This window comes from Vineibacter terrae (genome assembly GCF_008039615.1).
GTDB lineage: Bacteria > Pseudomonadota > Alphaproteobacteria > Reyranellales > Reyranellaceae > Vineibacter > Vineibacter terrae.
The window spans coordinates 1-56,484 of record NZ_VDUZ01000055.1 but is presented as its reverse complement, the minus strand read 5'-3'; the positions used below and the strand labels follow the sequence as shown (position 1 = coordinate 56,484).

General features: G+C 67.8%; 52 protein-coding genes and 1 pseudogene (1 of these 53 only partly in view). 19 read left to right on the top strand and 34 right to left on the bottom strand.

All coding sequences use genetic code 11. The features are described from left to right. The 10 genes from FHP25_RS33675 to FHP25_RS33630 all read right to left on the bottom strand — a co-directional run. Positions 1-195, bottom strand: partial view of a shikimate dehydrogenase gene (locus tag FHP25_RS33675; protein WP_218578798.1) — the 5' portion only. The gene continues 690 nt to the left of window position 1, outside the view; the window shows 195 of its 885 coding nt (coding positions 1-195); the start codon lies at positions 193-195; its stop codon lies beyond the left edge, outside the window. Then, positions 195-941: an ABC transporter ATP-binding protein gene (locus FHP25_RS33670; protein WP_147851379.1), complete on the bottom strand. Its 747-nt coding sequence runs from the start codon at positions 939-941 to the stop codon at positions 195-197. Before FHP25_RS33670 ends, FHP25_RS33675 begins: the two co-directional genes overlap by 1 nt. Positions 942-944: 3 nt before the next feature. Beyond that, the gene (locus tag FHP25_RS33665; protein ID WP_147851378.1) at positions 945-1,688 is read right to left on the bottom strand and encodes an ABC transporter ATP-binding protein; all 744 of its coding nucleotides are present in this window, start codon (positions 1,686-1,688) and stop codon (positions 945-947) included. Continuing rightward, complete coding sequence (locus tag FHP25_RS33660) at positions 1,685-2,650, bottom strand: branched-chain amino acid ABC transporter permease (RefSeq protein WP_147851384.1); 966 nt, start codon at positions 2,648-2,650, stop codon at positions 1,685-1,687. The genes FHP25_RS33665 and FHP25_RS33660 overlap by 4 nt, the downstream gene beginning before the upstream one ends. A 44-nt stretch (positions 2,651-2,694) precedes the next feature. Beyond that, positions 2,695-3,573 (bottom strand): branched-chain amino acid ABC transporter permease, encoded by an 879-nt coding sequence (locus FHP25_RS33655; RefSeq protein ID WP_147851377.1) that lies wholly within the window; start codon positions 3,571-3,573, stop codon positions 2,695-2,697. A gap of 127 nt (positions 3,574-3,700) precedes the next feature. After that, entirely contained in the window at positions 3,701-4,837 is a 1,137-nt protein-coding gene (locus tag FHP25_RS33650; protein WP_147851376.1) for an ABC transporter substrate-binding protein, read from the bottom strand. Between the two features lie 164 nt (positions 4,838-5,001). Further along, entirely contained in the window at positions 5,002-5,949 is a 948-nt protein-coding gene (locus tag FHP25_RS33645; RefSeq protein ID WP_147851375.1) for a LysR family transcriptional regulator, read from the bottom strand. Between the two features lie 166 nt (positions 5,950-6,115). Next, positions 6,116-7,165: a threonine aldolase family protein gene (locus FHP25_RS33640; protein ID WP_147851374.1), complete on the bottom strand. Its 1,050-nt coding sequence runs from the start codon at positions 7,163-7,165 to the stop codon at positions 6,116-6,118. Positions 7,166-7,167: 2 nt separating this feature from the next. Continuing rightward, positions 7,168-7,548, bottom strand: coding sequence for a VOC family protein (locus tag FHP25_RS33635; protein WP_147851373.1), 381 nt, complete (start codon positions 7,546-7,548; stop codon positions 7,168-7,170). Between the two features lie 13 nt (positions 7,549-7,561). After that, positions 7,562-7,915 carry a hypothetical protein gene (locus FHP25_RS33630; RefSeq protein ID WP_147851372.1) on the bottom strand — a complete coding sequence of 118 codons (354 nt, stop codon included), beginning with the start codon at positions 7,913-7,915 and terminating at the stop codon, positions 7,562-7,564. 29 nt (positions 7,916-7,944) lie between these two features. Between FHP25_RS33630 and FHP25_RS33625 the strand changes: the two genes are divergently transcribed. Continuing rightward, positions 7,945-9,018 (top strand): RluA family pseudouridine synthase, encoded by a 1,074-nt coding sequence (locus tag FHP25_RS33625; RefSeq protein WP_231712575.1) that lies wholly within the window; start codon positions 7,945-7,947, stop codon positions 9,016-9,018. A 178-nt stretch (positions 9,019-9,196) separates the two neighbouring features. Further along, positions 9,197-10,087, top strand: a complete 891-nt coding sequence (rpoH, locus tag FHP25_RS33620; RefSeq protein ID WP_147851371.1) for an RNA polymerase sigma factor RpoH — start codon at positions 9,197-9,199, stop codon at positions 10,085-10,087. Between the two features lie 51 nt (positions 10,088-10,138). Here the strand turns inward: rpoH and FHP25_RS41095 are convergent, their stop codons facing one another. Both FHP25_RS41095 and FHP25_RS33610 read right to left on the bottom strand, forming a co-directional pair. Beyond that, complete coding sequence (locus FHP25_RS41095) at positions 10,139-10,723, bottom strand: GDYXXLXY domain-containing protein (protein ID WP_178133980.1); 585 nt, start codon at positions 10,721-10,723, stop codon at positions 10,139-10,141. Continuing rightward, complete coding sequence (locus FHP25_RS33610) at positions 10,720-11,892, bottom strand: DUF2157 domain-containing protein (RefSeq protein WP_178133979.1); 1,173 nt, start codon at positions 11,890-11,892, stop codon at positions 10,720-10,722. Before FHP25_RS33610 ends, FHP25_RS41095 begins: the two co-directional genes overlap by 4 nt. 124 nt (positions 11,893-12,016) lie before the next feature. On the opposite strand from FHP25_RS33610, the gene FHP25_RS33605 reads away from it, so the two are divergent. After that, a complete protein-coding gene (locus FHP25_RS33605; RefSeq protein ID WP_147851368.1) occupies positions 12,017-12,556 on the top strand; it encodes a hypothetical protein in 540 nt (179 codons plus the stop codon). A gap of 69 nt (positions 12,557-12,625) precedes the next feature. Beyond that, positions 12,626-13,585: a DUF1932 domain-containing protein gene (locus FHP25_RS33600; RefSeq protein WP_178133978.1), complete on the top strand. Its 960-nt coding sequence runs from the start codon at positions 12,626-12,628 to the stop codon at positions 13,583-13,585. Between the two features lie 92 nt (positions 13,586-13,677). On the opposite strand, the gene FHP25_RS33595 is transcribed toward FHP25_RS33600, so the two are convergent. Further along, entirely contained in the window at positions 13,678-14,970 is a 1,293-nt protein-coding gene (locus FHP25_RS33595; RefSeq protein WP_147851366.1) for an adenylosuccinate synthase, read from the bottom strand. Between the two features lie 210 nt (positions 14,971-15,180). Here FHP25_RS33595 and FHP25_RS33590 point away from each other — a divergent pair, with 210 nt between their 5' ends. Beyond that, positions 15,181-16,404, top strand: a complete 1,224-nt coding sequence (locus FHP25_RS33590; protein ID WP_231712574.1) for an ATP phosphoribosyltransferase regulatory subunit — start codon at positions 15,181-15,183, stop codon at positions 16,402-16,404. 205 nt (positions 16,405-16,609) lie between these two features. Here FHP25_RS33590 and FHP25_RS33585 read toward each other — a convergent pair whose 3' ends face one another. From FHP25_RS33585 to folK, 3 genes are all read right to left on the bottom strand, one after another. Beyond that, on the bottom strand, positions 16,610-18,781 hold the full coding sequence (locus FHP25_RS33585; RefSeq protein ID WP_147851364.1) for a RelA/SpoT family protein: 2,172 nt from the start codon (positions 18,779-18,781) through the stop codon (positions 16,610-16,612). A 140-nt stretch (positions 18,782-18,921) separates the two neighbouring features. Continuing rightward, positions 18,922-19,287, bottom strand: a complete 366-nt coding sequence (rpoZ, locus tag FHP25_RS33580; RefSeq protein ID WP_147851363.1) for a DNA-directed RNA polymerase subunit omega — start codon at positions 19,285-19,287, stop codon at positions 18,922-18,924. 80 nt (positions 19,288-19,367) lie between these two features. Continuing rightward, a complete protein-coding gene (gene folK, locus FHP25_RS33575; protein ID WP_147851362.1) occupies positions 19,368-19,874 on the bottom strand; it encodes a 2-amino-4-hydroxy-6-hydroxymethyldihydropteridine diphosphokinase in 507 nt (168 codons plus the stop codon). A 198-nt stretch (positions 19,875-20,072) separates the two neighbouring features. Here folK and FHP25_RS33570 point away from each other — a divergent pair, with 198 nt between their 5' ends. The 3 genes from FHP25_RS33570 to FHP25_RS33560 all read left to right on the top strand — a co-directional run bounded on the left by FHP25_RS33570 (position 20,073) and on the right by FHP25_RS33560 (position 22,086). Further along, positions 20,073-20,690, top strand: a complete 618-nt coding sequence (locus FHP25_RS33570; RefSeq protein ID WP_147851361.1) for a LabA-like NYN domain-containing protein — start codon at positions 20,073-20,075, stop codon at positions 20,688-20,690. A gap of 131 nt (positions 20,691-20,821) precedes the next feature. Further along, positions 20,822-21,502: a uracil-DNA glycosylase gene (locus tag FHP25_RS33565; protein WP_147851360.1), complete on the top strand. Its 681-nt coding sequence runs from the start codon at positions 20,822-20,824 to the stop codon at positions 21,500-21,502. Then, on the top strand, positions 21,499-22,086 hold the full coding sequence (locus FHP25_RS33560) for an HD domain-containing protein (RefSeq protein ID WP_147851359.1): 588 nt from the start codon (positions 21,499-21,501) through the stop codon (positions 22,084-22,086). Before FHP25_RS33565 ends, FHP25_RS33560 begins: the two co-directional genes overlap by 4 nt. Before the next feature lie 146 nt (positions 22,087-22,232). Here the strand turns inward: FHP25_RS33560 and FHP25_RS33550 are convergent, their stop codons facing one another. Both FHP25_RS33550 and FHP25_RS33545 read right to left on the bottom strand, forming a co-directional pair. Then, entirely contained in the window at positions 22,233-22,715 is a 483-nt protein-coding gene (locus FHP25_RS33550; protein WP_147851358.1) for a glutathione peroxidase, read from the bottom strand. Between the two features lie 12 nt (positions 22,716-22,727). Further along, a complete protein-coding gene (locus FHP25_RS33545; RefSeq protein ID WP_178133977.1) occupies positions 22,728-23,525 on the bottom strand; it encodes a 2-keto-4-pentenoate hydratase in 798 nt (265 codons plus the stop codon). 135 nt (positions 23,526-23,660) lie between these two features. Between FHP25_RS33545 and FHP25_RS33540 the strand changes: the two genes are divergently transcribed. Then, positions 23,661-24,872 carry a YbfB/YjiJ family MFS transporter gene (locus FHP25_RS33540; protein WP_147851356.1) on the top strand — a complete coding sequence of 404 codons (1,212 nt, stop codon included), beginning with the start codon at positions 23,661-23,663 and terminating at the stop codon, positions 24,870-24,872. A gap of 81 nt (positions 24,873-24,953) precedes the next feature. On the opposite strand, the gene FHP25_RS33535 is transcribed toward FHP25_RS33540, so the two are convergent. The 3 genes from FHP25_RS33535 to FHP25_RS33525 all read right to left on the bottom strand — a co-directional run bounded on the left by FHP25_RS33535 (position 24,954) and on the right by FHP25_RS33525 (position 29,784). Next, positions 24,954-27,191, bottom strand: coding sequence for a 3-hydroxyacyl-CoA dehydrogenase NAD-binding domain-containing protein (locus FHP25_RS33535; RefSeq protein ID WP_147851355.1), 2,238 nt, complete (start codon positions 27,189-27,191; stop codon positions 24,954-24,956). Positions 27,192-27,342: 151 nt separating this feature from the next. Then, positions 27,343-28,554 carry an acetyl-CoA C-acetyltransferase gene (locus FHP25_RS33530; protein WP_147851354.1) on the bottom strand — a complete coding sequence of 404 codons (1,212 nt, stop codon included), beginning with the start codon at positions 28,552-28,554 and terminating at the stop codon, positions 27,343-27,345. 90 nt (positions 28,555-28,644) lie between these two features. Continuing rightward, positions 28,645-29,784, bottom strand: a complete 1,140-nt coding sequence (locus FHP25_RS33525) for an acyl-CoA dehydrogenase family protein (RefSeq protein ID WP_269434420.1) — start codon at positions 29,782-29,784, stop codon at positions 28,645-28,647. Between the two features lie 219 nt (positions 29,785-30,003). On the opposite strand from FHP25_RS33525, the gene FHP25_RS41600 reads away from it, so the two are divergent. Then, positions 30,004-31,869: a patatin-like phospholipase family protein gene (locus tag FHP25_RS41600; RefSeq protein ID WP_147851353.1), complete on the top strand. Its 1,866-nt coding sequence runs from the start codon at positions 30,004-30,006 to the stop codon at positions 31,867-31,869. Positions 31,870-31,901: 32 nt separating this feature from the next. On the opposite strand, the gene FHP25_RS33515 is transcribed toward FHP25_RS41600, so the two are convergent. From FHP25_RS33515 to FHP25_RS33460, 12 genes are all read right to left on the bottom strand, one after another. After that, a complete protein-coding gene (locus FHP25_RS33515) occupies positions 31,902-32,699 on the bottom strand; it encodes a hypothetical protein (protein WP_147851352.1) in 798 nt (265 codons plus the stop codon). Between the two features lie 2 nt (positions 32,700-32,701). After that, positions 32,702-33,589: an EamA family transporter gene (locus FHP25_RS33510; protein WP_147851351.1), complete on the bottom strand. Its 888-nt coding sequence runs from the start codon at positions 33,587-33,589 to the stop codon at positions 32,702-32,704. A gap of 133 nt (positions 33,590-33,722) precedes the next feature. Next, the gene (locus tag FHP25_RS33505) at positions 33,723-34,775 is read right to left on the bottom strand and encodes a phosphotransferase (protein ID WP_147851350.1); all 1,053 of its coding nucleotides are present in this window, start codon (positions 34,773-34,775) and stop codon (positions 33,723-33,725) included. A gap of 2 nt (positions 34,776-34,777) precedes the next feature. Further along, on the bottom strand, positions 34,778-35,602 hold the full coding sequence (locus FHP25_RS33500; RefSeq protein WP_269434419.1) for an enoyl-CoA hydratase-related protein: 825 nt from the start codon (positions 35,600-35,602) through the stop codon (positions 34,778-34,780). Between the two features lie 16 nt (positions 35,603-35,618). After that, positions 35,619-36,599, bottom strand: coding sequence for a tripartite tricarboxylate transporter substrate-binding protein (locus tag FHP25_RS33495; protein WP_147851348.1), 981 nt, complete (start codon positions 36,597-36,599; stop codon positions 35,619-35,621). 93 nt (positions 36,600-36,692) lie between these two features. Further along, entirely contained in the window at positions 36,693-37,481 is a 789-nt protein-coding gene (locus FHP25_RS33490; RefSeq protein WP_147851347.1) for a cobalamin-binding protein, read from the bottom strand. Positions 37,482-37,487: 6 nt separating this feature from the next. Next, a complete protein-coding gene (locus tag FHP25_RS33485; RefSeq protein WP_178133976.1) occupies positions 37,488-39,728 on the bottom strand; it encodes a mechanosensitive ion channel family protein in 2,241 nt (746 codons plus the stop codon). Between the two features lie 74 nt (positions 39,729-39,802). Then, on the bottom strand, positions 39,803-41,317 hold the full coding sequence (locus FHP25_RS33480; RefSeq protein WP_147851345.1) for a 3-hydroxyacyl-CoA dehydrogenase: 1,515 nt from the start codon (positions 41,315-41,317) through the stop codon (positions 39,803-39,805). A 122-nt stretch (positions 41,318-41,439) separates the two neighbouring features. Then, positions 41,440-42,141 (bottom strand): ABC-type transport auxiliary lipoprotein family protein, encoded by a 702-nt coding sequence (locus tag FHP25_RS33475; RefSeq protein ID WP_147851344.1) that lies wholly within the window; start codon positions 42,139-42,141, stop codon positions 41,440-41,442. Beyond that, positions 42,138-43,178, bottom strand: coding sequence for an MlaD family protein (locus FHP25_RS33470; protein ID WP_178133975.1), 1,041 nt, complete (start codon positions 43,176-43,178; stop codon positions 42,138-42,140). Before FHP25_RS33470 ends, FHP25_RS33475 begins: the two co-directional genes overlap by 4 nt. A gap of 19 nt (positions 43,179-43,197) precedes the next feature. Further along, complete coding sequence (locus tag FHP25_RS33465) at positions 43,198-44,019, bottom strand: ABC transporter ATP-binding protein (RefSeq protein ID WP_147851342.1); 822 nt, start codon at positions 44,017-44,019, stop codon at positions 43,198-43,200. Between the two features lies 1 nt (position 44,020). Next, positions 44,021-45,154, bottom strand: coding sequence for an MlaE family ABC transporter permease (locus tag FHP25_RS33460; RefSeq protein WP_147851341.1), 1,134 nt, complete (start codon positions 45,152-45,154; stop codon positions 44,021-44,023). A gap of 127 nt (positions 45,155-45,281) precedes the next feature. On the opposite strand from FHP25_RS33460, the gene FHP25_RS33455 reads away from it, so the two are divergent. The 9 genes from FHP25_RS33455 (at position 45,282) to hemA (ending at position 55,059) form a co-directional block, all read left to right on the top strand. Continuing rightward, positions 45,282-46,112 (top strand): polyphosphate kinase 2 family protein, encoded by an 831-nt coding sequence (locus FHP25_RS33455; protein ID WP_147851340.1) that lies wholly within the window; start codon positions 45,282-45,284, stop codon positions 46,110-46,112. A gap of 31 nt (positions 46,113-46,143) precedes the next feature. Beyond that, the gene (locus tag FHP25_RS33450) at positions 46,144-47,382 is read left to right on the top strand and encodes an MFS transporter (RefSeq protein WP_147851339.1); all 1,239 of its coding nucleotides are present in this window, start codon (positions 46,144-46,146) and stop codon (positions 47,380-47,382) included. A gap of 10 nt (positions 47,383-47,392) precedes the next feature. Then, the gene (locus tag FHP25_RS33445; protein ID WP_147851338.1) at positions 47,393-47,722 is read left to right on the top strand and encodes a DHCW motif cupin fold protein; all 330 of its coding nucleotides are present in this window, start codon (positions 47,393-47,395) and stop codon (positions 47,720-47,722) included. A gap of 153 nt (positions 47,723-47,875) precedes the next feature. Then, positions 47,876-49,210, top strand: a complete 1,335-nt coding sequence (locus FHP25_RS33440) for an ABC transporter substrate-binding protein (protein WP_147851337.1) — start codon at positions 47,876-47,878, stop codon at positions 49,208-49,210. A 173-nt stretch (positions 49,211-49,383) separates the two neighbouring features. Next, a complete protein-coding gene (locus FHP25_RS33435) occupies positions 49,384-50,706 on the top strand; it encodes an ABC transporter substrate-binding protein (RefSeq protein ID WP_218578796.1) in 1,323 nt (440 codons plus the stop codon). Positions 50,707-50,818: 112 nt separating this feature from the next. Further along, positions 50,819-51,751, top strand: a complete 933-nt coding sequence (locus FHP25_RS33430; RefSeq protein ID WP_147851336.1) for a carbohydrate ABC transporter permease — start codon at positions 50,819-50,821, stop codon at positions 51,749-51,751. A 3-nt stretch (positions 51,752-51,754) separates the two neighbouring features. Then, positions 51,755-52,606 carry a carbohydrate ABC transporter permease gene (locus FHP25_RS33425; RefSeq protein WP_147851335.1) on the top strand — a complete coding sequence of 284 codons (852 nt, stop codon included), beginning with the start codon at positions 51,755-51,757 and terminating at the stop codon, positions 52,604-52,606. 7 nt (positions 52,607-52,613) lie between these two features. Then, positions 52,614-53,705 (top strand): ABC transporter ATP-binding protein, encoded by a 1,092-nt coding sequence (locus FHP25_RS33420; RefSeq protein WP_147851334.1) that lies wholly within the window; start codon positions 52,614-52,616, stop codon positions 53,703-53,705. Between the two features lie 127 nt (positions 53,706-53,832). After that, on the top strand, positions 53,833-55,059 hold the full coding sequence (gene hemA / locus FHP25_RS33415; RefSeq protein ID WP_147851333.1) for a 5-aminolevulinate synthase: 1,227 nt from the start codon (positions 53,833-53,835) through the stop codon (positions 55,057-55,059). A gap of 163 nt (positions 55,060-55,222) precedes the next feature. On the opposite strand, the pseudogene FHP25_RS33410 reads toward hemA, so the two are convergent. After that, a pseudogene (locus FHP25_RS33410) lies at positions 55,223-56,357 on the bottom strand (inorganic phosphate transporter); the annotation flags it as partial. Positions 56,358-56,484 lie beyond the last annotated feature (127 nt).

Below are 56,484 nucleotides of genomic sequence, written 5' to 3'. Positions count from 1 at the left end.
ATTGATGGCAGCGAAGCCGGCCGTACGCACGGCCGCCAGCAGGTCATCGAGCTGCCGCCCCTTCAGCCGGCTGACATCCATCAGGTGATAGTGGCCGACGATGCCGGCAGCGGCGAACGCGTCCTCGTGCAGCGCCGGGGACAGCGAGCGCGTGATGTTCGAGCCGACAAGGCCCACGAGCATGGCTTTGCGCATCACGCCACCTGCTGCGCCGGCGCCAGCCCGCCGCCTAGGAACAGCTGGGCGATGCGGGGGTCGCTCAGGACATTGCCGGCGGCATCCTCGATCCGGGCCTGGCCTTGCTCGAGGACGAGGCCGTAGTCCGACATCTCCAGCGCCTGCTTGGCATTCTGCTCGATCAGCAGGATCGTGACCCCCTTGTCGCGCAGATCCTTGAGGATCGCGAACACCTCCTGGACCATCAGCGGCGACAGGCCGATCGAAGGCTCGTCGATCAGCATCAGCTTGGGATCCAGCAGCAGCCCGCGCGCCACCTCCAGGAGCTTCTGCTGGCCGCCCGACAAGGTCGAGGCCTGGGCCGCCGCCTTCTCCCTGAGGATCGGGAAGCGCGCCATCATCGCTTCGATGCGCGCGCCCAGGCGCGACTGATCGGGCATCGCCACGCCCCCGAGCTCCAGGTTGTGGCGCACCGAGAGCTCCGGGAAGATGTTGCGGCCCTGCGGCACGTAGCACATGCCGCGATCCAGCATCTGGCGCGGCGTGCAGCGCGTGGTATCGGCGCCATCGAACGTGATGCGGCCGGTGCGCGCGCCCAGCAGGCCGAAGACGGTCTTGAACATCGTCGACTTGCCGGCGCCGTTGGGGCCGATCACCGTGGTGATCGCGGCACGCCGGATCGCGGCCGTCGTGCCGTTGAGGATCGTCATCTTGCCGTAGCCGGAGACGACGTTGTCGAGCGTCAGGATGGTGTCGGCGCCCATGCTTCAGTGCCCCAGATAGGCTTCGATGACCTTCGGGTCGCGCCGCACCGCGGCGGGCTCGCCTTCGGCGATGATCCGGCCTTCCGCCAGCACGATGATGCGCGAGCACAGCGCCATCACGAACTCCATGTTGTGCTCGATCACCACGAAGGTGGCGCGCGTCTCGCGGTTGATCGCCTGCAGCCTTTCCTTGAGGCTGGCCAGCATCGTGAGGTTGACGCCGCCGGCAGGCTCGTCGAGCAGGACCAGCCGCGGCCCCGCCATGAAGGCCATCGCGGCGTCGAGCAGCTTCTGCTGGCCGTAGGACAGGCCACCGGCATTCTCATGCGCCAGGTGGCCCAGGCGGAAGAAGTCGATCATGCGGTCGGCGGCAGCGCCCAGCCCGGCGTCGCGGGCGCCGAACAGCCGGCCCAGGCGCGAGCCCTTGTGCTCCTGCCCGGCCAGGATCAGGTTTTCGCGCACCGTCAGCTGCGGGAAGACCTGCAGGAGCTGGAATGTGCGGCTGATGCCCAGGCGGTTCAATTCCGAGGGCCGCTTGCCGCTGACATTGCGGCCGTCGATCCGCACCTCGCCGCGCGTCGGCGCGAGCTGGCCCAGGATGCAGTTGAACAGGGTCGACTTGCCGGACCCGTTCGGACCGATGATGCCCAGGATCTCGCCCTCGTGGACGTCGAAAGAGACGCCTTGGACGGCATGCACGCCGCCGAACGACTTGGCGATGTCGCGCACCTCGAGAACCGCGGTCATGGCTTGGCCTCACCCAGCAATGGGGCCGTCGCGGCGGCCGTCGGCCGTCGCCGTGCCGGAAGCAGGCGTTCGGCCAGTCCCATGATGCCGGTCGGACAGAAGGCCATCATCGTCATGACCAGCACGGCGTAGATCAGCAGGTAGAAGCCCTCGGCGAAGCGCAGCCATTCCGGCAGCAGCACCGCCACGGCTGCCCCGACGAACGGACCGGCGAACCGGCCGGCGCCGCCGACCACGACCATCAGCATGAAGAGCAGCGACGGTCCCAGGGCGAACGGATTGGGATCGATGAACTCGACCAGCGGCGCATAGAGGCTGCCCGCGAGGCCGCCATAGGCGGAGCCGATGGCGAACGCCAGCAGCGTGTAGAGGCGCACGTCGACGCCCAGGCTCTCGGCGCGGATCGGATTTTCACGCAGCGCCGTGAAGGCCCTGCCCCAGGGCGAGCGGATGATCCACCACAGCGCGAACGTCAGCACCGCCGTTATCGCGAGCACGAACCAATAGAAATCGACATGCCGGCGCAGGGTGTGGCCGAACAGCGTCGGGCGGCTGATGTCACCGATCCCCATCACGCCGCCGGTCAGCCACTGCTCGTTGCGGAAGACGAGCCAGGCCAGCACGGAGAAGGCCAAGGTCACGAACGCCAGGTAGTGCTTGCGCACCCGCAGCGCCGGGAAGCCCAGCATGATCCCGACCGCGAACGCGGCCACGCCCGATGCCAGGAAGGCGAGGCCGAACGGCCATCCCGCCTTGACCATCAGGGCGGTGACATAGGCGCCGATGCCGACGAAGGCGGCCTGCGCCAGGGTCTCCAGGCCGGCATATCCCACGATCAGGTTCACCCCCATGGCCGCGATCGCGGTCACGAGCCACAGCGTCATGATGTAGGTGCCGTAACGCTTCAGCCCGGGATACGGGATGCCGATGCCGGTCAGGTCGATCGGCGCCAGGACCAGCATCAGCGCGCCCAGGGCCACCAGCAGCCACGCGAGCCTCGGGGAGATCATACGGCACGCTCCTCGCGACGCCCCAGCAGCCCCTGCGGACGGAAAAGGATGATCGCGACCAGCAGGATCAGCGGCACGGCCTGGCGATACGACGTCGAGACATAGGCCGCCGCGAGATTGTCGACGACGCCGATCAGCAGGCCGCCCACGATCGCGCCGCGGACCTGATTGAAGCCGCCGACGATGGCGGCGACGAACGCCGCCAGCCCCAGGCTCTCGCCGTTCGAGAACTTCGCCAGATAGATCGGCGAGATCAGGATCGAGGCCATCGCGGCCAGGACGGCGTTGATGAGGAACGTGTAGAGGATCATCCGCTCGACCGGCACGCCCAGGATGCGCGCGACGGTCGGATTCTGCGCCGTGGCCTGCATCTGCCGGCCGATGCGTGTGGCGCCCAGGAACCACTGCAGCGCCACGATGGTGCCGAAGGCCACGACCAGGACGCCGACCTGCGCCAGCGACACCGCCACGCCGGCAACCGACAGGGTGACGTCGGGAAAGAGCGTCGGGAACGGCTGCGCCTCGGCGCTATAGACGTCCTTGACACCCTCCTTGAGCAGGACGCTGAGCGCGATGGTCGAGATCACGAGCGGCAGGACACCCTGCTTGATCAGCGGCTGGACCACCACGACCTTGAACATGAGCCCCAGCACCAGCATGGAGCAGACGATGGCGATGACCACGGCGACAGCGAAAGGCAGGCCGAGCCAGGTCATCGCCACGAGGGCGAAGAAGGCCGGCAGCATCACGAACTCGCCCTGCGCGAAGTTGATGGTCTGCGAGGTCTGCCACAGCAGCGTGAAGCCGATGGCGGCAAGGGCGTAGATCGCCCCCGTGGCGAGGCCGGAAATCAGGAGCTGCAGGAAATCTGCCATGGCGGATCATCCTCAGACGCACGTCGGAGAGCGGCCTTGACGATGAGCTCAAGGTCCTTGGGGACCGCTTCATGGTCAGGTGAATGCCTCGCATCCACCCGAGCTCACCATGAAGCCGCAAGCGGCCCTACTTCTTGAGCTTCGGCAGGATCTGCGTGATCACCTGCTTGCCGTCCTTGACCTCGCCCAGGAAGCTGATCCGATCGATCTCGCCCGTGTCGTCCCATGTCGCCTCGATCAGGATGCCTGGGGTCTTGTCGGGCGTGATGGTGAGGCCGTGCAGCGCGGCGGCGATCGCCTTGGGCTGCAGCTTGCCCGCCTTCTCGGCGGCTGCCTTCAGCATGTACACGGCGATGTAGCCCTTCACGCCGTTGTGGTCGGGCTTGTAGTTGTAGCGGGCCTGGAACTTGCGGCCGAACTCCTGGATCGCCGGTATCGGCGCGTCGACCGTAAGCCCGACATGCCCCTTCACGCCGTCAGCCGCGTCGCCCGCCAGGTCGATCACCTTCTGGCCCAGCAGCGTGGTCTCGCCGATCAGGGGCCTGTTGAGGCCCTGCTTCTTGGCCTCGCGCAGGAAGCGGGCGCTCTCCTCCTCGTTCAGGTAGACAAAGATCGCATCGGCATTGGCGCCCTTCAGCTTGATCACGTCGGCCGCGAAATCGGCCTGGCCGGCCTCGGTCGACAGATCGGCGGCAACGGCGATGTTGCGCTCCTTGAGCTCCTTGATGATCGCGTCACGGCCGCCCTTGCCGAAATCGTTGTTGACGTAGACGACGGCCACCGATTTGGCCTTCACCTCGTCGCGCAGGTAGTTGGCGATCTTCGGCATCGAGACGTTCTGGCCGAATGACGTGCGGAACAGGTACTTCGAGCCCTGCGCCGTCAGATTGGCCGCCTCGCCGCCCATGATCTGGGCCGTCTCGGCATCGGCGGTCAGCTTCAAGGTGGCGCTGACGCTGCCAGAGTAGATCGGGCCGAAGATCGCGATCGGCTCCTCGTCAAGCGCGCGCTGGACCGCGGCGCGCGCCTTGCCCGGGTCGCTCGCCGTGTCGACGAACTCGAGCCGGATCTTCTTCCCGAGGATGCCGCCGGCGGCGTTGATCTCCTCGGCGGCGAGCTGGGAACCGTTCTTCCAGTTGTTGCCGACCGTGGCGCCGCCCCCGGACAGCTCGATGATGTTGGGGATCTTGATGGTGTCCTGAGCCATGACCGGCATGGCCAGCCCCAGTGCAAACGCCAGCCCCAGCAATGTCGCGCGCTTCATTCGCTCTCTCCTCCCAAAACTTCATTCCGGCGCCGTCGAGCCGGCCCGCGCTCTTTTGTTTTCGCATGCCTGCCGGCTATGCGCCGGTCGTTCGTGCATCTGCACGGTGTCGCAGGCGCTATGTAATGGCAATGATCAAGTTTAGCGCCAGACGTAACTCTGGGTTAATTTCTGCTTCTGACCCGCGGCCTCGTGCTGCCCCCTGGCCGACGGTCGGGGCCGGCCGCAAGCTGCTCCATCTCGGTGCGCAGCACGCTGATGAAGTGCTCGCAGTAGCTCGACAACGTCGCATCCTTGCGCAGCGCCACGTAGGTCTGGAAAGTGGTGTCCTCCTCGATGGTGAGCGTGTGCATGCGCGGCCAGTTGTCGCCGGCCACCGTGAACTCGTCGACGATGGCGATCCCCAGGCCGTTGGTCACCAGCGCGCAGACCGTCGACCCGAAGCGGGCACGGATGCTCACCGTGTAGTCCAGCGCGTGGCGCGCGAAGATCGCCGTCATCACACGGCCATAGGGGTCGTTGGGGTCGATGCCGATCAACGGGTGCCTGGCGATCTCGCGCGCCGAAATCGTGCTGCGCGTGGCCAGCGGATGCTGCTCCGGAACGATGCAGCGCAGGCGTCCCTTGGCAAGCGGCTCGAAGGCCAGCATCGGGTGCTCGTAGTGGTAGCTCATGGCGACCACCTCGCCCTTGCCGAGAAGGAGGTAGTCGATGGCTTCCTCGATCTTGAGCACGTCGACATCGATCAGCAGGTTGGGAAACCGGCGGCGCACCCCGGCGATGGCGCGCGGCACCATGACATTGGCGATGCTGGGGACTGAGCCGATCTTCAGCGCCGAGTCGGCGCCCTGCGCCAGGCGCTTGATGACGTATTGCAGGTCCTCGACCTTGTCGTAGACGCCGTTGATCTGGGCGAAAATGTCCTTGGCCTCGGGCGTCGGCGTGTAGCGGCCGTTGCGGCGGCTGAACAGGCGCATCCCGAGCACGCTCTCCGCGTGCTTCATCACCCGGCTGATGCCGGGCGATGACACGTTGAGCAGGCGCGCGGCGCTGCCCACGGTGCCCGTGACCATGATCGCGCGGATGACCTCGATCTGCCGAAGCGTAAGCATGTGCGGCCGCACGGAACGATCGTTCGGAGGCCGAGGTTAGAACACGCACCATTGCGATACGATCAATTCCGTCATCCCGAGCGCAGCGAGGGATCTCCTGAAATCGACGCACCGGGCGTCATTCGCGGGAGATCCCTCGCTGCGCTCGGGATGACGGAAAGGCAGCCTACCCGGCCGCAGCCGCCACCGCGCGCGCCACCTGCTCGGGGCGCGTCTCGAACGACGTCACGAAGCGATAGGCCGTCTCGCCGGGCCGGTCGCTGGGCCAGGGATAGAACAGGGCGCCCGCAGCCCGCAGGCGTTCGGCGATCGCGTCCGGCAGCGCCACGAACAGCTCATTGGCCTGCCGCGGGTAGAGCAGCCGCACGCTGTTGAGCCGGGACAGCCCGTTCTCGAGGCCCTCCGCCATGGCATTGGCATGGCGCGCATTGGCCAGCCACAACCCGTTGTCGAGATAGGCGTCGAGCTGCGCCGACAGCAGCCGCATCTTCGAGAACAGGTGCCCTCCCCGCTTGCGCCGGAACTCGAACTCGCGCGCCTTGGCCGGATCGAAGAACACCACCGCCTCGGCGCCGAGCGCACCGTTCTTGGTGGCGCCGAAGCTCAGCACGTCGACGCCGGCACGCCAGGTGACCGCGGCCGGCGTGCACCCGAGATGGACCACGGCATTGGCCAGCCGGGCGCCATCCATGTGCACCGCCAGGCCGTGCTCCTTTGCCAGGGCCGCGAGCGTCCCGACCTCGTCGGGCGTGTAGCTGGTGCCGCATTCCGTCGCCTGGGTGATCGACACCGCGGCCGGCTGGGGATGGTGCACCACGCCCTTCACGTCCTGCGCCAGCACGGCGGCCAACGCCTGCGCATCGAGCTTGCCGGCAGGCCCATCCACCGGCACCAGCTTGGCGCCGCCGCTGAACAGCTCGGGCGCGCCGGCCTCGTCGACCTGGATATGCGCTGCCGGGTGGCAGTAGACCACGCCCCAGGGCGGCGTCAGGCAGGACAGCGCCAGCGCGTTGGCCGCGGTGCCGGTCGCGACCGGATAGGCGACCAGGGAAGCGTGCTCGAAGATCGCGCGCAGCCGCTGCACGACACGCTCGGTGAGCGGATCCTCGCCATATGACGCCATCGGCCCGGCGCGATAGGCGCGGCCCAGGGCCTCGATGATCGCCGGATGCGCGCCCGCCGTGTTGTCGCTGCGGAAATCGAGGACAGCATCCATGGTCATGACTCTTCAGGTTCGCGGCAGACCGCCTCGATCCGGTTCCCGTCGGGATCGCGCACGAAGGCGGCATAGTAGGTTGGCGCATAGTCCGGGCGCAGCCCGGGCGGCCCGTCTTCGCGGCCGCCCTGCGCCAGCGCCGCCGCGTGGAAGGCGCGCACCTCGGCCCGGCTGGGCGCGCGGAACGCCCAATGGCGCTTGTCGGCCACGACGGCGTCGCTGAGGTACACCGAGATGTAGCCGCCGGCCGCGCCGCGCTCGCCGTAGCCGATCCCCCGGTCGCTGCGATAGACGCGGGGATAGCCGAGGGCGGCCATGACCGCATCGTAGAAGCGCTGGGCGCGATCGAGATCGCCCGTGGTGATCGACACGTGGTCCAGCATCGGACGCTGGCGCCTACTTGGTGTCGGGGAAGCGCACGACACCCAGCAGGGTGCCCGTCGCCGTGTCGATGACATAGCCCAGCGAGGCGCCCTCGCGCGTGCGCACATGCGCGACCATGCGGTCGCCCGATGCGGTCAGGCTCTCGATCCGAGCCCCTTCGGGGATACGCACCTCGGCCTGCCCGAATGCCCGGGACGGCGGCGCCGGCGTCACCAAAGCCGGTTCCGGCGCGCCCGGTTTCGGCGTAAAGATGCGCCGCCCGATCTCGACCAGCAGGATGGCGAAGCCGACAACGATCAGCACCCCCATCACGCCGACGATCCACACCATCAGGCGCCCGCCGCGCGATTCAGGTTCCTGCTCCATTCCTACCGTAGTCCTTAGCGTCTGACCCAATGCCGCGCCGTCCGCCACAAACCGAAGCCGCCGACCTCGACGACGATGTCCTGCCAGCGATGCCTGCCGGGCCGGAGGCCGACACGCCGGCGCCCGGCCGCCACACCTTCGCCGTCGACGGCGCCGACAGCGGCGACCGCCTCGATCGGCGCATCGCCGCCTGGCTGCCCGCCCTGTCACGAAGCCGCGGCAAGGCCCTGATCGAAGCCGGCTGCGTGGAACGCACCACGCCTGACGCGGCGCGCGCGACCATGGCGGACGCCTCCCACAAGGTCAAGGCAGGCGAGGTCTATGCGATCACCATCCCGCCCAGCGTCGCCGCCGTGCCGCTGCCGCAGGCGATCCCGCTCGATATCCTGCACGAGGACGCCGACCTGCTGGTGCTCGACAAGCCAGCCGGGCTGGTGGTGCACCCGGCGCCGGGCAATCCCGACGGCACCCTGGTCAACGCCCTGCTGGCGCATTGCGGCGACAGCCTGTCCGGCATCGGCGGCGTGCGCCGGCCGGGCATCGTGCACCGCCTGGACAAGGACACGTCGGGCGTCATGGTGGCGGCGAAGAACGACCGCGCCCACCGCTCGCTGGCGGCCCAGTTCGCCCGGCACTCCGTCGAGCGGGCCTATGCCGCCGTTGCCCACGGCGCGCCCCTGCCGCGCGCCGGCCGGATCGAAGGCAATATCGGCCGCCACCCGCGCGACCGGCAGCGCATGGCCGTGGTGCCGGCGGGCGGCAAGCCGGCAGCAACGCAATACGCCGTGCTGGAAACCTTCGGCCCGCCGATCAAGCCGATCGCCAGCCTGATCCGCTGCGTGCTGCTCACCGGCCGGACACATCAGGTGCGCGTCCACCTCGCCCATCGCGGCCATCCGCTGGTGGGAGACCCGCTCTACGCCATCGGCCGGGCCGCCCGGTCGGCGACGCTGCCCGCGGCGGCCCGCGCCTTCCCCCGGCAGGCGCTGCACGCCCAGCACCTCGCCTTCGACCATCCCGCCGACGGCCGCAGGATGGCATTCGAGATAAAAATTCCTCATGATATCAATGAATTAATTCAGGCCCTCAGGCTTCCATCCTGATCATATTTCCGACATCATTGGTCAGGTATCCTTGCGTTACGCCGCAGCGCAGCATACTTTGGCAGTCGTGGTCGTCGAGTGCCAAAGAGCTGGGCTCGGAGCCACAGCGTAGTTCACGCGTTCCGCTCGGTACGGGGCGCCTCGCTCGAGGGCTCTGCCAACCAACGGAGGGGAGATCATGGCCACTGCCGCCGCTCTACCTGCTGTCGTCAGCCTGTCGCCGGACGGCAATCTGACCCGCTATCTGCAGGAGATCCGGAAATTTCCGATGCTCGCGGCCGACGAGGAGTACGTCCTCGCCAAGCGCTGGCGCGAGCACAACGACAGCGACGCCGCGCACAAGCTGGTCACGTCGCACCTGCGGCTCGTTGCCAAGATTGCCATGGGCTATCGCGGCTACGGATTGCCGATCGGTGAGCTGATCTCCGAAGGCAATGTGGGCATGATGCAGGCGGTCAAGCGCTTCGACCCGGACCGCGGCTTCCGGCTGGCGACCTATGCCATGTGGTGGATCCGCGCCTCGATCCAGGAATACATCCTGCACAGCTGGTCGCTGGTGAAGATGGGCACCACGGCGGCGCAGAAGAAGCTGTTCTTCAACCTGCGCAAGATCAAGGGCCAGATGCAGGCCATCGACGACGGCGACCTCAATCCCGACCAGGTGAAGAAGATCGCCACGCGGCTGGGCGTGCCGGAGGACGAGGTGGTGAACATGAACCGCCGCCTGACGGCGCCGGATCAGTCGCTGAACGCGCCCACCCGCACCGACGGCGAGTCGGAGTGGCAGGACTGGCTGGTGGATGACACCCCCAACCAGGAAGCCCGCTTCTCCGAGTCGCAGGAGCTGGAGCAGCGCCGGTCGCTGCTGACCGACGCCATGCGCACCTTGTCGGACCGCGAGCGGCACATCCTCACCCAGCGTCGGCTGATCGAGGAGCCCAAGACGCTCGAGGATCTGTCCGACGAGTTCAAGATCAGCCGCGAGCGCGTGCGCCAGATCGAGGTGCGTGCCTTCGAGAAGCTGCAGCGCGCCATGAAGAACGCCGTGGTGCAGGCAGCGCGGCCGTAAGTCCTCGGCATCCATCGCAATACAGCGCCGTCCCGGCCGACCGGGACGGCGTTATTGCTTGCCCTCCTGGGCGAAGTAGGCATCGACGGTCTTGCCGTCGATATGCCAGGCCTTGATGCGGGGGGAGCCCACCGCCGGCACGGCGACATCGATGGTGAGCCGCACCCTACCCTCGCGCAGCAACGTTTCCAGCCGCGCGGCATGCCGCTCCGGCACGTAGAGACGCCCGCTGCCAATACCGTCGGGTGTGAACTGAAGGCGGCCGGGCACGTCGCCCCGGGACTCGGCGCGCCTTGCCTCGGCCAGGGTCTCACCCCAGCCGTCGACGACAAGCACGCAGTCCGGGCCGGGCGGGCTGCCCGGCGCCAGCGGCCGCACATGCGCCGGCGCATGGGCGGGCGCCGATAGCACGCACAGCCGGGCCACCCGGCCGATGAACGGGACCTCGGCGTTCCAGTCGAACTGGTAGCGCAGGTAGTGGCCGCGCAGCATGTCGCGCGGATCGTAGCCGCGGATCGCGACGCGCATCACGGGCGCCTTGGCGATGGTGCGCTCGGCATCGCCGACCATGGCGCCCAGCACCGCCACCGGCAGGGCCAGGGCCGCGATCACCAGGCCCGTCATCATGCGCTTCATATCGCGGCCTCCACCGGCCTGCCGGCGCGGCGCGCGAGGTGCCAGCCCAGCGCCGCGAAGGCGAGGCAGAGCAGCCCGCCGCCGATCAGCCCGAGGCCGGTGTTGAAGAGGCCGCCGAATGCCTCCCAGTAGATGACGAAGACGCGCCCCGCGATCATCGCGAAGGCCATCACGAAGAGAGCGCGGCGCCCGGCCTGCAGGGCCAGCCAGCTCACCACCGCCCAGAAGGCGATGAAGACGAGCGCGGCGCACAGATACGGCAATCCGTCGGTCGAGCGGCGTGTCCAGAACGTCACGCCGTTGGCGCCGGCGAGCTTCCAGATCGCCATTGTCGCGAGCCATGCGCCAAGGCCGGTCAGCACGATCACCATGAGGGCCGTGGCACCGGGCGCGTCGCGCCGACGCTCACGCCACAGCAAGGCTGCCAAGAGCACAGTCGCAACCGCTGCCACGACAGTGCCCGCCTCCTCCTTCGGCCGAAAGACAATGAGTTGGGGGATACTGGCCGCCAGCAGCAGCGCCAGCACGCCGCAGGCGACGATCGCATGTGCCTGGCCACGCCATGACGGCAGCCAGCCGCGGACGATGCCGACAGCCAACAGCGCGAGCCCCGGCACCCACGCGATGAGGATCACCGCCTCGCCGTCGAGCCATCGGCCCAGCACACGGCTCAGCGGGTCGAGCGCCAGGAGGTAGGTCGCGGTGGCGGCCACCGCCCACACGATGCCCAGCACGCGCGAGCGCGTCACCAAGGCGAGGAACGGCGTGCACACCGCCATCCATACCAGCATCGCCTGCCATGTCTCGCCGTCGAGCTGGTAGACTTGGCTGATCAGGGCAATGCCGCCCAGCACCAGCCCGAACAGGATCAGCGCCAGGATCTCCCGCGTCTTTTCCCAACCGCGCTGCCAAGCGACGAAGACGGCCACCGCCACGGCCACGTCCAGCGACAGGCTGCTCGCGATCTTCAACCAGCCGGGAATGCGCTCCCAGTTGGCGGCCACGAGCGCCAGGACGCCCATGCCGACGGCAAAGGCCCCGAGGCCTGCGAGCGCCCACAGCCAGACGGGATGCGCCTGCGCGCGTTCCCACGACGCGATCCGCTGCGCCGCCGCGTCGTCGATCAGGCCCGCGCTCCGCCAGCGAGCAAGGTAGCGATTGGCAAACATGTCCATATTTTGAGCGAATACTCACTTCTCGTCAATATCGAACTGTGCTAGGACAATCACCTCGCCGCCGACGAAGCCGACACCAAGGGCGGGGCGGGTTGGGGAACAGTCATCGGAGCTCAACATGGTCAATCTCGTGCATCGACGGTCCGCCTTGCGCATGGCCGCTGGCGCCAGCCTGCTTACGGCAGGTCTCGCGGCGCCGGCAGCCGCGCAGTCCTTCCCGGCCACCGAGGCCGGGGCACGGGCGCTGCTGGCGCAGTTCCTGCCGGGCTCGACCGCCGACAAGAGCGCGGCGATGAAGCTGCTGCGCCCGACGCAGGCTGACTATCGCACGGTCTACAAGGACCCCCTTGCCGGCAAGATCGAGCAGGCGCACCGCCGCCAGTGGGAGTCCGGCGCCACGCTGGGCGGCAAGCCCGACCAGACCGAGATCCTGCTCGTGCTGGCGCGCACCGACGATCTCATCGATGGCAAGCCGGTGCTGGAGGAGTTCCCGGGCGGCTACAAGCGCGTCACGGGCGAGATGAAGCGCGGGATCGCCATCGCACGCTTCAAGTTCGTGCAGCCCGGCTCGCCGTTGGGCATGGCCTTCGACGGGCTCGTCCACGTGAACGGTCGGTGGGTATTCATCCCGAAGCCCTGGATCGGGCTCGGGTCCTGACCGCGGCCACGCTTGCCTCGCGGTCGCGGCGTGGTGTCTATGGCGCGTCGACACCACTGGGAACATGACATGACCGCTCCGGTACCGATCGCGCCGCTGGCCATCGCCCTGATCGGCTTCGGTGAAGCCGGCGCGGCCATTGCGCGGGGATTGTGCGGCGAGAACGGCTGGCGCAGCCACACGCGGCCCGGCGACAACCGGCCGCGACGCGTGATCGCGATCGACACGGCGCTGGATCGCGATGACCGCGGCCGGGCACTGAGCGCCGAGGCGCGGCGGCTCGACGTGGCGATCACGCGCGACTACGTCGCAGCGCTGCGCGAGGCCGACCTGGTCTTCTGCGCCGTGCCGGGCGAGAATGCGCTGGAGGCGGCGCAATCCGCGGCCCCCCTGCTCAGGCCGGGCGCGGTCTATCTCGATCTCTGCACCATCACCGGCCGCATGGCCGAGGACGATCGACGCGTGGTGGAGGGTGCCGGCGCGCGCTACGTGGACATCGCGGTGATGGGCACGTTCTTCGGGCACGGCCACAAGGCGCCGATGCTCCTGGCCGGCCCCGATGCCGCCGCTGTGTCGCCGTGGATGGTGGACAACGGTTTTGTAGCGAGCGTGCTCGGCACGAAGCCGGGCAGCGCCTCGGCAGTGAAGATGATGCGCAGCGTCGTGATCAAGGGCCTCGAGGCGCTGGCCGTGGAGTCGCTGGTCGCGGCGCGGCGGCAGGGCATCCTCGAGGAGGTGATGGGCTGCTTCGGCGACCTCGACCTGGTGACGTTCCGCCAGTACGTGACAACCCTGCTCGAGACGCACCTCGTGCATGCCAGGCGGCGCTGGGAAGAGATGGAGCTGGTCGAGCGCACGCTGCAGGAGACCGGCGTCGAGCCGCTGATGACGCGGGCCATCGTGCGCAGCCATCGACGCACCGTCGATGCCGGCATCGCCCCGGCCGATGGCAAGGTGCCGCCGCTCGATATGGCGCTGGAGCTGCTCTCGCGCCAGGCCGTGCGCGGCCACAGTCCCGACAATGAATGAGTGTTTGCACGAATGTATACTTCGTGCGCGGGCGGGCGGCCGACGGCGGACGCCCGCTCCTGCATGTGGATGATCGATGCCGGGTGGCGCCGCTAGTCGGCGAACGGATCCTTCATCAGGATAGTGTCGTCGCGCTCCGGCGATGTCGACAGCAGCGCCACCGGGCTGCCGATCAGCTCCTCCAGCCGGCGCACATACTTGATCGCGGCGGCCGGCAGCTGGGCCCAGGAGCGCGCGCCGCGCGTGCTCTGCTGCCAGCCTTCGAAGGTCTCGTAGACCGGCTCCAGCTTGGCCTGCGCCTGCATGGTGAAGGGAAAGCGCTCGATGGTCCGGCCGTCGAGCTTGTAGGCCGTGCACACCTTCACCTCGGACATGCCGTCCAGCACGTCGAGCTTGGTCAGCGCCACGCCGTCGATACCGTTGAGCTTGACCGCCTGACGCACCATCACGGCGTCGAACCAGCCGCAGCGGCGCGGCCGGCCGGTGACCGTGCCGAATTCGCGGCCGCGATCGCCCAGCCCACGGCCGATGTCGTCGAGCAGCTCCGTCGGGAACGGCCCGTCGCCGACACGCGTGGTATAGGCCTTGGCGATGCCCAGCACATAGCCGACGCTGCCGTTGCCCAGACCGCTGCCGATCATGGCCTGTGCCGCCACCGTGTTCGACGAGGTGACGTAGGGATAGGTGCCATGGTCGATGTCGAGCATCGTGGCCTGCGCGCCTTCGAACAGGATCCGCTTGCCGGCACGGCGCAGCCCGTCGAGGCGTTCCCAGACGTCCTCGGCGAACGGCAGGATCCGGGGCGCGATGTCCAGCAGCTCCTTCAGCAGATCGTCGCGCGACACCAGGTCCCGGCCCAGCCCCTGGCGCAGCGCGTTGTGATGCGCCAGCAGCGTGTCGACCTTGCGCGCCAGCGCCTCGGGCTCGCCGAGATCGCCGACGCGGATGGCGCGCCGGCCAACCTTGTCCTCGTAGGCGGGACCGATGCCGCGCCGCGTCGTGCCGATGCGGATCACGCCGGGCACGTCCTCACGCCAGCCGTCGAGATCGCGATGCAGCGGCAGGATCAGCACGGCGTGGTTGGCCACGCGCAACGTGGCGGGCGTGACCTCGACGCCCTGCTCCTTCAGCCGTGCGATCTCGGACACGAAGTGCCACGGATCGACCACGACGCCGTTGCCGATCACCGACAGCTTGCCCGGCCGCACCACGCCCGAAGGCAGCAGCGAGAGCTTGTAGGTCTGGTTGCCGATGACGAGGGTATGGCCGGCGTTATGGCCGCCCTGGAAACGCACCACGACCTCGGCGCGCTCCGAAAGCCAATCCACGATCTTGCCTTTGCCCTCGTCGCCCCATTGGGCGCCGACCACCGCCACGTTAGCCATTGCATGGTTCCTGCATAGACATGCGCGCAGCGCGCGCACGAAAAACGCCCCTCCCGGCCAGGGGGCCGTGAGGGGCGTGAAGCCGTCTAGCACGCTCCACGGCACGGCGGAACCGATTTTATCCACCCTACGCCAAGCCTGCTGCCGTTGGAACAGATGCCTTCCGTCCCGCCGGCGCTTCCGCTACATCCCGTCCATGGAGGAGATCGTTTGAACGCCGCCGATACACCGCACCGGGGCCTGCTGCCGGCCGGACTGAGCGACATGCTGCCGCCGGAAGCGGCGCGCGAGGCGCGCGCGATGGAGCTGGTGATGGGCCGGCTGGCCGCGCACGGCTATCAGCGCGTCAAACCGCCGCTGGTCGAGTTCGAGGAGTCGCTGCTGGGCGGCCCCGGTGCGGCCCTGTCCAAGGACACGTTCCGGCTGATGGACCCGGTGTCGCAGCGCATGATGGGCGTGCGGCCGGACATGACGGTGCAGGTGGCGCGCATTGCCGTGACGCGGCTCAAGGACGCGGCCCGGCCGCTGCGCCTGAGCTATGCCGGCAACGTCATCCGCGTGCGCGGCTCGCAGCTGCGTCCCGAACGCCAGTTCGCCCAGGTCGGCGCCGAGCTGATCGGACCCGATTCGGCCGAGGCCGATGCCGAGACCGTGCTGCTGGCGGTCGAGGCGCTGCGGGCCGTCGGCGTCGCGAACCTCTCGGTGGACCTCAATCTGCCCACCCTTGTGACCGCCCTATGCCGTGTCCTGGCCCTGCCCGGTGCCGTCATCGCCCGGCTGCGCCGCGCCCTGGAGCGCAAGGACGAGGACGCCGTGCGCCGGGCGCTGGAGACACGCACGGCAACGGACCTGTTCGTCGGCCTGCTGCGGTGCGTCGGACAGGCGGAGCCCGGCATTGCCACACTCAAGGCGCTGGACCTGCCGGCCGAAGCCCGCAGCGAAGCCGAGCGGCTGGCGCTGGCGGTCAGCCTGGTGCGTGCCGCGGCGCCGGACCTGCGCCTCACCGTCGACCCGGTGGAGTATCGCGGCCTGGAGTACCAGACCGGCGTCAGCTTCACCTTCTATGCCCTGGACACCCGTGGCGAGCTGGGCCGAGGCGGCCGCTACCGGGCCGGCTACCCCGAAGACCAGGTGACCGCCGATTCCGCCGTGGTGTCGCTGACCGCGGCAGACGATCTCGAGAGCATCGGCTGCACCGAGCCGGCCACCGGCTTCACGCTCTTCATGGACACGGTCTCGGGCGCCGCGCGCATCGAGCTGGCAGGCAAGCGGCTCTACGTGCCATGCGGCATCGCCTGGGCGGACCTTGCCCAATGGCAACAGGACGGCTTCCTCACGGTGCGCGGCCTGGAACCGGCCACGGACGCTGCAGCAGAAGCGCGCCGGCTGGACTGCACGCACTTCCTGATCGACGGCCGGCCGGTGACGGTGTAGTCGGCTTTTCCTTCTCCCCGGCGCGGCCCCATCTCGGAGCCAACCTCGCTGTCATCCTGAGCGAAGCGAAGGATCTTTTGGGTCGCCGGACCGCACGGGCGTCAGCCTCGAAGCCGTGCGCCGATAAGTCCGGTTCGTGCGAAACGACGGCCCAAGAGATCCTTCGCTTCGCTCAGGATGACAGAAATGTGCTTCGCGTAGGAATTCAAGCCCGCGCGCGTTCGACGGCGTTGATGGCGGGCGTCGCCCGCAGCGCGGCGGTGATGTCGGCAAGGTGCCGCGCGTCCGAGACCTCGATGTCCAGCAGCATGTCGAAGAAATCGGACGAGCGGTTGGTGATCTTCAGGTTGATGATGTTGCCGTCGTTGCGGGCGATCACCGTCGACAGGCTCGACAGCGTGCCGGTGCGGTTCTCTACCGTCACGCGCAGGCGGCCGACATACTTGTTGCCGTGGTCGCTGGTGCTGCCCTGCCAGCCGACATCGATCCAGCGCTCGGGCTGATGCGCGAAGCTCTCCAGCGTCTCGCAGTCGATGGTGTGGATGGTGACGCCCTTGCCGGTCGTGATGATGCCGACGATCCGATCGCCGGGCAGCGGATGGCAGCAGCGCGCGAAATGCACCGCCATGCCCGGGATCAGGCCGCGCACCGCGATCGACGGGTCGTCGATGGGCGTCTCGCCGCCGTCGCGCAGGCGGGCGCGGGCCCGGGCGATGGGCACGACGTCGGCGCTGGCCTTCGCCGGCCGCGACTTCAGGCCAGGATAGACCGCGTGCACGACCTCGCGCGCCGGCACCAGGGCGGCGCCGACGGCCGCGTAGAGATCGTCGATCGACTGCTGCTTGAAGTTGGCCAGCACGTCGTGCAGGCCCTTCTCGGTCATCGCCTCGCCGGCCTCGTTGAAGGCCTTCTGCAGCATCGACTTGCCCAGGCTGAGATACTGCTCGCGCTGCTTCAGGCGCACATAGCGGCGGATCGCCGCCTTGGCCTTGCCGGTGACGACGAAGCGTTCCCAGGTCGGTGACGGCGTCTGCGCCTTGGAGGTGACGATCTCCACCTGGTCGCCGTTCTGCAGCGGCGTGCGCAACGGCACCATGCGGCCGTTGACCTTGGCCCCGACGCAGGTGTCACCCACCTGGCTGTGCACGGCGTAGGCGAAATCGACCGGCGTGGCGCCGCGCGGCAGGGTATGCAGGTCGCCCTTGGGCGTGAAGCAGAACACCTGATCCTGGAACATCTCCAGCTTGGTGTGCTCGAGGAACTCCTCGGGTCCCGCCGCCTTGTCGAGGATGTCGAGCAGGTCGCGCATCCAGCGGTACTGGCGTCCTTCCGTAGCCGCCGCTCCGTCCTTGTAGGCCCAATGCGCCGACGCGCCGTGCTCGGCGATGTCATGCATATCGCGGGTGCGGATCTGCACCTCGATGCGGTTGCCGCGCGGACCGTGCAGGCCGGTATGCAGCGAGCTGTAGCCGTTGGGCTTGGGAACGGAGATGTAGTCCTTGAACCGGTTGGGCACCGTGCGGTAGCTGCCATGCAGGGCGCCCAGCGCGGCGTAGCAGCTCTGCACGCTGTCGACCACGACGCGGAATGCCATGATGTCGGAAAGCTGCTCGAAGGACACGTTCTTGCTGCGCATCTTGCGCCAGATCGAGTACGGCGTCTTCTCGCGGCCGGTCACTTCGGCCTCGATCCCGGCCTCCTTCAGCGCCGCGCGCAGCTCCTCGCAGATGTCGGGCACCAGGGTGCGGCCATGCTCGCGCAGGAACTGCAGGCGGTTCACCACCGATTCGCGGCCCTCGGGATTGAGCTCCGCGAAGGCCATGTCCTCGAGCTGCTCCTTGACGCGCTCCATGCCGATGCGCGAAGCGAGCGGCGCATAGATGTCCATCGTCTCGCGCGCGATGCGCCGGCGCTTCTCCGGATCCTTGATGAAGCGCAGCGTCTGCATATTGTGCAGGCGGTCGGCCAGCTTCACCAGCAGGACGCGGATGTCGTCCGACATGGCGACCACCAGCTTACGGAAGTTTTCCGCATGCTTGGTGTCGTCCGACTGCAGCTGCAGGCGCGACAGCTTGGTGACGCCATCGACCAGCTTGGCGATCTGCGGGCCGAAAAGCCGCTCGATCTCCTCCAGGGTGGCGTCGGTGTCCTCGACGGTGTCGTGCAGCAGGCCGGTGACGATCGAGGCCGAGTCCAGCCGCATGTCGGCCAGCAGGCCGGCGACCTCGACCGGATGCGAGAAATACGGGTCGCCCGAGGCCCGGGTCTGGGCGCCGTGCTTGCGCAGGCCATAGACATAGGCGCGGTTGAGCAGGTCCTCATCCGCCTTGGGATCGTAGGATTTCACCCGTTCGACCAGCTCGAACTGCCGAATCATGCGTCGCGATGACCTCCGGTCATCAATATAACCATCGAAGCGCGACGCTACCATGGCAGGTCCCCGATACCTGCCATCTGAAAGCAAAAGCGCCGGGCGGCGAGGCCGACCGGCGCTTTTGTAGGGCATCGTTGATCGGACTACGGCTGATCGGTGTCGTCGTAATCCTCGGCGGGCAGCGGGCGCGGTTGCGACGCCTCGGCGCCTTGCTGGGCGAGGGTCGCGGCCAGATGCTCCTCGAGCTCCAGCATCTCGTTGCCCTCTTCGGGCTTGTCGACCTCGCCCTCCTTCTGCAGGCCCTTCACGATCTTCTCGTGCAGGACCTCGAGGTCGAGCTTCTTGTCGGCGATCTCGCGCAGGGCGACGACCGGGTTCTTGTCACGGTCACGGTCGACCAGCAGCGGCTCGCCCGAGGAGATGTTGCGGGCACGCTGGGCCGCCAGCATCACCAGATCGAAACGGTTGGGGACCTGCAGGATGCAGTCCTCGACGGTCACGCGGGCCATGAAGCACTCCGGGAACGGGGGAAGGCGGTGGATACAGGCGTGGCCGGCAAATTGCAAGCGCAGGCGGCCTGCTGGGCGGATCAGTCGCTGAGCGGCGCGATCTGCTGTTCCGTCGGCAGCCGCGCGATCAGGGCCGTGATAGCCTCGCCCAGCACAGGATGCCGCCATTGCGGTGCCAGTTCCGCCAGCGGCAGCAGGACGAAGGCACGCTCATGCATTCTTGGATGAGGCAAAGATATTCGCGCACTGTTTTTATTTGAGATTACTACCGAATCGTAATCCAAAAGATCAAGATCAATCCAGCGCGGCGCGTCACGTTCGGTGCGCACACGGCCGAACATATCCTCGATCCGATGCAAGGCCGCCAGCGTCGCCTCCGCACCTAATCCAGTAGTAATTTCCGCTACTACATTGATATACCAGGATTGTCCAGACGGTGGCACTGGGCTGGTCCGATACCAGCGCGACATCCGCCTGGGCACGACCCCGATGTCGGCCAGGCACGACAGGGCACGGCTCAGGGTGCGCCGCGGCGAGCCGTGGCGCGGGTGATCGAGGTTGGCGCCCAGCCCGATATAGATGGCCATGCCCCGACGCCCGCTACGGCAGGAGGCCGGCCCGCACCTGGGGTAGCTCAAAAAATGCGAGCATTTTCAGCAGGTATGTGCCTTGCGAGGGGTCGGTACCGTCAGTTACACTGCTGACAGTGACATGCAGCATTTGCGGCTCCCTATCATGCGGTAGCCGGATCATGTATAAAGTCCCCTCGTGTTGGGAAAGCGACGATGAAAAGTCATTTTTACGCCGAAGAGCGCATCGCCCTCTTCATTGACGGTGCGAACCTCTACTCAGCCGCTCGGGCGCTGGGCTTCGATATCGACTACCGTAAGCTGCTCAAGGTGTTCCGGGACCGTGGACGGCTCGTGCGGGCGTACTACTACACCGCATTGGTCGAGGACCAGGAGTACTCGCCGATCCGACCCCTGGTCGATTGGCTGGACTACAATGGTTATACCATGGTCACCAAGCCGACCAAGGAATTCACCGACGCCATGGGCCGGCGCAAGATCAAGGGCAACATGGACATCGAGCTGGCCATCGATGTCCTGGAGATGGCCGAGCACCTGGACCACGCCGTGCTGTTCTCCGGCGATGGCGATTTCAGGCGCCTGGTCGAGGCGGTGCAGCGCAAGGGCCTGCGCGTCTCGGTGGTCAGCACCATCAAGTCGGCGCCGCCAATGGTGGCTGATGAGCTGCGCCGGCAGGCCGACGATTTCATCGAGCTCTCCGACCTGGCGCCGCTCATCGCGCGTTCGCCCTCCGAGCGCCCTGCCCGGCAGGCACCGTCCGCTGGCGGCCGCGACAACAGCCTCGACGACGAGCCGATGGTGCGATCGGCCTGACACGGCCCGCTTGCACCACGGTCGGGGCCCGTTCGGCCCCCTTGCCTTTTCCAGGTCGAGCCTACGGCATCGGCGCGCGCGGCGCGACTTCGTGCTAGAGCACGGACATCCGATCGTTTGGAAGTGGTTCCGTGGCCTCGCCTGTCCCCGCCCCTGCGCCTGAGCCGTTCACGCCGCCGTCGCGCGACTGCAGCTTCTGCCCGCGGCTGGTCGAATTCCGTCTCCGCCAGCGCGCCGCCTTTCCCGACTGGCACAATGCACCGGTGCCCTCGTTCGGCCCCCTCGAGGCGCGCCTGGCGATCGTCGGGCTGGCGCCCGGCCTGCGTGGTGCCAACCGCACCGGGCGGCCGTTCACCGGCGACTATGCCGGCGACCTGCTCTACGCCACCTTGCTGAGGTTCGATCTCGCCGAAGGCGTCTATCGTGCCGACCCGCATGATGGCCTGCGGCTGAAGGATGCGCGGATCGCCAACGCCGTGCGCTGCGTGCCGCCGGAGAACAAGCCGACGCCGGCCGAGTTCGCCAGTTGCCGTCCCTTCCTGCGTGCCGAGCTGGCATCGATGCCCAACCTCAGCGTCGTCCTGGCGCTGGGCCGCGGCGCCCATGACCAGGTGCTGCGGGTGCTGGGGGTGAAATCCCTGGCCGGCTACCCTTTCGCCCATGGCCGGCTGCACGAGCTGCCCAGTGGCCCGGTGCTGGCCGACAGCTACCATTGCTCGCGCTACAACACGAACACCGGCCGCCTGACCGAGGCCATGTTCCATGACGTCTTCCGCGCCGTCACCGACCGCCTCGGCCGCGCCCGACCATGACGGCCGGCGACGCCCTTCTCGAGGCCGCGCTGGCGCACCACCGCCAGCCGCATCGCGCCTACCATGACGCCCGCCATGTCCAGGAGCTGCTCGAGCTGGCGCAGGTCCATGCGCCGAACCTGACGGAGGCGGAACGGCTGGCGATCCTGTTCCACGATGCCGTCTATGTCCCGGGCGCGCCCAAGGGCGAGAACGAGGGATTGTCGGCGCTGCTGATGCGCGCCACCGTCTTCGCCCTCGCCCATGCCGGCATCGCCCCGGCGCCGGCCGACGCCGTCATTGCCGACGCCGACACCATCATCCGGGCCACCACCCATGCCGAGCCGCCGCCGGCGCTGGCGGCGCGCATGTGCGACCTCGATCTATGGCGGCTGGCGGCGCCCTGGGACGACTTCGTGCGCCATGGCGAGGACATCCGCTACGAGTTCCGCTACCTGCATCCGTCCGACGATGCCTTCTGGGCCGCGCGCCACGCCTTCTATCGCAGCATGCTGCAGAAGCAGGCGCTGTTCGCCACCGACTATTTCCGCGATCGCTTCGAGGCCCGTGCCCGCGCCAACCTGAGCCGCGCGATCGCCACCTGACGGGCGATCGAGCAGCCGTTCGTGTGGACGCTGAAGCTGCGGCGGCCTCTGGCGCGCTGGCCCTGCGGTCGCATCACGCTGCTGGGCGATGCCTGCCATCCGACCCTGCCGTTCCTGGCGCAAGGCGCCGTGCCGGTTTGACGCCGCTATCGGCCTGCCAGCGCCGCCTCGACGGCGCCGACGATCTCCTTGGACGTCGGCGCGACGCGGCTGGGCCAGGCGTCGAGCAGCTCGCCGTCCCTGCCGATCAGATATTTGTGGAAGTTCCACTTGGGTGCGGCGCCCTCGCCGAGCTGCTCGACGATCCAGCGATAGAGCGGATGCGCATTACCGCCGATCACCGCCTGCTTGGCCGTCATCGGGAAGCTCACGCCGAAGCGGGTCTCGCAGAAGCGCTTGATCTCGCCCTCGCCACCCGGCTCCTGGGCGCCGAAATCGTTCGAGGGCACGCCCAGCACGACGAGGCCCTTGGAACCCCATTTCTCGTGCAACTCCTGCAACCCGGCATATTGCGGCGTGAACCCGCAAGCCGACGCGACGTTGACCAGCAGGATCGGACGACCGGCGAAGTCCTTCAACGGCAACGGCGTGCCGTCGATCGAGGTGAGGGTGAAATCGGTCGCCGGCATCGCGGCCTCCTCCTATTCAAATGTCACGCGCGTCTCGCCGATGCCGATGAACTCGGCCACCGCCACGCCCGGGCCAGGGAGGAACTGCGGCGGGTGCGTCGAGCCGGTCAGCACCACGTCACCGGCACGCAATGTCTTGCCGTGGGCAATCAGCTGGTTGGCCAGCCAGGCCAGCGAGGCGAGCGGATGGCCCATCACGTTGGCGCCCGGCCCGCTGGCCAGCTCCTTGCCGTCATGCAGTGAACGGCCCTGGATGGCGGCAAGATCGAGCGACTGCCAATCGGCGATCGGCGGCCCCATGATACAGGCGGCTTGGAGGAATTCGTCGGCAATGCGGCACTTGCCGTCGGCCTTGGCTATGTCGGCGAAGCGGTTCTCGACCACCTCCATGCCGCAGAACAGCGCGTCGATGAACGGCTTGATCGACTCGCGGTCGTACGGCGCGCCACCGGCAGCCACGTCGCGCCCGATGCGCGCCACCACCTCGCATTCGACGCCGTACTTGCGCAGCGCCCCCTTGGGGAAGACAGCGCCCGACGGCTTGATGCCGGACTGATAGACGCCTGCGAAGGCCGGACCGGAAAGGCCGATCGGCTGGTACTGCGCTGGCAGGGTTGCGGCCACCTTCCAGCCGGCGATGCGGTCGCTACCCGACGCGCTCAGGCGCGCATGCACCGCGAACTGCAGCTTGTAGGCATCGGCCTCGGTGCCGTCGGCCAACGCGCCGGGCAGGAAATCGATCGTGGTCTTGCTCTGCCGTGTGGCTGCGATCTTCTCGGCGAGCGCGGCGATATCGGCATCTGTCGTCATCGGGCCATCCTCCATTGTCGGCTGCGACTAACACGCATCGTCTGCGCCGTCACCCCTGCTCGCACCAGCACGCTTGCATGACCGGGTGTTGCCGACGCCATATGGCAGCCCTTCGTGCCCGCCCGGAGCCGCGACTTGGACGCCAGCGCATCACCCCCATCGCGGCTGCAGCCTGCAGCCGCCCTGACGCCGTTCTGGGTCGTGGTCGGGCTGGCCATGGGGCCTCTCGTCACCCTGGGGCTGGCGCGGTTCGCCTATGCGCTGCTGCTGCCGCCCATGCGCACCGCCCTGGATTGGAGCTTCACCGACGCCGGCGCGATGAACGCAGCCAACGCGGCAGGCTATCTCGCGGGCGCCCTCGTGGCGTCCCCCATCGGCCGGTGGCTGGGCGAGAAGCGCACGTTCGCCCTGGGATTGCTGATCACCGATGCGGCCCTCGTCCTCTGCGGACTGACGACGGTGTTCACGCTGCTGCTGTGGCTGCGACTGCTCGCGGGCTTCACCGGCGCGCTGGCCTTCGTGCTCGGGGCAACGCTGGCCACGGCGGCAGCGGCCGGCGGATCACCGGCTCGCGCGCCAACTCTGCTGGGGGTGTATGTCGCAGGCTCCGGTATCGGCATCATCGCGTCGGCGCTGGCCGTGCCGCCGCTGCTGGACGCCATCGGCTGGCGCGGCGGCTGGCTGGCCCTGGGCGGGCTGGGGCTGGTAGCCAGCCTCTATGGGTGGCTGGTGCTGGGCCGTACCCCCGTGCCGCCGACCGCAGCCGATGGCGCGCGCGGTGGCTGGTCATTGCGGCTCATGGCGTGCCAGCTGGTGGCCTATACCTTGTTCGGCGCCGGCTACATCGCCTACATCACCTTCATCATCGCCTTCCTGCGCCACGACCGGGGCTTCTCCAGCAGCGGCGTCACGCTGTTCTGGGCGGTGCTGGGCCTGGCATCGATCATCGCCGCGTTCGCCTGGGGCTCCGTCCTGGGCCGGCTGAAAGGCGGCTGGGGCACCACCGTCACCACCAGCGTGCTGGCCGTGGGCGCGGCCCTGCCCCTGCTGTGGCCGACGCCGGCCGGCGCCTATGCATCGGCGGTCCTGTTCGGCGGCTCGTTCCTGGCGGTGGTGACGGCCGTGACATCGTTCGCGCGCCGGGCAGCGCGGCCGCATGCCTGGACCGCGGCGATCGCGGCGCTCACCATCGCTTTCGGCATCGGCCAGTGCATCGGCCCTGTGCTCAGCGGCGTGCTGTCCGACGGTCCGGGCGGCGTGCGCATCGGGCTATGGCTCTCGGTAGGCATCCTGGCCGCCGCCGCCATCGTCGCAGCGTTCCAGCCCGAGCCGAGGGCCGATCGATGAAGCGACTAGCGTCAACGCTTCACCGCAAAAGAAAGGGCGGCCGCGCGGCCGCCCTTCCCGTCTCGGTCCAGCTGCAACGGCTCACGCCGCCTTGGCCTGCTTGCCGTAGAAGCTCTGGCCCTTGGCGGCCATGTCGCGCAGCAGCTTGGGCACGGCGAACTGCTGGCCGTACTTCTGCGCCAGCGCATCGCATTCGGCGACGAACTGCTTCACCCCGACCTGGTCGATCAGGCTGATCGCGCCGCCGGTCTGCGGCGCGAAGCCCAGCCCCATGATCGAGCCGACATCGCCGTCGCGCGGGTCGGTGAGCACATTGGCTTCCAGGCAACGGGCGGTGTCGACCGCCTGCACGTAGAGCAGCCGCCGCTTGACCTCGTCGACGACGGCCATCTTGTCCGGCCCCTCGCCGTGCGCCAGCTCCTCGCGCTCCTGGAAGTGCTCCTTGAGGCCCGGCCACAGCCGCTTCTTGCCGTCGGCGGGATACTCGTAGAAGCCCTTGCCGTTCTTGCGGCCGAAGCGCTCCAGCTTCTTGACCATCAGCTCCAGGATGTCCTCGGTGCCGCTGGCCTCAAACTTCTGGCCGGCCGCCTCGGCATCACGCCGCGTCTGGTCCATGATCTTGTAGGAAAGGTCGATGGCGACCTCGTCGTTGAGCGCCAGCGGCCCCACCGGCATGCCGGCCAGCCGCCCGCAGTTCTCGATCATCGCCGCCGGGATGCCCTCCTTGAGCATGCGCTGGCCTTCGCTGATATAGGCGCCGCAGACGCGCGACGTGAAGAAGCCGCGGCTGTCGTTGACCACGATCGGGGTCTTGCGGATCTTCTGCACGAAGTCGAGCGAGCGTGCGAGCGTCTCCTGCGAGGTCTTGGCGCCGACGATGATCTCGACCAGCGGCATCTTCTCGACCGGCGAGAAGAAATGCAGGCCGATGAAGCTGGCCGGCCGGACGCTGGCCTCGGCCAGGCCCGTGATCGGCAAGGTCGAGGTGTTGGACGCGAAGATCGCGTCGGCGGCCAGCACCGCCTCGGCCTTCTTCGTCGCCTCGGCCTTGACCTCGCGGTTCTCGAACACCGCTTCGATCACCAGCTGGCAGCCCTTGAGGTCGGCGTAGTCCGCCGTCGCCTTGATGCGGCCCACGATCTCGGCCGCCTGCTCCTTGGTCAGGCGGCCACGGCCGGCGTCCTTCTCGATATCGGCCTGGCAATGCGCCCGGCCCTTGTCGGCCGATGCCTGGTCACGGTCGAGCAGCACCACCTCCAGACCGGCGCGGGCCGAGACGTTGGCGATGCCGGCGCCCATCAGTCCGGCGCCCAGCACGCCGATCCTGGTGTAGGCCTGCTTGGGCACGCCCTGCGGGCGGCGCACCAGCTTGTTGGCATCCTGCAGCCCGAAGAACAGCGTGCGGATCATGCTCTTGGCCACCGGATCCAGCAGCAGCGAGACGAAGTAGCGCGTCTCGATCCTGAGCCCGGTGTCGAACGGCACGTTCAGGCCTTCGTAGACACACGACATGATCGCCTTGGGCGCCGGATAGACGCCGTTGGTCTTGCCCGCGATCATGGCATTGCCGCCGATGAAGGTCTGCACGCCCACCGGGCTCCACACCTGGCCGCCCGGGAAGCCCGGCACCTTGAAGCCGGGACGGTCCCAGGGCTGCACCGCGCGGGCATCGAGCTGCAGGCCCTTGGTCCAGGTCGGCGCCACCTTCTCTGTGCCCGGCGCCATCAGCCAGGCCTTGGCGCGCGCCAGCAGCTCGCCGGCCGGCACCACCTCATGGATCAGGCCCAGCCCCTTGGCCTCCTGCACCTTGAGCTCCTTGCCCTCGAGCAGGACCGGCGCCGAATTCATCACGCCGATCAGGCGCGGGATACGCTGGGTACCGCCGCCGCCGGGCAGCAGGCCGAGCTTCACCTCGGGCTGGCCGATCTTGGCCTTCGGGTTGTCGGCTGCGATGCGGTGGTGGCAGGCGAGGCAGATCTCGAGCCCGCCGCCCAGCGCCGTGCCGTTGATGGCGGCGACCCACGGCTTGCCGCCGGTCTCCATGGCGCGGAACATCTTCTGCAGCTGGCCGAACTGGGTCATCAGCGCCGACGCATCCGACGTGTCGACATTGAGCAGCATGTCGAGATCGGCACCGGCGATGAAGTCGGCCTTGCCCGACGCCAGGATCACGCCCTTGACCGCCGTGTCCTTGATCGCCTTCTGCATGGCGTCGGTGAACGCCGTCATCGAGGCTTCGTTGAGCACGTTCATGGACCGCCCGGGCATGTCCCAGGTGATGGTCGCGATGCCGTCAGAATCGACGCTGTAGTTGATCATGTGAATAGCCTCCGTTTACCTCCCCACGCAGTGGGGAGGTGGCCCGAAGGGCCGGAGGGGACCCGACGAGGTCTCGCAACAAGAGCCACCACGTCAGCTCCCCCTCCGGCCTTCGGCCACCTCCCCCAACTTCGTTGGGGGGAGGGAAAAATCAAACCCGCTCGATGATGGTGGCGGTGCCCATGCCGGCGCCGATGCACAGCGTGGCCAGGCCCGTGCCCAGGCCGCGGCGCTCCATCTCGTCGAGCAGGGTGCCCAGGATCATGCCGCCAGTGGCGCCCAGCGGATGCCCCATGGCGATGGCGCCGCCGTTCACGTTCATCTTGTCATGCGCAATGCCGAGCTTCTGCATGTAGCGCAGCACGACGGCCGCGAACGCCTCGTTGAGCTCGTACAGGTCGATGTCCTTGGTCGACATCCCGGCGCGCTTCAGCGCCTTCTCGGTAGCCGGCGCCGGGCCGGTCAGCATGATGGTGGGCTCCGAGCCGATGGATGCGAAGGCACGGATGCGGGCGCGCGGCTTCAGGCCGGCCTTCTCGCCGAACTCCTTGCTGCCCAGCAGGATCGCCGAGGCGCCATCGACGATCCCCGACGAGTTGCCGGCGTGATGGACGTGGATGATCTTCTCGACCTCGGGATAGCGCTGCATCGCCACCGCGTCGAAGCCCGGCATCACCTCGCCGTGCATCTTGAAGGACGGTTCCAGCGATGCCAGCGACTGCATGGTGGTCTGCGGCCGCATGAACTCGTCGTGATTGAGGATCTCGACGCCGTTCTGGTCCCTGACCGGCACCACGGACTTCTTGAAGTAGCCCTTGTCCCAGGCCGCCTTGGCGCGCTTCTGCGACTCCACGGCATAGGCGTCCACATCGTCACGGCTGAAGCCGTACTTGGTGGCGACCAGGTCGGCCGAGATGCCCTGCGGCACGAAGTACATCGGGATCGCCACGGCCGGATCGACCGGCCACGAGCCGCCATCCGAGCCCATCGGCACGCGCGACATCGACTCCACGCCGCCGCCGATCACGGCCTGCGACTGGCCCGACATCACCTGCGCGGCCGCCATGTTGGTGGCCTCCAGGCCCGAGGCGCAGAAGCGGTTGACCTGCACGCCGGCCACGGTCTCGGCGAAGCCTGCCATCACCGCGGCGGTGCGGGCGATGTTGGATCCCTGCTCGCCGACGGGCATGACGCAGCCCAGCACGACGTCGTCGACCAGGCCGGTGTCGAGCTTGTTGCGGTCGCGCAGCGCCTGCAGGGCCGTGACAACCAGGCGGGTCGGCGTCACCTCGTGCAGCGATCCGTCCTTGCGACCCTTGCCGCGCGGCGTGCGCACGGCGTCATAGATGAAGGCTTCGGTCATGTGCTCGCTCCTTCTTTCTTCCCGATGCGGGCCCCGCCGGCCCGCCGATGCTGTTGCCAAGCAAAGCGCGCCTGCCCGGCGCGCTGCAAATCACAAGGTGCGGCCGATGAGCTCCTTCATGATCTCGTTGGTGCCGCCATAGATCTTCTGCACCCGGCTGTCGGCGTAGAGCCGCGCGATCGGGTATTCCCACATGTAGCCGTAGCCGCCGTGCAGCTGCAGGCATTCGTCGACGACCTCGCATTGCAGGTCGGTGGTCCAGTACTTGGCCATCGCCGCGCCGGCGACGTCGAGCTCCTTGCGCAGGTGCTTGGCGACGCACTCGTCGACGAACACGCGCGCCACCGTCGCCTTGGTCTTCAGCTCGGCCAGCTTGAAGCGCGTGTTCTGGAAATCGATGATCGGCTTGCCGAAGGCCTTGCGCTCCTTGACGTAGGCGATGGTGTGCTCCAGCGCCGCCTCGATCGCCGCGATCGCCTGGACCGCGATCACCAGACGCTCCTGCGGCAGCTGCTGCATGAGCTGGATGAAGCCCATGCCTTCGCCGCCGAGCAGGTTCTCGGCCGGCACACGCACGTTGTCGAAGAACAGCTCCGAGGTGTCCTGGGCCTTCAGGCCGACCTTCTCGAGGTTGCGGCCGCGCTTGAAGCCCGCCCGGTTGCCCTCGACGCAGATCAGCGACGTGCCCTTGGCGCCGGCGCCGGGGTCGGTCTTGCAGACGACGATGATCAGGTCGGCGTTCTGGCCGTTGGTGATGAACGTCTTGGCGCCGTTGATGACGTATTCATCACCGTCCTTGCGCGCCGAGGTTCGCACCGACTGGAGGTCCGAGCCGGTGCCGGGCTCGGTCATGGCGATGGCCGTGATCATCTCACCGCTGATCATCTTCGGCAGCCAGCGCTGCTTCTGCGCCTCGGTGGCGTAGTGCCGGATGTAGGGCGACGTGATGTCGTTGTGCAGCGAGAAGCCCGGCCCGGTGGCCAGCACCCTGCCCTGCTCCTCGATCAGGATGACGTTGTGCAGCCAGTCGGCCCCGGCGCCGCCGTCTTCCTCGGCGACGTCCATGCACAGCAGCCCCTGCTCGCCGGCCTTGCGCCACAGCGCCTTGGGCACGATGCCCTCTTCCTCCCACTGGGCGTGGTACGGCTTCACCTCCTTTTCAAAGAATCGACGACAGGTGTCCCGGAACATCGTGTGTTCCGGCGTGTACAGGCTCGCCAGGGCGGTCACCTTGCTTCGCTCCCAAATCTATTGGTTCGACGATACGGCGGCATGTCGCCGTGCTCCAAGTCACCATGGTCCGCCACGCCGCCTGCGTCCAGCCCGTGACATCGATGCATCGAACCTTAGTTTACGTTTACGTTAACGTCAACCATCCAGCGCCCTGGTCCCTGGCGGCTTCGACAAGGTTTTGCGGTCGCCCCGGCCTGCCCGTACGCTGGCGCCGTCATGAAGGACGTGTTCCTGATCTTCGAGGGTGGCGGCGCCAAATGCATCGCGCATATCGGCGCGCTGAAGGCGCTGGAACGCAAGGGTGTCAGGATCAGGGGTGTGGCGGGCACGTCCGCCGGCGCCATGATCGCGGCGCTGGTGGCGGCCGGCTACCGGTCCGAGGAGTTGTTCAGCGTCGAGGGCCAGACGACGGGCGTCAGTCCAGTCCTGCGCAGCGTCGGGCTGTGGGGTGCGCGCGACCTGTTCCGGCGGCGGGACCTGATCGCGCTCACGCTGGTGATCCGGCCGCTGGCGGCGATGGGGCGGTGGGCGGCCATCGTCATCGCCGGACTGGTCGTGATCGGCTTCGCCGCCGCCGGCTACTGGGCGCACACCTGCCTGACCTGCGGCATCGCGGCTTTCCTGATCGAGATCGTGCTGCTGCTGCTGGCGCTGCACAGGCTGCTCTCCGGCCTGGCGTCACTCGACCGCCTGCGCAACAAGCTCGACGAGGCGCTGCGCCTGCGGCTGGGACTGATGGATGGGCCGCAGCGGTCGGCAACGTTTCGCGACCTGCGGCAGCGCGGGCGGCCGCTGCGCATCGTGGCCACGAACGTCGATCGCGGCACCCTGCGGCTCTTCTCCGACAAGACGACGCCCGACATGGCCATCGCCGATGCGGTGACGGCGTCGATGGCGGTGCCCCTGGTGTTCAAGCCGCGGCGCATCGACGGGCAGCGGCATGTCGACGGGGCACTGGTCAGCAACCTGCCGGCCTGGACATTCGACGAGGAGCGGCAGCTGTTTCCCGACACCGCGACCATCGCCTTCGAGATCGCCGATCCGCGCAGCATCGGCGAAGCGCCGGGCGGCAACGGTGTGCCCTCGCTGCTGGCCGGCATCGCGCGCTCGACGCTGTTCGGCGCCACGGTGCTGGAGCGGCGCGCAACCGCCCATCTGCAAGGCATCGCGCTGCAGACCGCGGTCGGGCTGCTGGACTTCGACCTCTCTCGTCCACACGTCGCGCGCGCCATCCGCAACGCCCAGGCCTTCACCGAGGCCGAGCTCGACTTCCGGCTGGTCGACCTGCCGCGTCACTATCGCCAGGCATGCAAGGACATCCATGACGGCGTGCACACGCTGCTGGCCCACAGCCCGCGCGTCGGCGACTGCCCGCTGCCGCTGCACGAGCGCATCATCCGCGTGAACATCGCCTTCCAGGAAGCCGGGAGCCTCGATTCGCTGCGCATCCACCACGGCTACGGCATGGACGGCTACGCCGACAACGACCTGCTGCTGCCGATCACCGGCTCGCAGGCCGGCGACGTGTATGTGTCGCAGATCGCGCGCGTGTTCGCGGTGCAGCCGGACGGCGGCCATCATTGGCTGGACGGCGACGAGAACCGGCATCGCCGCCAGCTCCTGTGGCCCGGCATGAGATGGATCTTCGCGATTCCGATCTCGGTCTACGATTCCGGCCGGGCGCCCGACGAGCTGCGTCCGGCCGTCCTGCACATCGATAGCAACGTGCCGGTCGAGTACTTCGACCTCGAGCTCACCGAGGACCAATGGAATTGGTACGGCCGGCGTTTCGGCGACGTCATCGAGCTGGTGGATCATGCCTTGCGGCAGCTGCCCTATGACCGCGCGCCCGGCACCGGCCGCATGGCCATACCGGACCGCGAGATCACGCTGGACGGCATCGTGCCGGCAACGCGGCCGACGGCGCGCGGCAAAATGGTCCTCGCCGCCGCCGATGCCTATGCCGCGGCCAGCGAACGCCGGCTGGCCGCCGACATCGAGGCCACGCTCGACCGGCGCGCCGCCGCGATCGAGCGGATCCAGGGCGACGAAGCCAGCAAGCGCTGGCTACGCCGCCGTTGAGCCTGCGTGCTGGACGGCACGCGCCCACGAGATCACTGCAGCGCGCGCTTAAGGCGGAAGGCCACCTCGCGACCTGACGCGCCGGGCGCGACAGCAGATGCGTTGACGATGCGCAGCAGCATGCGGTCGTAGGTCAGCAGCTGGGCCTCGGTATATTGCTTCTCCAGGCCCCAGTTCAGCGGCGCGATCTCCAGCTTCCACGAGGCGTAGCGCAGGAATTGCGGAAAATCGAAGGGCTTGCAGGCGTTCAGCCGCGGGTTGCGGCTGCTGTTCTCAGTGTAATGCTTGCCGTCGAAGACATAGGCCCGCTCGATGGTCTTCTTGCTGGTGTCCGAGAGCTGCCAGGCTTCCCAGCGTTTGGGCCCTTCGGTCGGCGGATTGCGCAAGGTCTCTGTCAGGTTGAGGGGCGCCGCCTCGCGAAAAGCCTTCTCCGCCGCCGGTGCCGCCGCCAGCTCGAGCAGGATCTTGGCCTGCGCCGGGTCGGCGGCGCGCGTGAAGCGGATGCCGCTATCGCGCGACAGTTCCGCCAGCGACTGATCAAGCAGCGCCGACGTCTTGCGGGCGCAGGCACGATCCAGCCCGGCGCCCATCACCAGCGCCACCGGCACGTCCTGCGGCGCCCATCGGTAGAAGGACGGCACCGGCTCCAGGATGCGGTCGAAATCGGCCGGCACGAGATTGAGCGTGGCCATGTCGGCGCGGATGGCGGCCACCGGGAACGTGCCGGAATCCGGTCCAAATCGCTCGGCGCAAGCGCCCAGCAGCGCCATGGCGCCGGCGATGACGATCATTTTCGACGGGGTCAGCAACTCGGTCTCTCCTTTGTCCATGCTTATCTCGGGCCTGTCGCGCCGTGGAGCCGCTGCCATATAGTGTGCAGAGGAAGCGCAACGATTGCCAGTCCACCGACGATCAGCGCCATGCCGCTGAAGCGCAGCGGGCCGAAGCGCTCGCCGAAGGCCAGGAAGGAAACGACAGCGCTGATCACTGGCACCAGCAGCGCGAAGGGCGCCACGGTCGAGGCCGGATGCCGGGCCAGCAGATAGGCCCACATCCACCAGGCCAGCAGCGTGGCGGCGATGCCGAGATACGCCAGCGCCACCCAGCCTGCCCATGATGCCGAGGCCAGCGCCGCCAGCACGCGCATCGGTCCTTCGGCCGCGGCGCTCAGGCCCAGCGACGGCAATGCCGCCACCAGGCTCAGCCACGCGATCATCGGCGACATCTCGACCGCCCTCACCCGCTTGTAAATCACGTTGCCCAGCGCCCAGCTGGCGCCGGCGCCGACCGCCAGGACGAAACCGGTGGCGGTGACATCGCCGCCGATCGACAGGCCGACCAGCCCCAGGCCGGCCAGCGCCGTGAGCATGCCGGCGACCTGCCGCCGTGTCGGCCGCTCGCCGATCGCCAGGGCGAAGAGGATGGTGAACGGCGCCTGCATGTGATCGAGGACGGCGGCGATGCCGGGTGCCAGGCCGGCCGCCATGGCGCTGAACAGCAAGGCGAACTGCGCCACATACCAGCTCCCGGCGATCGCCAGCATCAGTGGCCAGGACACTGCCGGCCGCGCCAGCCACAACACCGGCACGGCGGCGATCAGGAAGCGCAGCCCGGTCAGCAGCAGCGGCGGGAACGACTCGAGGCCGATCCGAATGGCTGCGAAATTGAAGCCCCAGATGACGGCAACGATCAGCGCGAGCACGATATGGGTGGGAGGCATGACGGATTTCTGATCGCCGCGGGGGCGCGACGATATCCGCCAGGCGGGCCAAAAGCGAGCCGGCTGTCATCCCGACATCTTCACTGTCACCCCTCGCTGCGTTCGGGGTGACAGTCCTGCTTTGCAGTCGCTTCTATGACACCAGGCTCCAGGCCAGCTCGGCGCGCTGCCGGGCGGCGTCACGGCTGCGCACCGCGTCCGGCGAGGCGGCGGTGCCGTCGAGATGACGCTTGTAGACACCCTGGGCGATGGCGGCGAGGCGGAACAGCGAGAACGCCAGGTAGAACGTAAAGTGCTCGACGCGGCTGCGCCCGGTGCGGGCGCAGTAGGCGGCCACGTAAGCGGCTTCCGACGGGTGGCCGCTGGTGCTCAGATCGGCGCCGGCGAAGCCATGTGGCGGGGTGTCGAAATGGTAGCCGATGCAGTTGTAGGCCAGGTCGCACAGCGGATGGCCCAGCGTGCTGAGCTCCCAGTCGAGCACCGCCACGACGCGCGGCTCCGTGGGATGGACGATCAGGTTGCCCAGCCGGTAGTCGCCGTGCACGATCGTGGTCGGGTCTTCGGCCGGTATGTTCGCCGTCAGGAACGGGATCAGGCGATCCATCGCCTCGATGTCGTCGGTCTTCGAGTCCTGGTACTGCCGGGCCCAGCGCGCGATCTGCCGCGCCACATATTGGCCGTGCCGGCCGTAGTCGGACAGCCCGACCGCCTCGACGTCGACTTTGTGCAGCCGGGCCAGCACGTCGTTCATCGAATCGAAGATGGCGGCGCGCTCCGCCGGCGTCATGCCCGGCAATGTCGAGTCGGTAAGGATCCGGCCTTCGACGCACTCCATGACATAGAACATCTGGCCGATGACGCTGTCGTCGGTGCACAGCAGCCGGGTCGTGGGAACCGGCACGCCGGTGCCGGCCAAGGCGCTGATGACGCGGTACTCGCGATCGACCTGATGCGCCGAAGCCACCAGCTTGCCGGGCGGCTTCTTGCGCAGCACCAGATCGCGGCGCTCGCCGCCGGCCATGTCCAGCGACAGCAGGAATGTCGGGTTCGACTGGCCGCTTCCGAACTGGCGCACCTGCAGCGCGCCGCGATAGCCCTCGAGATTGCGTGCGAGGTAGCGGTCGAGCGACGCCTCATCGAAGCGATGCCGGGGCGCGACGGGCAGTGTCTCGGCGGTGACGGCCATGGCTACCACCACGGATAGGGCGGCGGCAGGTCACGGCTGGGCCGCCCCGGAAAGCGCGGAGGACGCTTCTCCAGGAAGGCCGCGATCCCCTCCTTCGCCTCCGGCGAGGTCGCCAGCGCCCGGTTCAAGGTCGCGTCGACGGCCAGCGCCGCGTCGGGGTGATCGGCCGCCGATGCGCGCCACAGGAGCTGGCGCGACAGGGCCGTGGCCACCGGCGAGGTGTTGTCGGCGATCTCGCGCGCGATCTCCTGGGCCCGCGCCAGCAGCCGATCGGGCGGCACGATCTCCGAGACCAGGCCGGCCTTGAGCGCCTCCTCGGCGCTCACCATCGCCCCGGCATAGATCCAACGCAGCGCCTGCGGCAGGCCCACGACCCGCGGCAGGAACCAGGCGCTGCCCGCCTCCGGCACCAGGCCGCGGCGTGTGAAGACGAAGCCAAAGCGCGCCGCATCGGTGGCGATCCGGATATCCATGGGCAGCGCCAGGGTGATGCCGACGCCCACGGCCGGGCCGTTGATCGCGGCGATCACCGGCTTCAGGCATTCGAAGATGCGCGTGACGAACCGGTCCTCCGGACCAGGGTCCGGCGATTCGCCGTCCTTGGCGAAGAAGCCGCTGTCCCGCGACATGTCGGCGCCGGCGCAGAAAGCGCGGCCGGCGCCGGTGACGATGACGACGCGGACGTCATCGTCGGTATCGGCGCGCCGGAAGGCGGCGACCAGCTCGCGTCCCATCTGCTGGTTGTAGGCATTGAGCTTGGCGGGCCGGTTCAGCGTGACGGTCATGACGCCGTTGCTGACCTCGGTGAGCGTGGCTGTGTCGGTCACGGCGGCGAACCTCCCTTCAGGTCGGCTTGTAGCCGATGGCGTCGATGATCTGCTTCCAGCGGCGCAGATCATGATCCATGCGCTCGGCGAACACGTCGGGAGCGCCGGGCTGCGGATCGAGCCCCAGGGTCACGAGGCGGTCGCGGACCACCGGATCGGCCACCACCGCGGCGATCTCGCGGCTCCAGGCGTCGATCAGCGGCTTCGGCGTTCGGGCCGGGGCAAAGAATGTGTACCAGCCTTCGATCAGGATATCCTTGTAGCCGATCTCCTGCGCCGTCGGGATCTCGGGCGCAGCCTGGGCCCGCGCGCCGCCTGCCGTCACCACGATCCGCAGCTTGCCGCCGCGATGGTGTTCCAGGAAGTCCGTGAGGCCGCCGCAGCCGGCGGCAATATGCCCGCCGCTCAGGTCGGCGACGAGCGGCGCCGCGCCGCGATACGGCACGGGCTCAAGCTTGACGCCCGCCGCATTGCCGAGCATCACGCCCACGAAATGCGTGAACGAGCCCAGCGCGGTTGTGCCGAAGTTGGCCTGGCCTGGATTGCGCTTCACCCATTCGACGTATTCGGGAAATGTGTTCACGCCCAAGGTCGGCGAAACCGCAAACGCCGTCTGCACGGTGCCGACCAGGCCCGTGGTCGCGAAATCCTTCTGCGGATCGAACCCGACCGAGTCGTTCGTCAACCGGGCCGCGAGGGTCGCGCTGGGCGTGAACATCACGACCGAGCCGTCGGCCGGCCCGTTCTTGAGCTGTTCCGCCGCGATCATGCCGCTGGCGCCTGTCTTGTTCTCGATGACGATGTTGGCACCCGTCCGTTGCCGCATCTTGTCAGCGATCAATCGGCCCATGACATCGGATCCGCCGCCGGCCGGAAAGCCGATCAGCATCCGCAATGTGCCGGTCGGCAGCGCCTGAGCCGATGCTGGACGCGCCGCTCCTGCCGACAAGGCGGCTGCGCCGGCAACAAAGCCGCGTCTGGTAACGCATGAACCCATTGCTTCCTCCTCCCCAACACTGCCCAGGCTTGCATAGTTGCTTGCCGGTAAACCAGCAAGTAGCAGTTTACGGGTACGAGGTATGTCCTATCCCTACCCTGTCAACGACGCGATGATCGCACGCAGCCGGTCGATGCCATCTGTCAGCGCCGCCGGGCCAGGCTGCAGGATGATCGGCGACTTGACCTCGTAAAGCGCCTGGCGCTGCACGGCGGGAATGGTGTCGAAGCCCGGCCGGGCGGTGATCCGCGCCGGCACGAACTTCTTGCCGCACCAGGAGCCGACGATCACGTCGGGCGCGCCGGCGACCACGTCGGCGGTGGCCACGATCCGCCCCGCCGCCCCCGGGGCCAGCGCACGGTCGGCGAAGATGTCGGTTCCGCCGGCGATGTCGATCAGCTGCGACACCCAGCGGATGCCGCAGATCATCGGCTCATCCCACTCCTCGAAGTAGACGCGCGGCCGGCGCGCCGCCGACGGCTGCGCCGCTCGCATCTCGTCCAGGCGACGCGCCAGGTCGTCGGCCAGCATCGCTGCGCGCGCCGCGCAGCCTACCAGCGCGCCCAGCATGCGGATCATCGCCAGGATGCCGTCGAGGTCGCGCTGGTTGAACGCATGCACCGCAACGCCGGCCTTCACCAGCTCGCGCACGATATCGGCCTGCAGGTCGGAGAAGGTCAGCACCAGATCGGGCCGCAGCGCCAGGATCTTCGGCACATCGGCGGAGATGAAGGCCGAGACGCGCGGCTTCTCGCGGCGCACCCGCGGCGGGCGCACGGCGTAGCCCGACACGCCGACGATGCGTCGTTCCTCGCCCAGGAGATAGAGCGTCTCGACGGTTTCCTCGGTGAGGCAGACGATGCGCTCGGGTGGATAGGGCATCGCTTGTCAGGCGCCGCCGCCTGCCGCTGCGGCGGTCTGTGCCGAAGACAGGGTGGTTGCCGCCGCGGCGCCACCCAGCGCCGGATCGACGGCGGCGCCGCCCAGCGACTGGACGCTGATGGTGGCCTGCGCGAACTCGATGCCCAGCGCCGGGAAGGCCTGGAACATGCGCTTCACCGCCTGGCGCTGGATATAGCTCGGCTTGATCGGCCGGCAGGTGAACTTGAAGCGCAGCACCAGCGCATTGTCGGCGATATCGGCGACGCCCTGCAGCTTCAGCGGCTGCAGCATGTCGCGCTTGAGCTCGGGCTCGGCCATCATCTCCAGGCCGATCTTCTTGACCGCCCTGCGCACCTTCTCCAAATCGGTGTTGCGCGCGAAGCGCAGGTTGAACTTCACCGTCGTCCAGTCGCGGCTGAAGTTGGTGATCTGGCCGAGCTGGCCGAACGGAATGGTGTGCACCTGCCCGTTCTGGTGGCGCAGCCGGATCGAGCGCAGGGTGAAGCCTTCCACGGTGCCCTTGGCCTTGCCGGCATCGAGATACTCGCCGACGCGGAAAGCGTCGTCGGCCAGGTAGAAGATCCCCGACACGATATCTCGCACCAGCGTCTGGCTGCCGAACGAGATCGCCAGGCCCACCACCGAGGCGCCGGCGATCAGGGGCGCGATGTTCACCCCCAGCTCCGACAGCACGATCAGGACCGTGAGCACCACGATGATGACGGCCATCGCCACCCGCATCACCGGCAGCAAGGTGCGCAGGCGCGACACGTTGCTGGGCACCGTGCCCTCCCCCAAGTCCTCCGGGTCGCCGCCCGGCAGCAGGACCGGGTTGCGCACGGCGTAGCGCTGGGCCAGGAACTTCACGAGCTCCCAGGCCACGAAGGCAAGGAAGAGGGTCGCGCCAGCGGTGACGCCCGAGCGGGCGACGCGCCACAGATCCTGCGGACGCACCAGCGCCAGAACCTCGACCACCCAGGTCTCGGCCACGATCAGCAGCGCCACGATGCGCACAAGCACACGCATGCAGCGGGCGGCGACATCGACAAACCGGGGCTCGGCGACCCCGGCCTCGTCCGTCGCCGCCGGCTGCGCCAGCCGGCGCGTCGCGTAGTCGAACAGGGTCTCGAGCAGCACCAGGCCGACGATGATCGCCAGCGTGCGGATCACCGCCGCCGATACCTCGAAATGCGCGAAGATCACCTCGTAGAGATGCGCCGCCGCGATGCCGAGGAAAAGGATCAGGGCGAAGATGATCCAGCGTCGTGCCAGGGCAGCGCGGATATGGTCGCCGGCGTGGTGCTGATGCTCGACCATGGCCACGAACCAGCGGGCGATCGCCTCGCGCGTGTACCAGGCCGCCGCGACATAGACGACGGTGACGAAGATGTTGCTGGCGACCGCCGCCGCCGCCATCACGTCCGGCGCGGTGCCGTAGCCGTGCAGGAACAGGTTCCAGGAACGCACTGCCGCCATGATCGCGGTGACCATCGACAGCGTATGATAGATGCGGCGCGCGTCGGCATCGTTCACCGGCACGATGCGCGCGACCGGCAGGTCGGTGCGGAACCACAGTCGGAAGATCAGGACATAGGAGCGCCAGGCGACAAGGCCGTAGAGGACGAGCGTCGCCAGCCGCGCCTGCGTGTCCTCGCCCGCGAACCACCAGCCGCCGACGGCGCGCGCCACCACCGCCAGCACCAGGATCGGCACGGTGTCGACCGCCGCCAATCCCAGCAGGCGCCACGGGCCGGGTGCCGCGTCATGGCCGTGCAAAACGCCCCGGCGCGCCCGCGCCAGCGCGTAGCGTGTCGCGAGCTCGGCTGCCAGGCCGAGCGCCACGGCCAGCGCCAGCAATAGAAGGAAAGCCCCCGGCCCGGTACCGCCGGTCGGCCGCCGGTCGAGGCGGCCGATCATCTCGCCGCTGTGGCGGATCAGCTCAGGGAACGCTGCGCTGACGGCCCGCACCCGGTCGGCCATCACGCGCGATTCGTCGCGGAACCTGTCGTCATCGTCGGACGCCGTCGAGGTCGCCCCGCCGGAAGGCGCCGGCTTGGCCGGAAGCGTGCCCTGCTCGCTCAGCTTCTTGACGACGGCGGCGCTGATCGCCTCGACCAGGGCGTCGAACTGCTGCTGCGTCATTCCAGGCGGTGGCGCTGGCGGCGCCTGCTGCGCCGCCAGCCGGAGGCTGCCGCCGGCCGCCATTGCCATCAGCAGGCCCAACGCCAGCACCAGCGATCTCAGCATCGTCTCCCAGCGCATCCGGATCCCCAGGTGACGCCACAGAGTAGCACCAAATGCGCCCCCGGAAAGAAGATGCCCTATTCCACCGTCGTCGCGCTCAGCCCCAGCAGCGCGCGACGGCGCAGCCACTGGCTGGGCCGGTAGCGGTCATCGCCGGTGATCGCCTGCAGGCGCTCCAGGATCGCGTGCGTCTCCTTCACGCCCATCGCGTCAGCCATCGCCAGCGGTCCCTGCGGGTAGTTCAGGCCCAGGGTCATCGCGGTATCGACGTCGGCCGGCGAGGCGATGCCGATCTGCGCCATCTCGCAGCCGAGATTGGCGATCATACTGCGCATGCACTGCAAGATGAAGCCGGGGCTGTCCTTGATGGCCGTGACCCGGCTGCCGGCCTTGGCCAGCGCCGCCGCCACGGCGTCACGCGCCGCCCCATCGCCGCCCGGCGCCATCATGATGGTGGCCCGCTTCTCGACCGCGCCGGTCGGATCGATCGCGACCGTGCGCTTGGGGTCGAGGCCGAGGCTCACGCATGTGGTCGTGCAGTCGTCACCCAGCGGGGTGACCACGACCGGGCTTTGCCCATCGTCATGCGCGACGACGGACGTGCCGCTCGCCATCAGCAGCGCCATCACCTTTCCGGCGGCCTGGTCGGCGGCCACCACCTTCGCCGCCGGCGCCGCGCTCACCGCCAGGTCGGGCCCGGGGTCGACCTTGGTGCCGCGCGCATCGTAGTCATACCAGCCGCCGCCGGTCTTGCGGCCGAACCTGCCGGCCTGGAACAGGCCCTCATGGTAGGGACTGGGCGTCATCCGCCGGTCGTGGAAGAAGCCCTCGTAGATGATGCGGCGGGCCGGGAAGTTCACATCGATGCCGGTGAGGTCCATGAGCTCGAACGGCCCCATGCGGAAGCCGCCGGCATCGCGCATCACGGCGTCGATCTGCGAGGGCGTGGCGCGGCCTTCGGTGAAGATGCGCAAGCCCTCGGTGCCGATCGCCGTGCCGCCGAGATTGACCAGGAACCCCGGCGTGTCGCCGACCACGACGGGCACGCGGGTCTGCCGCTTGCCCAGCGCCACCATCGCGTCGACCACCCACGGCGCCGTGTCGGCGGCGCGGATGACCTCGACCAGCTTCATCAGCGGCACCGGGTTGAAATAGTGCATGCCGCAGACCCGGTCGCGCCGCTTCAGCGAGCGCGCGATCGCGGCGATGCGGATCGAGGAGGTGTTGGAGGCGATCACCGTGGCCTCGCCGACAACCGCCTCCAGCTCGGCGAACAGCTTCTGCTTGACCTCCAGGTTCTCGAACACGGCCTCGATCACGACATGGCAGCCGGCCAGCGCCGTGAGCCCATTGGCGACCTCGAGGTTTCCCTCGGCGGCGGCGCAGGCCTCGGCCGTCAGGCGTCCCTTGTCGACCAGGCCCTTCATGGTCGCGACGATGGCGTTCCTCGCCGCGGACGCGCCGTCCGGCGTCGCATCGTACATGACGGTGCGGATGCCGCCCTGCGCCGAGACCTGCGCGATGCCGCGCCCCATGGCGCCGGTGCCGACCACCCCCACGACGAGGTCCGGGCGCGAAATATCGAGGCTCATGCGCTGCTCCTGAATCGCCGTCCGCCCGCTGCGAACGGGCGCTGGCATGGCATGCGCCACGCCCAGGGTCAACGCCCACCACATGGCCTCAAGTAATGGGGACGACGCGCCGCGGCGCAGCCTCAGCTGCCGGGTTTGTCGCAGCCCGCGGTATCGTCCTCGCGCGTGCCACGGGCGGGCGGCGGCGTGCCGTCGGGCACCGGCTGCGGCGGCGGCACGCGCAGGGTCCACGACACCAGCGACTTGAGCACGCCGCCCAACGCTTCGTCGAAGGCCTGCACCACCGGCGCCACCTGATCCGAGGCAGCGCGCACGCATCGCTCGAAGCCGCGGGTGGCGATGATCTGCCGGTCGGACTGGCGCACGATGCGACCCACGATGCGGACACGCGCGGTCGGCGGCTTGCCGTGGAAGTACTCTGCCTGGAATTCGCGCAATTCGGTCTGCAGCACGTAGGTCGGCCGCACCGCGAGAGGATCGCGGCCCACCCCGACGATGCGGTGGGTGTTCTCCAGCGATTCGACGATCAGCGTCTGCACCATCAAAGGTGCCCGGTCGGCCCAGGCCGACTTGGCATAGTAGTCGGCCGAGGTCGGTGTCATCGCCAGGGCGATGCGCGACGTGTTGATGTAGGCCGCCGCCGTCGGCGGCTCGACGACGATCTGCCATGACACCCGCGGCAGCGACGCATCGAACGTGCTCTTGGGGGTCAGGGTGTAGAGGTTCGGCGGGTCCTCGCCCGCCGACAGGACAGCGCATGCCGCCAGCAGGGCGCCGGCCATGGCCGTGATAAGGGCGCTGCGCGCCCGCGTCACCATCGTCATCGCGGCTGATATCCCTGCCGGCTGCCGCCGAGCAGATAGCCGGCCGGATCACGGTCGAGCCGGCTCGAGATCGCATTGAGGTTGGCCACCAGCGTGCGCAGCTCGCGGATCGCGACGCTGAGCTCCGACAGCCCGCCTTCCGAGAACTGACGGACCGCGCCGCGGTTCTCGCTGACGGTACGATTGAGATTGCCGGCCGCGGAATTGACGTTGGCCAGCGCGTCGCGCAGTTGGGTCATTGCCTGCTTCAGCTCGCTTGGTGTGCGTCCGGCCAGCATCTTGCGTGTCGCCTCGTCCTGGGGTCCCAGCTCGGCGAGCATCAGGTCGAGCCGCTCGCTGGCCGAGCCGAACTTGTCCAGCATCTTGCGCAGGTCGGCCAGTGTTTCAGGCAGATCGTTGACCGTCTTGGAGAATGCGGGTTCCGTCTTCGCCAGCATGGCGGAAATATCCGCCAGATTGACGAGGATCTGGTTGAACGCCTTGACCGTTTCGGGGCTGAGGGCATCGTTGATGCGGTCGGCGATCTGGCCGGCCTTGGCGATCAGCTCCTGGGCGCTCGTCGTGGTGGTCTGGAAGAAGGACGAGCCTTCGAGGATTTCCGGGTAGGGAGCATGGCCAAGCGCCTTCTTGGGCTTGATCTCGTCGCTTTCCTCGGGCCGGGCGATGATCTGGATGAAGGCGGCGCCGGTCACGAGCGGCCGCTCCAGCACCGCCCGGGAGCGTTCCCGGATATCGATCGTCGAATCGACGGCGATCACGACGGCGATCCGCTCGATCGGCCGGGGTGTGCCGCCGCGGCGCGGCGCTTCGGTGCGGGTGCGCAGCGAGATCGAGTACACCCGCCCGACACGGATGCCGCGATAGAAGACCGGTGAATCATTGGTCAGGCCCTGGACCTCGCCGGAGAAGAAGATCTCATAAGCCGCCTGCTCCTTCTCGCCGCCGGCGCGCAGCTTCCAGATGATGAAGACCGTCATCGCCGCCACGAACACCAGGACGGCGGCGCCAACCAGCACGTAAGGGGACCGGTTTTCCATACGCTCTCCTTGCCGGTTCCTAGCGAATGCCCGCTGCCCTGGCCCGCGGTCCATGGAAGTACTCTTTCGTCCATGGATGGTCGTAGGCGAGCAGCTCTTCCATCGTACCGGCCACGATGCGCTTGTCGAGCAGCACCGCGACCCGGTCGCAGATGGCGTTCAGGCTGTCGAGGTCGTGCGTCACCATAACCACCGTCAACCCCAGGGTCCGCTGCAGGTCGCGCAGCAGGCTGTCGAAGTTGGAGGCGCTGATGGGATCGAGGCCGGCCGTCGGCTCGTCGAGGAACAGCAGCTCGGCATCCAGCGCCAGCGCGCGGGCCAGGCCGGCACGCTTCTTCATGCCGCCGGACAGCTCGGACGGCTTCTTGGCGCAGGCGCCAGGCGGCAAGCCGACCAGCGAAATTTTCAGCGCGGCAATGTCGTCCAGCGCTGCCTCGGGCACGCGCGCATGCTCGCGCAGGGGCAGCTCGATGTTCTCGATCACGCTCAAGGAGGAGAACAACGCACCGTCCTGGAAGAGCACACCCCACCGGGTCTGCACGTGGCTGCGCTCATCGGCGGTGAGATGGCCCATATCCTCGCCAAAGACCTCGATGCGCCCCTCCCGCCACGGGTTCAGACCGACAATGGTGCGCAACAGCACCGACTTGCCCGAGCCCGAGCCGCCGACCAGCCCGACAATCTCGCCGCGGAACACGTCGAAATCGAGGCGGTCATGCAGTACGTTTGCACCAAACTGGTTGCGCAGTCCGCGGATCGAGATCACGCGCTCGCGTCCCTGCGAGTGGTCGTTGATCTGCCCGCCCTCGACCAGCGGCGGCAGGGTGGCCGCGTCGTTCATCTCAGACACCCGCGACCAGGAAGATGATCGAGAACAGCGCGTCCAGCACCACGACGAAGAAGATGGCCTCGACCACCGATTTCGTCGTCTGCCGCCCCACGCTGTCGGCCGAGCCCTTGACCTGCAGGCCCTCGTAGCAGCCGACAGCCGCGATCACGAAGGCGAACACCGGCGCTTTGATCATGCCGGTCCAGAAGTGCCAGATATACACGGTGTCCCGCAGGCGGTCGAAAAATTGCACCAGGGTGAAGTCCAGGTAGATCATACAGGCCAGCGCGCCGCCGAGCAGCCCCATCATGTTGCCGAAGAACACCAGCAACGGCATCGAGAGGGTCAGGGCGATGATGCGCGGCACCACCAGCCACTCGATCGGGTTCAACGCCATGGTACGCATGGCGTCGAGCTCGAGGTTGACCTGCATGGTCCCGATCTGCGCCGTGAAGGCGCTGCCGGACCGCCCGGCGACGATGATAGCGGTCAGCAGCACGCCCAGCTCGCGCAGCACGGAGATGCTCACCGCCTCGACGGTGAAGGTCTCGGCGCCAAACGCCTTGAGCTGCTCGACGCCCTGGTAGGCGACCACCACGCCGATCAGGAAGGTGAGCACGCCGACGATCGGCATGGCAAGGATCCAGACCTCGTGCATCTGGGCCACGACCGACGACATCCGGAAGCGCCGCGGCCGGCGGATCGCGCCGGCCAGCACCACCAGCACCTCGCCGAAGAATGCGAGCAGGCGGGCCGTCTGCTCGAAGAATTCCATCACCGTCTCGCCCAGCTCGTAGAGCCAGTGGGCCAGCCACCCCATCCGCTGCGGCTTGACCACGCCCGCGGCGATCCCCTTGGTCACCAGCTCGATCAGGGCCAGGTGCTCCGGCTTGCCGCCCTCCACGTCGGCGTCGGGAAAGAGCTTTTGCAGCCGCACGATCTCGAGCGCGCCGGCGGTGTCCAGCTTGTGGATACCGGCGATGTCGATGGCCGCCACATTGCGCCGGCCCTTGGCCGGGTCCTCGATGTGGCGCAGCTCGGCGACCGCGAACACGGTCCACGTGCCACCGGCCTCGAGGACCACTCTGCCGGCCTGGTCGACCGGCCGCAGCCAGGTTTCACCCGCATCTGAAGCGATATCCGTCATCGGGCACGATTGGAGGCAAGCGGCGCCTGCATGTCAACGCGGCTTGCAGGCGCTGCGCCATGCAACGGTGATTAAAGGTTGCATCACTGCGCCGCGGCTGCGCAGACTTGGGTGCGCGGAGGATGTGATGGGCAAGTGGAAGAAGCTCGACAAGATGGACCTCGCCGACGGCCTGGACGAGGATACCTACGAGGAGCGGCTGCACCAGCTGCAGTTCCAGCTGCTGCGCATCCAGCAATGGTTGGCGCAGACGGGCGGCCGGGCGATCGTCGCGATCGAGGGCTGGGACGCCGCCGGCAAGGGCGGCCTGATCAAGCGGATGACCGAGCGGCTCGATCCGCGCCCCCTGCATGTGTGGCAGATCGCGGCGCCAAGCCTGGAGGAACAAGGCAAGCACTACCTCTATCGCTTCTGGCAGAAGCTGCCCGAATCAGGCGCGATCGCGATCTTCGACCGTACCTGGTATGGCCGTGTGCTGGTCGAGCGCATCGAGGGCTACGCGCCCAAGGAAGCCTGGCGACGGGCGTATGACGAGATCAACGAGTTCGAGCGGCTCCTGACCGATGACGGCGTGCGGATGGTGAAGCTGTTGCTGCATATCAGCACCAAGGAGCAGCGCAAGCGAATCATCGGCCGCCTGGATGCCCCGGAGAAGCGCTTCAAGGTGACGATGGAAGATTTCCGCAACATGCAGAAGCGGGCCGAGTACCTCGAGGCCTTCGACGACATGCTGGAGCGCACGGATACAGATCATGCCCCCTGGGCCGTGATCGCGACCGACAGCAAGCGGCGAGCCCGGATCGAGGGCATCGACGTCGTCGCCAAGGCCTTGGCCAAGGGCGCCGATCTGGTGCCGCCGGCGCTCGATCCGGAAGTGGCGCGCGCCGCGATGGAGCAGCTCGGCTGGGATCCGGCGGCGCCCAGGCGGGACCCCGCCAACAACACGAACGACGAGTGACGGCGGACGGCGCGACGCATCGGGCACCGCAATGAAGGATCGCGCGTTCTACGGCTGGTGGGTGGTCGCCGGCACGTTCGCCGTCCTGTGCGTCGGCTTCGGGGTCGCCTACTGCTTCGCGGCCTTCTTCCTGCCGTTGCAAGCGGAGTTCGGCGCACGGCGCGGTGACATCTCGCTGATCTTCGCGGTCGCCGGTGGCCTCTATTTCTCACTGGGCCTGCCCAGCGGCGCCATCGCCGACCGGGTCGGCCCGCGCTGGGTGGTGGCCGGCGGCATGGCGCTGGTCGCCCTGGGCGCCTTCGCCGCCAGCCAGGCGACAGCGCTGTGGCACGTCTATGTCGGCTATGGCGCCGGGGTCGGTATCGGCATCGGCCTTGCCTATGTGCCGTCGGTCGCCGCCGTGCAGCGCTGGTTCGCGCAGCAGCGCGGCCTGGCCACCGGCATCGCCGTCGCCGGCATCGGCGTCGGCACGATCCTGGCGCCGCCGCTGGCGCAAGCGCTGATCGACAACCTGGGCTGGCGCGCCGCTTATGTCTGGCTGGGGGTGATCACGCTGGCCACGGCGGTGTTCGCCGCCTTCACCCTGCTGCGCTCGCCCGAGCTGTACGGCCAGCACCCCGACGGCCGTGCCGGCGCCGCCACCGGCATGGCGGCCGCCAACAGCGGCGACAGCCTGGCGCAGGCGGCGCGCACCCTGCCCTTCTGGCTGCTGTTCGCGGCCTGCGCCGCCAATGCCTTCGGCCTGTTCATCCCCTACGTGCACCTGGTGCCCTACGTGCGCGACGCCGGCCTGAGCGAAGCCTACGGCGTGACGCTGATCGCGCTGCTGGGCATCGGCAGCACGGTCGGCCGCTTCGCCTTCGCCGGGCTGGCCCACCGCGTCGGCCGGCAGCGCGCCTACGCCGCCATGTTCCTGGGCACGGGCGCGGCGCAGCTGCTGTGGGCATCAACCACGGACGTGTGGCTGCTGGCCGTGTTCGCGACCCTGTTCGGCGCCTTCTATGGCGGCTTCGTCGCCATGGCGCCGTCGGTGATCGCCGACTATTTCGGGACCCGCGCGCTGGGCGCCATCCTGGGTGCGCAGTACGCCAGCGTCTCGGCCGGCGCGCTGCTGGGGCCGACGGCGGCCGGCTTCATGTTCGACTTCCTCGGCTCCTATGTCGGCACCATCGTGGCCGGCGCGGCGCTGGCGTTCGCCGGCGCCGGCTGCATTCTCGCTGCGCCGTCGCCGGCGACGTGGCGCGCCGCGCGTCCCCTTCCCGCTGCGTGAGGTCCTCGCCATGAAGATGTCCGCCATCCCCTTCGGCACCACCGATTGGTCGGCGATCGCGCCCACGGAGCATCCCGGCGAGACCGGCAAGGCCCTGTGGCGCACCTGCCAGTTCGGCGATATCCGCGTGCGCATGGTCGAGTACACGCCCGGCTACCTCGCCGACCACTGGTGCGAGAAAGGCCACATCCTGCTGTGCCTCGAAGGCGAGCTGCTGACCGAGCTCAAGGACGGCCGGGTGGCGGTGCTGCGGCCCGGGATGAGCTACCAGGTCGCCGACGGCGCCGAGCCGCATCGCTCGCGCTCGATCACCGGCGCGCGCCTGTTCATCGTCGATTGACAGACGCCAACCCTGCGTGTTGGCCCTGCCCAGCCGCCATCGCCGATGAACGGAATTCAATCGGAATTGCAAACAATACGTTTGTGTCGACCTGCAGCCCGCGGCCAACTCTGCCCGTCGAGAACGAAGCAAAAACACGACGGGAGGAAATCGATGAGGCGCATCACGCGACGTGAACTGCTTCAGGCAACGGGCGGCGGCGCTGCGGTCGCCAAGACCGGAGGCTTGGCCGCGATTCTTGCGACCGGACGGGCACCAGCCTACGCCCAGACGACCCAGATCCATTGGCTGAAGTGGAATGACTTCGTGCCAGCCGGCGACCAGCTCCTGCGCCGGCAGCTGCTGGGCGAGGCGGAGAAGGCCCTCGGGATCAAGATCAACCTGGAAACCATCGGTCTCAACGACCTGCAGGCGCGGGTGACGGCGGCGATCCAGTCACAGTCCGGCGCCGACATCACGATGGCATTCAACAACAATGCTCAGCTTTATGCCGAGAGCTGCGTCGATGTGAGCGACGTTTGCGAGGAGCTTGCCGCCAGCCAGGGTGGCTTCTACGACTTGGCGAAAGCCCAGTCACATGATGGCAGGAAGTGGGTGGCGGTGCCCTACTGCATCATCGGAGCCATGGTGGCCTATCGGAAGTCCTGGTTCGACGAAATCGGCGTGACCACGTTCCCGGAAACCTGGGAAGCCTATCGCGAGGCCGGCAGGAAGCTCAAGGCTCGCGGCCGTCCGATCGGCCAGTCGTTGGGCCACACTGTCGGCGATGCGCCGGCATTCTGCTATCCGTTGATGTGGTCGTTCGGCGGGCGCGAGGTCGAGGCCGATGGCAAGACCGTCAAGCTCAACAGCAAGGAGACGATTGAATCGGTGAAGTTCATGACCGCCTTCTGGAAGGAGGCGCACGACGAAGGCGGGCTCGCCTGGGATGACAGCAACAACAATCGTGCCTTCCTGTCAGGGACCATCAGCTCGACGCTGAATGGCGCCTCGATCTACATCGAGGCGCTGCGCAAGCCCGACCAGTACAAGACCGACTCTGGCGCGCAGATGAGGACGGACATCCTGCACGCGCCGTTGCCGAGAGGGGCTCACGGGCAATTCGGCGTCCATCCCTTTCAGAATCACATGGTCATGGGCTACTCGAAAAATCAGAAGGCGGCCAAGGAGTTCCTGCGCTGGTTCCATTCCCCCGCGGTCTATGAGAAATGGTTCGTTGTGCAAAAAGGGTTCGCGACCGGGCCGACCAGGAGCTGGGAAAATCACAAGGTCTGGGATGAAGATCCGGTCATGGCGCCCTACCGTGTCGCCGGCCGCCTAGGCCTGGTGTACGGACACGCCGGACCGGCCGGCCAGAAGGCGGCAGAGGTTCTGAGCAAGTACATTATCGTCGATATGTACGCCAAGGCGGTGCAGGGCATGAGTGCCGAGGACGCGGTCAAATGGGCGGAGGCCGAAGTGAAGAAGGTCTACGGCACCGGCGCGTAAATGGACCAACGACGGGCCACATCATCGCAGGCGTGTTGTAGTGGCGATCCCGGGCCGTTGCCGTCTGGTGAACCAGATTCATCAGGTATTGCAAAGAATACGTTTGTCGCCCTGCCAAGGGTAGCCAACCCTTGCCTCCGAAAAAGCAAGAACGTACAGGGAGGACAGGCATCATGCGGGTGACGCGTCGCAAGTTCCTGAGGGCCACGGGTGCGGGTACCGCGCTGGCGAAGACCGGCGGCATGGCAGCGATCCTGGCGAGCGGCCAGGCGCCGGCTTACGCCCAGACGCAGCAGGTGCATTGGCTGAAATGGAACGACTTCGTCCCGGCATCGGATGTCCTGCTGCGCAAGGAGATGCTGCCGGCTGCCGAAAAAGAGCTCGGCATGAAGATCAACCTCGAGACCGTGAACGGCAATGACCTGCAGCCGCGCGTGACGGCCGCGATCCAGGCCGGCGCCGGTCCCGACCTGATCATGGCCTTCAACAACCAGACTTATCTCTACGCCGACAGCGTCGTCGACATGACCGAGCTGGCCGAGGACCTGTCCAGCAAGGAAGGCGGGCTTTACAAGTACGCACGCTCGATCTGCAGCAACGGCAAGATGTTCATGGGCATGCCGTGGGCCGTGATCGGCGCCATGATCGCCTACCGCAAGTCCTGGCTCGACGAGGTCGGCGCCACGACGTTTCCGGACACCTGGGAGGCCTATCGCGACGTCGGCAAGAAGCTGAAGGCCAAGGGCCATCCGCTGGGCCAGACGCTGGGCCACACGTTTGGCGACGCGCCGACCTTCACATATCCCTATCTCTGGTCCTGGGGCGGCAAGGAGGTCGAGGCGGACGGCAAGACGGTCGTGATCAACAGCAAGGAGACCATCGAGTCGGTGAAGTTCATGGCCGGCTTCTGGAAGGACGCCTATGACGAAGGCGGCCTGGCCTGGGACGACACCAACAACAACCGGGCCTTCCTGTCGCAGACCATCGCCGCCACCCTCAACGGTGCTTCGATCTACATCGAGAGCCTGCGCAAGCCCGACCAGTACATCACCGAAAAAGGCACGCAGATGAACAAGGACATCCAGCACGCCCCCCTGCCCAAGGGGCCAGCCGGACAGTTCGGGTTCCATCTGCTGCAGTCGCACATGCTGATGAAGTACTCGAAGAACCAGGCGGCCGCGAAGCAGCTGCTGAAGTGGATCCATACCACCAGCAACTACGAGAAATGGTTCATCTCCCAGAAGGGCTTCGCCACCCCGTGCACGGCCGACTGGGAGAAGCACAAGGTGTGGAACGAGGATCCGGTGATGACGCCCTACAAGGTCGCCGGTCGCCTGGGCCAGGCGCCCGGCTTTGCCGGCCCGCCCAACGCCAAGGCCGCCGAGGCACTGTCGAAGTACATCATCACCGACATGTATGCCAAGGCGGTGCAGGGCACGCCCGCCGAAGAGGCTGTCAAGTGGGCCGAAGGCGAGCTCAAGAAGGTCTTTATCTGACAAGGCCGTGAAAGGTCGTGCTGGCTGATGGAAGCAGCGCGATTCACCAACAGGCCGGTGCGTCTACCGAGGTCGGATCGCGGCCTGAACGTGGCGAGTTCGAGAGCATGCCATGGCGACAATAGCAATCGCGGTCGATGACCGGCAGAAGAGACCTCGCCCGCGTACCCGCGTGCTGGAGGACGAGCGCTGGCTTGCCTTCGCGCTGCTGTTGCCAACGGCAGTGCTGCTCGGGCTGTTCATCGCCTACCCCTTCGTGAAGGGCGTGCTGCTGTCGCTCAGTGCCGACCGTGTCGGCGTGTCGGGCGGCTTCGTGGGCCTGGCGAACTTCGACAAGATCTGGAATGACAGCATCTTCCGCACGGCCGTGTGGAACACGTTCTGGTACACAGGCGTCACGACGGTCTTCAAGCTGTTCCTCGGACTGTGGCTGGCGCTGCTGCTGAACCGGCACTTCAAAGGCAAAGCCTATATCAGGGCCGCCATCCTCTTGCCCTTCATCATCCCAACGGTGCTGTCGACCTTTGCCTGGAAATGGATGTTCGACCCCACCTTCAGCGTCATCAACTGGGCGCTCTTCAAGCTCGGCCTGATCACGGGGCGCATCAACTGGCTGGGCGATCCGGACCTGGCGATGACCTCGATCATCATCGTCAACATCTGGCGCGGGGTCCCGTTCTTCGCCATCAGCCTGCTGGCCGGCCTGCAGACGATCAGCCCCGAGCTGCAGGAAGCCGCCGCCATCGACGGCGCCAAGCCCTGGAAGCGCTTCTGGTACGTGACCTGGCCGCTGCTGCTGCCGGTGACCATGGTCGTCGTGCTGTTCTCGGTGATCCAGACCTTCGCCGACTTCCAGCTGGTCTATGTCATGACCGGCGGCGGGCCGGCCAACGCCACGCACCTGTTCGCCACCTACGCCTACCAGATCGGCATCGGCACCGGGCTGCTGTCGGAGGGCGCGGCGATATCGCTGGCGATGTTCCCCTTCCTGCTGCTGATCGTGATCGTGCAGCTCCTCTACATCCGCCGTGTCGAGACCAGGTGATCCATGATCGAAGGTGCGCCCTGGCGGCGGTGGGTCTTCTTCTACATCCCGCTGACGCTGTTCGTGTTCGTGCTGCTGTTCCCGTTCTACTGGATGCTGATCACGACGTTCCGGCCCGACGGCGAGCTGTACCAGCCGTGGAACTCGCCGCGCTACCAGCCGTTCTGGACCAGCAACCCGACGCTCGAGCACATCAAGTACCTGTTCAACGAGACGCTGTTCGCCGACTGGCTGTGGAACACGATGTTCATCGCCGCGATCTCGACGGTGATCTCGCTGTTCTGCGGCGTCCTGGCCGGCTATGCGCTGTCGCGGCTCAACTTCCCCTTCGCCGGCAGCCTGGGCACCGGCATCTTCGTCACCTACCTGGTGCCCCAGACCCTGCTGTTCATCCCGCTGGCCGAGATCATCCGCAACTTCAAGCTCGGCGACACGCCGTGGTCGCTGATCCTCACCTATCCGACATTCCTGATCCCGTTCTGCACCTGGCTGATGATGGGCTATTTCAAGGCCGTGCCCCGGGAGCTCGAGGAGTGCGCCCGCATCGACGGCGCCTCGCGGGTGCAGGCGATGCTCTACATCATCATCCCGGTCGCGATCCCGGGCATCTTGTCGGCCGGCATCTTTGCCTTCACACTCTCGTGGAACGAGTTCATCTACGCGCTGGTGTTCCTGTCATCGCCCGGCGAGAAGACCGTGCCGGTCGGCGTCACCTCCGAGCTGATCCGGGGCGACGTCTTCTTCTGGGGACCGCTGATGGCTGGCGCGCTGCTGGGGTCGATCCCGGTCGCCATGGTCTATTCGTTCTTCGTTGAACACTACGTCTCCGGCCTGACCGGCTCGGTGAAAGGGTAGTCCGGCCATGGCCCAGGTCGTCATCCGGGATCTGAACAAGAAGTTCGACGAGGTCCACGCCGTCAAGAACGTGAACCTGCACATCAAGGACAAGGAGTTCATGGTCTTTGTCGGCCCGTCCGGCTGCGGCAAGACGACGACGCTGCGCATGGTGGCCGGCCTCGAGTCCATCACCTCGGGCGAGGTCCTGATCAACGACACGGTGGTCAACGAGCTGCCGCCGATGGATCGCGACATCGCGATGGTGTTCCAGAACTACGCGCTCTACCCGCATATGAGCGTCTACGACAACATGGCCTTCGGCCTGAAGATGCGGAAGTTCGAGCGGGCCGAGATCGCCAAGCGCGTGCAGGAGGCGGCCGACATCCTCGATATCGGCCAGCTGCTGAAGCGCAAGCCGCGCCAGCTCTCGGGCGGGCAGCGCCAGCGCGTCGCGCTGGGGCGCGCCATCGTGCGCCACCCGCAGGTGTTCCTGTTCGACGAGCCGCTCAGCAACCTCGACGCCAAGCTGCGCGTGCAGATGCGGGTCGAGCTCAAGAAGCTGCACAACCGGCTGGGCACGACGGCGATCTACGTCACCCACGACCAGGTCGAGGCCATGACCCTCGGCGACCGCGTGGTCGTGATGAAGGACGGCGTGGTGCAGCAGGTCGGCGCCCCCCTCGAGCTCTACAACCAGCCCGCCAACCGGTTCGTCGCCGGCTTCATCGGCTCCCCTGCGATGAACTTCGCCACGGTGTCGCTGGCCGAGCATGACGGCGCGGTCTGGGTCGAGGGCCCGGATTTCCGCATCCGCCCGCCCCAGTCCAGCGCCGGCCGGCTGCGCGGCCATGCCGGCCGGCAGGTCGTGCTCGGCATCCGGCCCGAGGATCTGCGGGTGGCCAACGGCAGCGACCCGGCCGATCTGGGCTTCGATGCCGTGGTCGAGGTCACCGAGCAGCTCGGCTCGGAGATCCTGCTGGACGTCAAGGCCGGCCCCGCCTCCATGGTGGCGAGCGTCGAGCCGACCGTGCCGGCCAAGGTCGGCGACCGGCTGCGCCTGGCCCTCAATCCCGACCGCCTGCACTTCTTCGATACCCAGACCGAAGCGGCGATCTGAGCCGCCGGGGCGCCTTGACGCAGATCAAGGCCCGATCCCATGGTGCGACGGAATTTGTCTGGCGGAACAGCGTTGTAGACGGTAGAGACCGCGTGCCATGGAAACACGCGGCGGCCGGGAGAGCGCCATGGGGTTTGATTACGAGCGGTTCTTCGCCGAGGCGCTGGGCGGCCTGCGTCGCGAGGGCCGGTATCGCGTCTTTGCCGATCTGGAGCGGCTGGCTGGCCGCTATCCGCTGGCCGTGTACCGCCCGCCCGTCGGCGCCCCCCGCGAGGTTGTGGTCTGGTGCAGCAACGACTACCTGGGCATGGGCAGCCATCCCGTGGTGCTCGAGGCGATGCGTGACGCGGTGGCGCTGCAGGGCGCCGGCGCCGGGGGCACCCGCAACATCTCGGGCACGAACCACCTGCATGTCGAGCTCGAGCGCGAGCTGGCGGCGCTGCACGGCAAGGACGCGGCCCTGGTCTTCACCTCGGGCTATGTCGCCAACGAGGCGACGCTGTCGACGCTCGCGACCCGTCTGCCCGGCTGCCTGATCTTCTCCGACGCGCTGAACCATGCCTCGATGATCGCCGGCATGCGCAACAGCCGTGCCGCCTGCCGCGTCTTCCAGCACAACGACGTGGCGCATCTGCGCGCGCTGCTGGCCGATGCCGACCCGGCGGCGCCCAAGATCATCGCCTTCGAGTCGGTGTATTCCATGGACGGCGACATCGGACCGATCGCCGACTTCTGCGACATCGCCGACGCCTTCGGCGCGCTCACCTATCTCGACGAAGTGCACGCCGTGGGCCTTTACGGCGCCGGCGGCGCCGGCGTCGCCGAGCGCGACGGCCTCATGCATCGCCTTGACGTCATCCAGGGCACCCTGGCCAAGGGCTTCGGCGTGGTCGGCGGCTACATCACCGGCTCGACCGCCCTTGTCGACTTCGTGCGCAGCAACGCCTCGGGCTTCATCTTCAGCTCGGCGATGCCACCCGCCATCGCCGCCGGCGCGCTTGCCAGCGTCCGCCACGTGCGCGCCCACCCCGAGCTGCGCACCCGGCACCAGGAGCGGGCCACCAGCCTGAAGCGCCGGTTGCTGGCGGCCGGCCTGCCGGTGATGCCCTCGCAGACCCATATCGTGCCGGTGTTCGTCGGCGACGCCGCCTTGTGCAAGCGCGCCAGTGACCTGCTGCTGGAGCGGCACCGCATCTACATCCAGCCGATCAACTACCCGACCGTGCCGCGCGGCGGCGAGCGGCTGCGGATCACGCCGTCGCCGATGCACGACGACGCCTTGATGGACGCGCTGGTCGTGGCGCTGCAGGACGTCTGGCAGGAGCTGGGCCTGACCCGACCGGCCGCGGCATAGGGAATGGCGCTACCCGGACCACGGGCATCCCGACCGCTTTCACTCGCCCCGGCTATCGGCGGAAGGTGAGCCGCAACTGTCATCCCGAGCGCAGCGAGGGATCTCCCGCAAATTGCGCACCCTGCACCTTGCCGCAGGAGATCCCTCGCTGCGATTTCGGGCGCTAGAACAGGTGCCGGAACAGGAAGTACAGGCCGCCGGCCAGCACGATGCCGGCCGGCAGCGTCAGCACCCAGGCCATCAGCAGGTTGCGCACGGTCGACCATTGCAGGCCCGACTTGTTCGCCGCCATGGTGCCGGCGACGCCCGACGACAGGACATGCGTCGTCGACACCGGCAGGCCGAACATGTCGGCCGCGCCGATCGTCGACATCGCGACCACCTCGGCTGACGCGCCCTGGGCGTAGGTCATGTGCGTCTTGCCGATCTTCTCGCCCACGGTGATCACGATGCGCCGCCACCCGACCATGGTGCCCAGGCCGAGTGCGATGGCGACCGCGACCTTGACCCAGGTCGGGATGAACTTCGTCGCCTCGTCGAGCGATTTGCGATAGGCGGCGACGTTCTTCGTCGTGTCCACGTCGAAGGCCGGCTGGCCGCTCTTCTGCATCAGCCGGATCGCCTCGGACGTCAGGTACATGTCGTTGCGCACGTTCTGCACCGCTTCCGCCGGAACGGCCCGCAGGCTGCCGTACTTGCCGACGTTGTCCGCGGCATCGCCCATCAGCCGGATCAGCGACGGAATGGTCGCCGGCGTCAGCTCATGCGAGCGCACATAGGCCGCCACGCCCTCGCGGTAGTCGGCCGGCGCTTCGGCACCCTTGGCGTAGGGCATCAGCGACTGCTGCGTCGCCTGCGAGATGGCCCGGAACTGCGTGACATGGCTATCCGGCACGGCCCGGTTCAGGGCATAGGCGGTCGGCACCGTGCCGATCAGGATCAACATGATCAGGCCCATGCCCTTCTGTCCGTCGTTCGAGCCGTGAGCGAAGCTCACGCCCGTGCAGGTCAGCACCAGGAGGCTGCGGATCCACCACGGGGGCGGCTGGTTGCCCTTGGGTTCCTGGTAGAGCTCGGCTCGGGCCGGCGCGCCACGACCTTCAGCGCCAGCAGCAGCAGGGCGGCAGCGAAGAAGCCGACGATCGGCGACAGCAGCAGCGACCAGCCGATGCTGGTCGCCTGGGCCCAGTCGACGCCGCTGGTGGCGCTGCCGCCGGCGCCATGAGCTGGTTCGCGACACCGACGCCGATCACCGACCCGATCAGGGTATGCGAGCTCGACGCCGGCAGGCCGAGATACTAGCAGCCTGTCGGACTTGAGCCGAGAGCTGGAATGAGATTCATTATCGAGGGTTGATATTGGCTCGAGCCAGCGTGGTTGTGATGAGTAATTTCCGCCAAGTTGATCGTCAGACCGATTTTTTGC

Excerpts from the sequence above, each read along its gene's own strand:
- FHP25_RS33515 (WP_147851352.1), bottom strand. The coding sequence starts at position 32,699 with ATGGACAAAGGAGAGACCGAGTTGCTGACCCCGTCGAAAATGATCGTC.
- FHP25_RS33595 (WP_147851366.1), bottom strand. The coding sequence starts at position 14,970 with ATGGCTAACGTGGCGGTGGTCGGCGCCCAATGGGGCGACGAGGGCAAA.
- FHP25_RS33530 (WP_147851354.1), bottom strand. The coding sequence starts at position 28,554 with ATGACCGAAGCCTTCATCTATGACGCCGTGCGCACGCCGCGCGGCAAG.
- FHP25_RS33430 (WP_147851336.1), top strand. The coding sequence starts at position 50,819 with ATGGCGACAATAGCAATCGCGGTCGATGACCGGCAGAAGAGACCTCGC.
- folK (WP_147851362.1), bottom strand. The coding sequence starts at position 19,874 with ATGGCCATCTATATCGGGCTGGGCGCCAACCTCGATCACCCGCGCCAC.
- FHP25_RS33625 (WP_231712575.1), top strand. The coding sequence starts at position 7,945 with ATGCCGCGCCGTCCGCCACAAACCGAAGCCGCCGACCTCGACGACGAT.
- FHP25_RS33475 (WP_147851344.1), bottom strand. The coding sequence starts at position 42,141 with ATGACGATGGTGACGCGGGCGCGCAGCGCCCTTATCACGGCCATGGCC.
- FHP25_RS33505 (WP_147851350.1), bottom strand. The coding sequence starts at position 34,775 with ATGGCCGTCACCGCCGAGACACTGCCCGTCGCGCCCCGGCATCGCTTC.
- FHP25_RS33450 (WP_147851339.1), top strand. The coding sequence starts at position 46,144 with ATGAAGGATCGCGCGTTCTACGGCTGGTGGGTGGTCGCCGGCACGTTC.
- FHP25_RS33495 (WP_147851348.1), bottom strand. The coding sequence starts at position 36,599 with ATGGGTTCATGCGTTACCAGACGCGGCTTTGTTGCCGGCGCAGCCGCC.
- FHP25_RS33665 (WP_147851378.1), bottom strand. The coding sequence starts at position 1,688 with ATGACCGCGGTTCTCGAGGTGCGCGACATCGCCAAGTCGTTCGGCGGC.
- FHP25_RS33610 (WP_178133979.1), bottom strand. The coding sequence starts at position 11,892 with ATGTTTGCCAATCGCTACCTTGCTCGCTGGCGGAGCGCGGGCCTGATC.
- FHP25_RS33645 (WP_147851375.1), bottom strand. The coding sequence starts at position 5,949 with ATGCTTACGCTTCGGCAGATCGAGGTCATCCGCGCGATCATGGTCACG.
- FHP25_RS33660 (WP_147851384.1), bottom strand. The coding sequence starts at position 2,650 with ATGCTGGTCCTGGCGCCGATCGACCTGACCGGCATCGGCATCCCGTAT.
- FHP25_RS33485 (WP_178133976.1), bottom strand. The coding sequence starts at position 39,728 with ATGCTGAGATCGCTGGTGCTGGCGTTGGGCCTGCTGATGGCAATGGCG.
- FHP25_RS33490 (WP_147851347.1), bottom strand. The coding sequence starts at position 37,481 with ATGCCCTATCCACCCGAGCGCATCGTCTGCCTCACCGAGGAAACCGTC.
- rpoH (WP_147851371.1), top strand. The coding sequence starts at position 9,197 with ATGGCCACTGCCGCCGCTCTACCTGCTGTCGTCAGCCTGTCGCCGGAC.
- FHP25_RS33655 (WP_147851377.1), bottom strand. The coding sequence starts at position 3,573 with ATGGCAGATTTCCTGCAGCTCCTGATTTCCGGCCTCGCCACGGGGGCG.
- FHP25_RS33585 (WP_147851364.1), bottom strand. The coding sequence starts at position 18,781 with ATGATTCGGCAGTTCGAGCTGGTCGAACGGGTGAAATCCTACGATCCC.
- FHP25_RS33630 (WP_147851372.1), bottom strand. The coding sequence starts at position 7,915 with ATGGAGCAGGAACCTGAATCGCGCGGCGGGCGCCTGATGGTGTGGATC.
- hemA (WP_147851333.1), top strand. The coding sequence starts at position 53,833 with ATGGGGTTTGATTACGAGCGGTTCTTCGCCGAGGCGCTGGGCGGCCTG.
- FHP25_RS41600 (WP_147851353.1), top strand. The coding sequence starts at position 30,004 with ATGAAGGACGTGTTCCTGATCTTCGAGGGTGGCGGCGCCAAATGCATC.
- FHP25_RS33455 (WP_147851340.1), top strand. The coding sequence starts at position 45,282 with ATGGGCAAGTGGAAGAAGCTCGACAAGATGGACCTCGCCGACGGCCTG.
- FHP25_RS33470 (WP_178133975.1), bottom strand. The coding sequence starts at position 43,178 with ATGGAAAACCGGTCCCCTTACGTGCTGGTTGGCGCCGCCGTCCTGGTG.
- FHP25_RS33465 (WP_147851342.1), bottom strand. The coding sequence starts at position 44,019 with ATGAACGACGCGGCCACCCTGCCGCCGCTGGTCGAGGGCGGGCAGATC.
- FHP25_RS33635 (WP_147851373.1), bottom strand. The coding sequence starts at position 7,548 with ATGCTGGACCACGTGTCGATCACCACGGGCGATCTCGATCGCGCCCAG.
- FHP25_RS33650 (WP_147851376.1), bottom strand. The coding sequence starts at position 4,837 with ATGAAGCGCGCGACATTGCTGGGGCTGGCGTTTGCACTGGGGCTGGCC.
- FHP25_RS33425 (WP_147851335.1), top strand. The coding sequence starts at position 51,755 with ATGATCGAAGGTGCGCCCTGGCGGCGGTGGGTCTTCTTCTACATCCCG.
- FHP25_RS33670 (WP_147851379.1), bottom strand. The coding sequence starts at position 941 with ATGGGCGCCGACACCATCCTGACGCTCGACAACGTCGTCTCCGGCTAC.
- FHP25_RS33480 (WP_147851345.1), bottom strand. The coding sequence starts at position 41,317 with ATGAGCCTCGATATTTCGCGCCCGGACCTCGTCGTGGGGGTGGTCGGC.
- FHP25_RS33435 (WP_218578796.1), top strand. The coding sequence starts at position 49,384 with ATGCGGGTGACGCGTCGCAAGTTCCTGAGGGCCACGGGTGCGGGTACC.
- FHP25_RS33460 (WP_147851341.1), bottom strand. The coding sequence starts at position 45,154 with ATGACGGATATCGCTTCAGATGCGGGTGAAACCTGGCTGCGGCCGGTC.
- FHP25_RS41095 (WP_178133980.1), bottom strand. The coding sequence starts at position 10,723 with ATGAAGCGCATGATGACGGGCCTGGTGATCGCGGCCCTGGCCCTGCCG.
- FHP25_RS33510 (WP_147851351.1), bottom strand. The coding sequence starts at position 33,589 with ATGCCTCCCACCCATATCGTGCTCGCGCTGATCGTTGCCGTCATCTGG.
- FHP25_RS33560 (WP_147851359.1), top strand. The coding sequence starts at position 21,499 with ATGACGGCCGGCGACGCCCTTCTCGAGGCCGCGCTGGCGCACCACCGC.
- FHP25_RS33550 (WP_147851358.1), bottom strand. The coding sequence starts at position 22,715 with ATGCCGGCGACCGATTTCACCCTCACCTCGATCGACGGCACGCCGTTG.
- rpoZ (WP_147851363.1), bottom strand. The coding sequence starts at position 19,287 with ATGGCCCGCGTGACCGTCGAGGACTGCATCCTGCAGGTCCCCAACCGT.
- FHP25_RS33440 (WP_147851337.1), top strand. The coding sequence starts at position 47,876 with ATGAGGCGCATCACGCGACGTGAACTGCTTCAGGCAACGGGCGGCGGC.
- FHP25_RS33545 (WP_178133977.1), bottom strand. The coding sequence starts at position 23,525 with ATGACGACAGATGCCGATATCGCCGCGCTCGCCGAGAAGATCGCAGCC.
- FHP25_RS33420 (WP_147851334.1), top strand. The coding sequence starts at position 52,614 with ATGGCCCAGGTCGTCATCCGGGATCTGAACAAGAAGTTCGACGAGGTC.
- FHP25_RS33605 (WP_147851368.1), top strand. The coding sequence starts at position 12,017 with ATGGTCAATCTCGTGCATCGACGGTCCGCCTTGCGCATGGCCGCTGGC.
- FHP25_RS33445 (WP_147851338.1), top strand. The coding sequence starts at position 47,393 with ATGAAGATGTCCGCCATCCCCTTCGGCACCACCGATTGGTCGGCGATC.
- FHP25_RS33535 (WP_147851355.1), bottom strand. The coding sequence starts at position 27,191 with ATGATCAACTACAGCGTCGATTCTGACGGCATCGCGACCATCACCTGG.
- FHP25_RS33570 (WP_147851361.1), top strand. The coding sequence starts at position 20,073 with ATGAAAAGTCATTTTTACGCCGAAGAGCGCATCGCCCTCTTCATTGAC.
- FHP25_RS33640 (WP_147851374.1), bottom strand. The coding sequence starts at position 7,165 with ATGGATGCTGTCCTCGATTTCCGCAGCGACAACACGGCGGGCGCGCAT.
- FHP25_RS33600 (WP_178133978.1), top strand. The coding sequence starts at position 12,626 with ATGACCGCTCCGGTACCGATCGCGCCGCTGGCCATCGCCCTGATCGGC.